The following is a 57,671-nucleotide window of genomic DNA, read 5'->3' on the forward strand; positions in this document are numbered from 1 at the left end:
CCGCGGGGCGGCAATCTCTCCGGATCCAATGATCACATCCATGACCTGCTCGAGCCTTCCCGGCCCAGTATCAAAAATAGAAGGTGACACTCGGTCCCAGAACCAACCATATCGGCCGATGGGTTTCGCTACTGCGGCGGGAGGCGCATCGAGCACGACCGGTTCCCATGCTGGCTGAGGTACGGCGAGTGCCGCACGTTGTTCCTCGGGGTCAATTTGGACGAGGCTACGCTTTTGGCCCGCAACCGGCACGCCGATACGTTTCGCCTCAAATACCGGGAAGGGTTGCGGGGTTTCGGCCGCGACCGAAAATTCCATCCCCATCGCACCAATCAGTGCGAGAGTTGAACGTACACGCATATTACCTGCTCATTGTTTGTTTTCTTGCGCTATTTTGATCAAAGCATCGCAGAAAAATCCCTCACGCGCCAGAAAATCACTGCTTTTCACGCGCCAATTTCGCCATATTGGGCAGAGAGCCAAATGAAAGATACGCATTCTACGCATGTTTTTCCTTTGATAAGCAATAGCTTGAGAATTTTACGCAAAACCGAAACTTGTAACTGCAAAAGCTGCCGGCTTTGCCCAAATCATGCCGTATTCTCTTGGCTTTATTGCTTCATACCAAGCCGCAAGGACCCGGCGAGAGACGGGGTCTGGCTTCTGGCAAGGTTAGAAATCGAAATCGAACGGATCCTTTGGAGGGACACACTATGATGAAATTTATCAAGAACTTCCGGAACGACGAAGACGGTGCTGTGACTGTCGACTGGGTCGTGCTGACGGCGGCTGTCGTTGGTCTGGCCATTGCCGCTTATACATCGATCCAGGAAGGCGCGACCGACCTGACGGCGGACACATCGACGTACCTTGGCACGACCTTGGGTACAAGCATCGGCAGCATCGGTGCTCCGGAAGCACCAGCCGACTAAAAAGCGCGTTAGCTTTCAATTTGCGGGGGCCGCTTTCCGATCACGGAAGGCGGCCCTTTGTACAAAAATACACTTTGGGAGAATCCTGTGATGATAGAATTTGTCATGAAGTTTGGGGGCGACGAAGACGGCGCGGTAACCGTTGACTGGGTTGTGCTCACAGCCGCAGTCGTTGGTCTTGCAATCGCGGCCTACACCTCAATTGAAGAGGGTGCGACATCGCTGACACAAGCGACGGAGGCGTTCCTTGAGGGCCAGACGATAGGTGAGGTTGGCGCGCCCGACGAGTAGTATTCGGCGCAACAACTGACGGGTGCGGGGACTTTTCTACACCCGACCGCACCCGCCGGCTCGACCCAAATTGCGCCATGTGGTTTCTTTGCGACCTCTTGTTTTCCCCTGGCTTCAAGCTGTTCGGGTTTTGCGCCTCCACCTTGCAAGACTTGCCTCATCCATCCCCAATTAGCACCAATACTGGCTCTGATTGTTGCGCAAAGCGCAAAAGAACACGCTGTCGCCATGTGTTGATCCAGAAGTTGCCATAATCCGATGACATGCTTCTGTTAAGCTTCTGCTGAGTTCCCCGGCGCTTTGACCTGTGAGGATGAGTTATGCGTATGATTTTCGGATTGGTACTATTGGCGGGCATCGCGCTTGCGGGTGGTGCGGTATTCATGGCCAAAAATTACATTGGCGCCTATCAGGCGGAATTGGCGCGCGCTCAGCAAAATCAGAAGGCAGTCGTTCCAACGCAAACCGTCTATGTGGCATCGCGTGCGTTGATTTATGGTGATGTTTTGCAACAGGATGACGTGCGCGCGGTCGCCTGGCCTGTGAGTGCGATCCCGGAGGGCACCTTCAGCGATATGGTCGATATGTTCCCTGAAGGCGAAGACGAGGTGCGCCTCATTGTGCGCGCCATGGAAAAAGATGAAGCCATCATGCAGGTGAAAGTCACCGAGCCGGGTGAGGATATCGGCCTGACGACCCGCCTTGAAAAAGGCACCCGCGCATTTGCGATCCGCGTGGATGTTGCCAGCGGCGTGTCAGGCTTTTTGCGCCCAGGCGACCGCGTCGATATCTATTGGACAGGCAGCATCAACAGGGGCCCGGACAGTGGCGAGGTCACGAAACTGATCGAGGACGCGGTACGTCTGATCGCCGTGGACCAGAACGACGCGCAAATCAACGGTGCGCGGATCGCGCGGACCGTCACGGTTGCTGTCAAACCCGAACAGGTTGCGGCGCTGGCGCAAGCACAGTCCACTGGCAATCTATCGCTGTCTCTCGTTGGGGCCGGAGATGATACACAGATCTCTGAAATACAGGTGGATCAGATGACTTTGCTGGGCTTGAGCGCGCAGGAACCAACACCTGTTGTAGAGCAAGCGCGCGAATGCAGCATCAGGACACGTCGTGGTGCCGAAGTCGTTTCCATGCCAATACCCTGCACAAATTAAAGCGAAACCAAGGTTTTAGGAAGGTGCCGCGGTGAACTGCGGCACCTTTTTTCATGCGCGTTGTTGCCCTTAATCCACATAAAAAAGAGCGTCGAACCCTTTGATTCTTGCAAAAAATTCAAATCTGGCGCAGACTCTCGTTATGCGGGCAAAAAGACCTGCTACAGAGGCGTGATCATAAAGGGCAGATCACATGAAAATCGATGGATTGTTAAGAGCGGCCCTTTTGGGGCTGACAATCGGCGTGTCACCGCTGGCGCTTACGGCACCAGCGCAGGCAGACGCGTTGCGCGTGGTCACCAAGGGCACCAGCAAGTCGCTGGCTGTACCGATGAATCGCGCGGTTGTGGTCGAAAGCGAAATCCCGTTTGCGGAACTGAGCATTGCCAATCCGGGTATTGCGGATATCTCGTCGCTGTCTGATCGCAGCATTTACGTTTTGGGCAAAACGCCCGGTATTACCACGTTGACGCTTCTGGATGCGACGGGCCAGCTGATTGCAAATGTCGAAGTGCGCGTTGCTCCGGATGTGACTGAATTCAAGGAACGCCTGGGCCAGATTTTACCCGGCGAAAGGGTTGAGGTTCGCACCGCTAATGACGGCATCGTTCTATCAGGCACGGTTTCCAGTTCGCAAAAGCTGCAGAAGGCGCTGGATCTGGCGCAACGCTACGCGCCTGATCGTGTTTCAAACCTGATGAGTGTGGGTGGCGTGCAGCAAGTCATGCTCAAGGTCCGATTTGCTGAAATGAACCGTACCGTCTCCAAATCCCTCAGCTCCTCCTTGGCGTTGGGCAGTACAGATAGTCAGGCCGGAACCGGAACCACGAATACAGTGGGCGGCGTCATAAATTCCTTGGCGGGCAACATACCGGCGGCAAATGAAAACGCAGGCGCTATCCTGTTTGGCTTTAATGTCGGCTCCACACAGGTCGGCCTTTTGATCGAGGCCCTCGAGCGCAAAGGCGCCGTCCGGACACTTGCAGAACCCAATCTCGTCGCGCTGTCCGGTCAAGAGGCCAATTTTCTGGCGGGCGGGGAATACCCGGTTCCGGTGGCGCAGGACAACGATACCATCAGCGTAGAATTCAAACCCTTTGGTGTTGAGTTGAATTTCGTCCCCCGTGTGGTGGACCAGAACCTGATAAATCTGCAACTCTCCGCCGCCGTCTCTGCTATTGATCCATCCAATGGCGTCTCCTTGGGCAACGGTTTTGAACTGGATGCGTTTTCACGTCGCGAAACCTCCACTACCGTTGAGATGCGCGATGGCGAGAGCTTTGCCATTGCCGGGCTTTTGCAGGACGATTTTACTGACCAGTCGTCGCAGCTTCCGTGGATCGGCGATGTTCCAATTCTGGGCGCTCTGTTCCGGAGTGCAGATTACCAGCGCAGTCAGACAGAGTTGGTGATCATCATCACCGCGCATATGGTCTCGCCCACCCGGGGTCAGGCTTTGGCCCTGCCGACAGACAGGATCAAACCACCGACCGAAAGAGATCTTTTCCTGCTGGGGCGCACCACAAGCAATGCTGGACGACCCCAAAGAGGTGCTGCCGGTGAAGTGGCAAAACAAGACTTCAGCGGTTCTTACGGTTATGTGATGGAGTAATCCCATGCAACGCCTGACATATCAAAACGCACGCGCAGTGGCGCTTCTGGCGGGCCTGAGCGCTCTCGCGGCTTGTGGTGAACAAGGCAGCACCGGCGCTTTTTACCGAGAAGCGGGATCGCAGATCGATTCTGGCGCGTTCGGCGCTGCGACGCGTCAGAACATCGCGGCACAAACCTGCAGAACCAGTGGATTTGGAGCAGGTAAGGCAGGCGTTGCTCCGGCAGATCCGATTGTTGCCCTTGATCCAGTCAGTACGCGCGCAAACCCGGTTTACCGGGTCTATTGCGATGGACGTCTTGATGGAAAATACGCGCAAATCATTTATTCGGAATACGTCGAAAGCGCGACCCAAAAGACCGAAACCGAAGACGTGGAAACCGAATAGAAACGCCTAGTCGTTTCGAATAAATTCAGCGCGTCGCGCCGTTATTGTGTCCAGATACCCAACAATTGGGCAGATTAAGCCCTAATCTTGCCGCAGTTTCCTGCGAATTTCCTTGAGAAAGACACTTATGTCCCGCCGAAAAGCAGGGCACGGGCGGTCGCAGGAAACCTCGCGGAACGGTTAACCCCGCAAGACCCTGCCCGACCCTTTGCACAAAAGGAAGACGAGGCGATGAGTATGCTGCAACACCCTGATACACCCTCCATCATCGCCTGCACAGTTAGCCGCGATGTCCAGAATTTCGATCTGTTGATAGAAGACATGGAATTGGCGCTTGGCGAAAGCTGGGGAGATCTCGGATTTGCGGACGCGCTAACATTTTTCGAGCAGCCCGACGCACAGGCCCTTGAATTCATAGCACTTGCTATTGACGAAAACGACGAACGGAACCTGGTCGTCTTGAGTGAAATCATCGCGAAGGCGAAATCGAAGAACATCAAGACCATTCTGATTACAAAGGACGTTGCGGTCGCCTCATTGCACATGCTGCTCCGACAAGGTGCTGATGAGTTCTTGGCCTACCCGCTTGCGGAAAACGAATTGAGCGAAGCGATTGATCGCGTGCGCAGCGCTGGCGAGGCCTTGCTCGAGGCTGCCCCGGCTCCGCGGCTGGAAACCAACAGTCAAAAGGAAGGCGCGGTCATTGTTGTTCACGGATTGGCCGGTGGTACCGGGGCTACTACGCTCTGTGTGAACCTTGCCTGGGAGTTGGCGAATGCGGGCAAAGGACGGAGGAAATCTGACCACCCCCGTGTCTGTATCCTTGATCTTGATCTGCAATATGGCGCGGTGGCGACCTTCCTGGACCTGCCCCGCAGAGAAGCGGTGTATGACTTGCTGTCTGATACAGAAAGCATGGATGACGAAATCTTTGCGCAATCCCTGCAGACCTTTGATGATCGCATGGAGGTGCTCACCGCACCGATGGAAATGCTGCCCCTTGATCTGATTGAAGCAGAGGATGTCGAACGTATTCTGAGCATGGCGCGCAAGCACTTTGACTATGTGATCATCGACATGCCCTCGACCCTGGTCAGCTGGTCCGAAACAGTTTTGAATGCGGCGCACGTATATCTGGCGACGCTGGAACTCGACATGCGTTCCGCCCAAAACGCGCTGCGCTTCAAGCGCACGCTGCAATCCGAAGAACTGCCTGTGGAAAAGCTGCGCTTTGTGATGAACCGCGCGCCCAAATTTACCGATCTCAGTGGCAAGAACCGCCTGAAGCGCATGGCCGAAGGTCTGGGCGTATCGATTGACGTGCATATGCCCGACGGCGGCAAACCGATTGCTCAGGGGGCGGATCACGGCCTGCCTCTGGCCCAATCCGCGGCCAAAAATCCTTTGCGGCGCGAAATCCAGAAGCTCGCCCTGTCCATCCATGAGCTCAACAACCAAGACGCTGAAGCGGCCTGATCCCTGAAGGAAAACGCGCATGTTCTCGAAGTTTAAGAAAACCGGAGCCACAGCGGCTGTCCCTGTGGTGGAAAGTACGCCAGTAGCCGAGACTGCGCCTGATATGGCGGCCGTTGCCTCAACCGTCACCCGCAAAACACCGCAACAAAATCCCGCACGCGCTGTGCCGCAGGACAAGGACCGCAAACGCAAGGAACGTATGGGGGAGATCAAACTTGATCTGCACCGTGTGCTTCTGGACAACCTTAACCTGGCGGCCTTGGAACATGCCACCGAGCAGGACTTGCGTCAGGAAATAAGCGCGATATCAAGCGAATTCCTCGAAGAACGCAGCATTGTTCTGAACCGGGAAGATCGCCTGACGTTGACGTCGGAGCTTTATGATGAGGTGACCGGGCTGGGTCCGCTTGAAACCCTGCTCAAGGATGACACGGTCAACGACATCCTGGTGAATGGACCGGAACAGATTTTTGTCGAACGCGACGGCAAGTTGGAGCTCAGCGAGGTGACCTTCAAGGATGAACGGCATCTGTTGCGCATCATCGACAAAATTGTTTCGGCGGTCGGGCGGCGCGTGGATGAATCCAACCCCTATGTCGATGCCCGGCTGAAAGACGGGTCGCGGTTCAACGCCATGGTACCTCCCGTGGCCGTGGACGGGTCGCTGGTGTCGATCCGAAAATTCAAGAAAGACAAGCTGGGCATTGATGATCTCGTGCAATTCGGAGCTTTCACTGAAGAGATGGCCGCCTATTTGCAGGCTGCGGTAGCGACGCGTCTGAACATTATCGTTTCCGGTGGCACGGGCTCAGGTAAGACAACGACATTGAATGCGCTGTCCTCCTTTATTGACGATAATGAACGCATTTTGACGATTGAGGATACGGCAGAGCTGCAACTGCAACAAACCCATGTGGGTCGGATGGAAAGCCGCCCGCCGAATGTCGAAGGTAAGGGCGAGGTGTCCCCCCGCGACTGTCTGAAAAACGCACTGCGAATGCGCCCGGATCGGATCATTGTGGGCGAGACGCGCGGGGAAGAGGTCATCGACATGTTGCAGGCGATGAACACCGGTCACGATGGTTCGATGACCACAATTCACGCGAACTCCGCGCGCGACGGTATCAGCCGTTTGGAAAACATGATCGCAATGGCCGGGATCGAAATGCCCCTGAAGGCTGTACGCAACCAGATTTCAAGCGCTGTGAATCTCATTGTACAGGCCTCCCGTCTTCAGGATGGTTCGCGCCGCATGACATCGATCACCGAAATCACCGGCATGGAAGGCGAGGTCATCTCGATGCAGGAAATCTTTCGCTACCAGCGTGTCGGATTGACACCGGAAAACAAGATTATCGGGCACTTTACCGCCACAGGTGTGCGTTCCGCCTATGCCGAACGGTTCCGCATGTGGGGGTATGATTTGCCTGCCGCAATCTACGAGCCGAGCACAGGCAAATGAAAGTAGTTTTGTCTCCCAGCGCTTTGCTACTTGAGGACGGGTATATATCCTACCGCTTCGCTACTTGAGGACGGGTATATGTCCTACCGCTTCGCTACTTGAGGACCTGATAAATGAGTGTTGAACCCATCATCTACGGCCTGATTTTTGTCGGCGTTCTGGCGCTGGTCGAAGGCCTGTACCTTGTGACCTTTGGGAAATCCATCAGCCTTAACAGTCGGGTCAATCGAAGACTTGAGATGCTCGACAAGGGCAATGGCCGCGAAGAGGTGCTCGAAAAGCTGCGCAAGGAAATGCAGCAACATATGAAATCGCGCACGATCCCGCTCTATTCTTTGCTTGGGGAAAAGGCGCAAAAGGCCGCTATCGCGTTCACGCCGCGCCAGTTGATCATGGTGATGGCGCTGCTGGGCGGCGTGGCCTTTGCCGGCTTGACAATTTTCACCCAGACCGACGTGGGTGTGCGTGCGTTGATGGCCGTTGGCATCGGCGTCGGCGCGGTATATTTCTGGGTGTCGTCAAAAGCCAACAAACGCATGTCCATGATTGAGGAGCAACTGCCCGATGCGGTGGAACTCATGGTGCGCTCGCTCAGGGTCGGACACCCCTTTGCTTCCGCAGTGCAGATCGTTGCCAAGGAGGTACAAGACCCCCTGGGGTCTGAATTCGGCATGATCGCGGATGAAGCCGCCTACGGGCGGGATGTGGGCGATGCACTCAAGGAAATGGCTGAACGTCTGGACATGCAGGATCTGCGTTTTCTCGCGGTCGCTGTGACCATCCAACAGACTTCAGGTGGCAATCTAGCGGAAATTCTTGCCGGTCTGGCCAAGGTAATCCGGGCGCGGTTTCGTTTGTTTCGTCGCGTCAAAGCCATCACCGCCGAGGCCAAGTGGTCCGGCAAATTCCTGTCCGGTTTTCCCGTCGCCGCATTGATCGTGATCAATGTCGGAGATCCGACTTATTACGATGAGGTGCGCGACCACGCGATGTTTATTCCCGCTTGCTTTACGGTGGGCATTTTGCTGGCGTTGAACCTTCTGGTCATGCGCATTCTGACCGACATTAAGGTATAAGGAGCCGCCCCATGGAAATGCTGAACTTGGCGCAAGCGCTCATTGTTGAAAAGTTGGGGCCGCTTGGGCCGATCATTCTTTTGGGGACTTTGGGCCTGATCATGGTGGCCGTTACGGTTGTGCTGATGCTCAATCAACCTGAAGACCCCATGGCCAAATTGAAAAGATCCGCACACGAACCTACATCAGGTTCAGAGCCGCAGCAGCGCCTGCGCCAGGGTGAGCGCAACGAGCAACTGCAGAAATTCGCGAGCTTTCTGGAACCACAGGACGTGGCCGAGCTGAGCAAGAAACAGATGCAATTGCGACAGGCCGGTTATCAAAGCCAGGACGCAGTGCGCATGTTCCATTTCGCGCAATTCGCCCTGGCCATTCTAGGTTTGATTGGCGCATTCGTTTATTTGATCGTAATGGGGGGCGGCGAAGGTTTCAGCAGCAACAAAATGATGATCTGTTTCATTGTCCCCGGGTTTTGTGGATATTACCTGCCCACTTATTGGATCACGCGGCGTATTGAGGCACGCAAAGAAGAGATCACTCAGGGTTTTCCCGACAGTCTGGACATGATGCTGGTTTGTGTGGAGGCTGGTCAATCGCTGGATCAAAGCATTGTGCGGGTGGCGCGTGAATTGCAGGCGTCTTATCCTGCCTTGGCGCAGGAATTTGATGTGGTGGCTTATGAAATGAAGGCAGGTAAGGACCGTGTCAGCGTGCTCAAGGACATGGGCGAACGTTGCGGCGTGGCGGACGTATCCTCCTTCGTCACTGTTTTGATTCAATCGGCAAGCTTCGGGACATCTATTGCCGAGGCTCTGCGTGTCTATGCTGGTGAAATGCGCGATAAACGCGTGATGCGCGCCGAAGAGGCCGCAAACAAGTTGCCAACAAAGATGACCCTTGCAACAATGATGCTCACGGTGCCGCCGCTGCTGATCATCCTGATTGGTCCTTCTGCGCATGGCATTACCCAACTGGGAAATATGGGCGGGCCATAATGATCAACAGGCTTTTACGCGCGGTTGCACCAGCCGCCATAATCGCTGGAATTTTTTCACTCGCGGCCTGCACAGAGACAAGTGATCTCGGTGATCAGGACCTGCCCCCGGGGCAAGTTGATGCCCCCGGTGTGGATCTTGCGGCGGATGCGGTAGACGGTGTAACGGTCGGGCACCGTCTCATCGCGGCGGGCGAATATGAACTGGCTATTAAAGCCTTCAACCGCGCAGCCCTGGATCGCGGTAAGATCGACGCGGAAATTCTCTCCGGACTGGGCAGCGCCAATCTGGGTCTGGGCCGATTGGGCCAAGCCGAAACATTATTGAGGCGCGCCATTGCAACCGAAGGTGCACAGCCTGAAGACTGGAACAACCTAGGCGTTGTTTTAATGGAAATGGGCAAAACCGCCGAAGCCGCACAGATTTTCCGCCGCGCCTTCGCACTGGATAATGGCGAAAGTGTCGCAATTCGGGATAACTTGCGCTTAGCGCTCGCAAAAATTGAAAATCCTGCTACCGTAACGACTGAAACCGACGACTATAAGTTGGTTCGGCGTGGCGACAGTGACTTCCTGATACGCCAATCGCCATAAATGAGGCAAGAGCAGTAAAAGGACGCACAACATGCGCCACCCTATTCATTTTTTCGCCTGTCTGGCGGTTTCAGTGCTTGTGGCAGGCTGTGCTGAAAAAGAAGATGACACCGTCGAGCGTGCCTTTCAGGACGTAAATGTCGTGGATGAATCCAACCTCAGTGACGTGATGCTGACCGTGGCAGATCCGAATGAGGCCGCTAATTATTTCAGCCGAACGGCAAAACAGAAACCAGATCGTATCGACTTGCAACGGGGTCTGGCCTATTCATTAATCCGTGCAAAACGCTTTTCCGAGGCCGTTCCAGCCTGGGAAAAAGTCACTCAAATGCAAGGGGCGCTGCCCGAGGACAGCGTTGCATTGGCAGATGCCCTGATCCGAACCGGTGACTGGGACAAGGCGGAAAAAACGCTGGATAACCTGCCGCCGACGCATGAAACATTCAACCGGTACCGGCTTGAAGCCATGATGGCCGACAGCAACGAAGAGTGGACCAAATCTGATAGTTTTTACGAGATTGCGACGGGGCTGACCACCAAACCATCGGGTGTGTTGAACAATTGGGGATATTCCAAGCTATCACGCGGTGATTACAAAGAAGCCGAACGTCTGTTTGGCGAAGCGATCCGGCAGGACCCCTCCCTGTTTACTGCCAAGAATAACCTCGTTCTGGCGCGCGGTGCGCAGCGAGATTACAACCTTCCGGTCATCCCGATGGACCAGTCCGAGCGCGCACAGCTCCTGCACACAATGGCGCTTTCCGCGATCAAACAAGGCGATGTAGACACCGGCAAGGACCTGCTGCGCGAAGCGGTCGAAACCCATCCGCAACACTTTGATGCGGCAGTCCGCGCCTTGGATGCGCTCGAAACCAAAACCTGAGGCTTCCCTGGCATGGCAATCACAGCCTATTCCGCTTGGTGGTTTCTGCCCTTTGTAATACCGATCTGCGTCCATGTGATTTACACGGACCTGTCGCGCATGAAGATTACCAACAAGGCTGTCTTAGCCCTCGGTGGCGCGTTTTTAGTTTTGGGATGGGCGGTCTTGCCCAGCATCGACATTTATCTCTGGCGGTTGGCGCAGCTGGCGATAATGCTGGTTTTTGGTATCCTGATGAATGCGGCGGGGGCCATGGGCGCGGGTGATGCAAAGTTCATTGCCGCATCCGCTCCATACGTCGCATTAGGTGACTTACGCTTGATCATTGCCCTGCTGGCCGCAGCTCTGCTTGCAGCCTTCGTCACACATCGGATCGCACGTCATACCGGTTTGCGAAAACTCGCGCCCAATTGGCAAAGCTGGGATCAGGGCAAAAAGTTTCCCATGGGCTTTGCGCTTGGTATTACGCTGGTCCTTTATCTGACCCTTGGTGCCCTTAATGGCGCCTGATTTACGCCATTTTCACCCGTTAGCGTCACTCTGAACAGGCACCTGCTGCCGACCAGGACTGACACGAACAAGGGTTTCCAGATGAACATGCAAACCGCCAATGTCATGGCGCCCCCGCCTCCGCGCACGCTCGCGGATATGAAACTGTCGACAGTGATGATGCGCGATATCATCCTCAAAACCATGTTTCGCAAGAACGTGGATATGGTCAGCGATCTCAGCAAAACAATTTGTTTACCCATTCCGGTCACCCAAGAGCTCATCGACCTGGCGCGCGATCAACGGTTGCTGGAGGCAACGGGCACGTTGAATGCAAACAACGGCAATGAGATGGGGTATCAGTTAACCGAACAGGGTAAGGCGCGCGCATTGGATGCGCTTGCGCAATCCGAATATTTTGGCGCGATGCCTGTTCCGTTGGACGTTTACCGCGAACAGGTCAAACGGCAATCTGTGCGCAACATGCAGATCACCCGCGCGCAACTGAATGCGGCAATGGGGCATCTGGTACTGCCCGAAACGCTGCTTGATCAGCTTGGACCCGCTGTATCGGCTGGTCGTTCAGTCCTGATGTACGGACCGCCCGGCAATGGTAAATCATCAATATCGAACGGTATCCGAGATGCTCTGGGCGACAATGTCTATGTGCCCCGCGCCATTGAATATGCGGGGCAAGTGATCACTGTCTATGATCCAATTGTGCATGCTGCTGTGCCCATGGAAGAGGACGACCCGACGAGCCTGCGCCGTGCGACAAAGTTCGACATGCGCTATGTGAAATGCGAACGTCCGACCGTGATCACCGGCGGTGAATTATCGCTCAACATGTTGGATCTGGTCTATAATCCGACCGCGCGGACCTATCAGGCGCCTCTTCAGCTCAAATCTACAGGTGGCATTTTCATTGTCGACGACCTCGGCCGTCAGGCGGAATCGCCGCAATCTTTGGTCAACCGGTGGATCGTCCCGCTGGAAGAGAGCAAAGACATCCTTGCGCTTCAGTCTGGTGAGAAATTCGAGGTGCCTTTTGATACGTTGGTGATTTTCTCGACCAATTTCCACCCCAATGAGATCTTTGATCAGGCTGCCTTGCGCCGTATTTTCTTCAAGATCAAGATTGACGGGCCCAATCAGGAAAACTTCCTCAAGATTTTTGCAATGGTAGCCCAAAAGCGTAAAATGCCATTGGACGAGAACACTTTAGTGCATTTGCTGAAGGTCAAATATCCCGAAATTGACAATATTTATGCCAATTACCAACCGATCTTCCTGATTGATCAAATGATATCGATCTGTGACTTCGAGGGCATCCCCTACCAGATGTCGCCCGACCTGATTGATCGGGCCTGGGCCAACATGTTCGTGAAAGATGAGCATATTGTGAAGTAAGACTTGGCAAATCCGTCAGTGTGCATGATGTGACGCCGTGCCCGCGCCGCGATTAGGGACGTTCCCCTGTGACCTATTGGGACGCAGAGGTCGCTCACAGTGACAGGAAACCACCCTGACGTCTTGGGTCCGTCACAAATAGCAAAGCGGATTCAAGCCGTATTGTTGATGTGCTTCAATGCGATACTCATTCTTCTGCGTTTTGCAAAACGGTTTTTAACAACTCAGAAACGCAAACTTGTCATAACCGCCAGATGGTTAAGTCTGCGTTCTGGTTTTCTTGTCTCTTTTTCTTGGCGTTCAGCGCCGGACCCCTGGCATTCATCGCCAATCAGGCCGGGCGTGTGGATGCATCAGATCTCTATTTGGTTATCTCACCACCATTTAGCTCAGGATCGCCACGGAATATTGCCGAGCTTGGCGTTCGCGAAATCGGACCCCTGAGCGGGTGGTTCACACAAATGGTCCACGCAGATCCCTCGGCACATGCCGCCCTGCAAAATGCCGGGTATATTATCCTACCCGCGGGGGCGATCGCTGCGCTTTGCGGCATTAAAACACCCCTTCAACGTCGCGCCGATAGGAGCTAGACTCATGTTTAAATCTCTCATTTCCTCCCCTGTCAGTATGATCTTTGCTTTATCCTGGGTATTGCTGTTCATTGTCACGGGTTCGGCTTTCATGATCGGCGGAGCAGTTGTTTCTGTTGCCATGACCTCCCTGTCTTTCATTGCACTGGGCGTCCTGATGGCGCGCAGTCAACGCAACCTTGCACCTGTCGGCGCGGCAGTAGCACTGATCGGACAAGCAATTGCCCTTACCTCAGCGTTTCAGGGACATCCTTGGCAAATCGACACGCATATGATGTTTTTTGCACTTTTGGCCTGCCTGGTCAGTTTGCGCAGCGTCCCGGCCATACTGGCAGGAACAGTGATCATAGCGGTCCATCATATATCGTTCTCTTTGGTGATGCCCTCCCTGCTCTACCCATCCGGCGCATTCACTCAGAATATTGCACGTACAACTCTGCACGCGGTTATCGTCATAGTTGAAACTGCGGCCTTGGTTCTGACAGTGATTCAGTTGAAACGCATGGACCAACAGATGCAGGAAAAAGCAAATGACCTGGCCGTCAGCCTACAGTCATCGGACGATGCTCGAAAACAAGCCCAAATTGCCCAGGCAGATGCCGAAAAATCCAAAGAGGTCGCCGAGGCCGCACAACAACAGGCGGAATCCTCTCTGGCCCAATCGCGCGACGCAGATCTGGTCAGGCAACATGCTGAAACGGAGCAGACAAGACTTCAAAAAGAACATATCGAAAACCAACAAGCCCGATCAGACGAGCAGACGATGGCCGTGGAGGCACTGGAGCTTGCTCTGTCAGAGCTTGAAAACGGTGATTTGACGATACGTATCCATCAGAACCTGCCTGCGGACTACGAAAAGTTAAGAAATGCGTTTAACTCTGCACTGGCAACGCTGGAAGAAATGGTATCGGAAGTCGCCAACCGCTCCGAGCAAATGGATACAGAGGTTCAGGAAATTTCCTCTGCGACAGATGACTTGGCAAGACGAACAGAACAACAAGCCGCAACTCTGCGGGAGACTTCAGAGGCTCTCGAAGAACTGACACGTACAGTTCGAACCACGGCTCAGACCGTGGATGATGCCAATACTTCGGCGCAAGGCGCGCAGTCCAGCGCGAAAAACAGCAGCACCATTGTTTCGGAGGCATCAGAGGCCATGGAAGCGATACGGAATGGTGCCGATGAAATTTCAAAGATCGTCGAAGTCATTGACGGAATTTCATTCCAGACAAATCTGTTGGCACTCAATGCGGGGGTTGAGGCCGCGCGTGCAGGTGAAGCGGGGCGCGGTTTCGCCGTTGTCGCGTCCGAGGTACGCGGCCTCGCACAACGATCATCCGAGAGTGCAACCAACATCAGTGCGCTCATTGACCGATCCGGACAGGAAGTAACCGTCGGATCAACCAAAATTGGCGAGACCGTGAGTGCGCTCCAAAATGTGGTCGAGACCGTGTTGGAAATCACTACAAAAATGAACTCGATTTCTGAAAATACCCATGCACAAAGTACAGGTATATCCTCACTGAATGCGTCAGTTTCAGATCTGGATGCGGTAACTCAGCAAAATGCCGCAATGTTTGAAGAAACTAATGCGGCGTGCGCGAACCTGTCCGACGGCGCTCGCACAATGCGCGAACTCACTCAGCGATTTCGTGTGTCACAATCGGTCAATGACACACGCAACGTCGCGTAAATGCGGAAAGCGAATTGCTTACGACGACTGAAAGGGAATGATTTGGCGGGAAAGCTCATTCAATCTAGACACAGCAATGGCGTAGCCAATCCATAAAGCAGCAAGAAAACGCGAGTCCGATCCGTCCTGATAAGGACCGCGAATGCACTCATCCATAGCCATTTCGCTTGGCCGACCTCCAAGCCTGCGCTAACTGTCACGAATGAGTGCGCTCCCTTCGATATTCGTTGATTGGTTTGCTTCGAAAGACTGGCAAGTCCACCCGCATCAGCAGCTAATGCTGGACCGGGCAGAAGAGCGTGCACTGTTGCTGATAGCCCCAACCGGCGGTGGAAAAACACTTGCGGGCTTCCTGCCGACCCTAGTCGATTTGGTAGAAAGACCTTCGTCAGGCCTGCACACGCTTTATATCTCGCCTCTCAAGGCACTGGCAGCAGACATCAAGCGCAACCTGACCACACCGGTTGCCGACATGGGTCTGGATATACGCATCGAAGACCGCACCGGTGATACGCCCGCCAGCCGAAAGAAACGGCAACGCGTCGATCCACCTCATATCCTTTTGACAACGCCGGAAAGCCTCGCGCTACTCACATCATATGAAGATGCACCACGCATGTTCAGCGGCTTGAAACGCGTGGTAATTGACGAGATCCATGCCCTTGCAGAATCCAAGCGCGGCGATCAACTGATGCTCGCGCTTGGGCGTTTACAGCGGCTTTGTCCGGACGTGCGTCGGGTCGGCTTGTCGGCAACGGTAGAGGATCCACAAGCCATCGCAAAACTGTTGTCGTGCGATCCCGACCGTTGCCACATCCTGCAGGCCGATCCCGGCCCCGCGCCGGATATTTCAATGCTGATGGGAACAGAGGTTCCTCCTTGGTCAGGGGGTAACGCTGCCTACGCCATCTCCAACGTGCTCGAAGAAGTGCGCAAACATAAAACCACTCTGATCTTTCACAATACCCGGGCACAGGCCGAAATATTCTTCCATAATCTCTGGCTGGCGAATGATGACGCTTTGCCCATTGGGATCCATCACGGTTCACTTGATCGTCAGCAGCGCGAACGGGTGGAAGCCGCGATGGTACGGGGTGATCTGCGCGCGATTGTCTGCACCGGCAGTCTTGATCTAGGGATAGATTGGGGCGACGTCGATCTGGTGATCCAGATTGGAGCCCCAAAAAACGTAAAACGGCTGGTACAAAGAATTGGTCGTGCAAATCATCGGTATAATGCACCATCCAAAGCGCTACTCGTGCCTGCCAACCGTTTTGAAGTCGTGGAATGCGTCGCCGCGTTGGAAGCCGTACGCGCTGGTGCTTTGGACGGTGAACCACGCGGGAGCGGGCCGCGAGATGTGTTATGCCAACACATTCTTATCACAGCGGCGGCCGGACCATTCAACGCTGATGCATTATATCGAGAAGTCGTAACGGTTGGAGCTTATGCCCAACTGACCCGCGCGGAATTTGACGCCTGTCTGGATTTTTGCGCAACGGGTGGCTATGCACTGCGCGCCTATGATCAATGGCAGCGTTTACAACGGCGCACTGACGGGAACTGGCAATTGCGCGACCCGCGCACGGCCCAGAAGATCCGAATGAATATCGGCACCATTCAGGACACCGATACACTCAAAGTTCGTCTCAAACGTAACCGTGGGGGCAAACCGCTGGGCGAAATTGAAGAGGGCTTCGCGGCTTCTCTAACACCCGGCGACACGTTCCTGATCGGTGGGCAAATCGTAAAATACGAAGGTCTTAGGGAAATGACCGTCGAAGTCACAAGGAACGCAGCAAAAAAACCAAAGGTTGCGACCTTCATGGGGACAAAATTCGCGACTTCCACGCAATTGAGCGCACGTGTTGTGGAGATGTTCCAACAAGATACATGGCCTGATTTACCTGCGCATACGGCAGATTGGCTCGCTCTGCAGCGCCGTGTAAGCCAGTTGCCCAGACCCGGACGGCTTTTGATTGAAAGCTTTCCGCATGACGGTCGCGAACAAACAGTGGTCTATGGGTTCGCCGGACGGAACGGGCAGCAGACGTTGGGATTGTTGCTGAGCAAGCGGATGGAAGAAATGGGGCTGAACCCTTTGGGCTTTGTTGCAACGGATTATGCCACTTTGATCTGGGGTCTGGATGCCGTCGAAAACCCGGCACCGCTTTTTGAGTTGGAAGCGCTTCAGGATGGTCTGGACACGTGGTTGGCAGGAAATGCAGTAATGAAGCGCACATTTCGCGCCAGCGCAACAATTGCGGGTCTGATTCAGCGCAACACGCCTTCTGCACGCAAGTCGGGTCGGCAGGCCACATTCAGTTCCGACATTCTCTATGACACATTGCAGAAATATGATCCGGAACATCTTTTGCTGGACATAACCCGCGAGGAGGCACTGCGCGGATTGGTGGATTTTGGTCGAATTGAAGAAATGGTTCGACGCATTGAAGGGCGCATTGACCATATGAAGCTGTCACGGGTAACACCTTTGGCGGCACCGCTTTTCCTGGAAATGGGTCGTGTCCCTGTCAAGGGTGCCGCGGAGGAAAAGCTGCTTGCCGAGGAATCCGCCAAACTCATGGAGCAATCCGGCCTGGCGCAGATCACACCCTCTCACAACAATCAGCCTGCCTGGCGCGTGGGGTACTGAATCGCTTGCGCCACCCCGAAAGATACGCCATGAACAAATCATGAACTCACACGTTTTCACCTTTGCTACCGCCACACTTCATGCCCTAGGATCCGGTGCCCTGTGGTGGCCGCAGGCCAATCTTTTATGCGTGTCTGACCTGCATCTGGGGAAATCGGAACGGATAGCGCGTCGGGGCGGGCAGGCCCTCCCGCCTTATGAAACGCGCGAAACTTTGACACGTCTTGCGGCAGATATTGAAAACACGCGAGCTCAGATTGTGATCTGTCTGGGGGATAGCTTTGACGACCTGCAAGCTGCGAGAGCGCTGCCGGAAGAAGAAAGATTATGGATCGCGCGGCTGCAAGCGGGTCGCCGCTGGATCTGGATTGAGGGCAATCATGATGCCGGGCCCATTGAATTCGGCGGAGAGCACCTACGGGATTTGACTCACGGCGCGCTGACATTTCGTCATATCGCCACGCAAGCCACGATCGCGGAAGTATCAGGTCACTACCATCCCAAGGCCAACATCCAAACACGCGGTCGGCGCATATCACGGCCAGCTTTTTTGCATGATGACAGACGCTTGATCATGCCAGCCTATGGGACCTACACTGGCGGTCTGCGCAGCGACGCGCCCGCGCTGTCTCAATTGATGGGGCCAAATGCTCTTGCAATTCTGACAGGACCCGTGCCCACTTGCGTGCCAATGCCGCGCTAGGACTTCAATATGGACGATATTGATCGACAAAGGATCGCCGAGAGTTTTGCAGCTCAGAACATGATGCATACCTTTGGTGCCGAGCTCAGCTCCGTTGAGCCCGAGCAAGTCGTCATAACGGCACCAATTCTGACCTGCGCCCTCCAGCAACAAGGGCTTGGGCATGCGGCGTTGACGTTTTCGATTGGGGATAGTGCAGCGGGCTATGCTGCACTAACAACCCTGCCCCTCGATCGGGAAGTTGTCACAGCGGAAATCAAAATCAATCTACTGGCGCCTGCCAAAGGTGAACTATTGCGCGCCACTGGCCGGGTGGTCAAACCGGGCAAGCGATTGATTGTGGTGACCAGTGAGGTCCATGCCATTCAAGAGGGCTCGGAAACCTTGATTGCGGTTCTTCAAGGCACAATGGTGCCTGTTCCCCGCTAGCGGTTAAGCCGTCAAGCCAGTCGGTTCCGGCAGATTATTGGCGCGACAGCAAGCCGTCACAGTATTGGCCAGCAAACAGGCGATTGTCATCGGCCCGACACCGCCCGGTACAGGTGTAATCGCCCCGGCGACAGCGGCGCAGCTTTCATATTCCACATCCCCAACAAGACGCGTCTTGCCCTCGCCCCGCTCCGGCGCATCAAGCCGGTTGATACCCACGTCAATGACCGTCGCACCGGGTTTGATCCAATCGCCCGGCACCATTTCGGGGCGCCCGACTGCGGCCACGACGATATCGGCACGTCGTACCACGTCTGGAAGGTCTTTGGTCCGGCTGTGCGCGATGGTAACGGTGCAACTATCCCCCAACAGCAGCTGTGCCATGGGTTTACCGACAATGTTGGAACGTCCAATCACGACGGCATCCATACCCGATAGCGATCCATGATGATCGCGCAACATCATCAGGCAACCGAGCGGCGTGCAGGGTACCATGGATTTCTGCCCGGTCCCCAGCAAGCCTACGTTTGAGATGTGAAATCCGTCCACATCCTTGGCCGGAGAAATCGAGTTGATGACCAAATCCTCATCCAGATGTTTGGGCAACGGCAGTTGAACCAGAATACCATGGATCTCAGGATCGTTGTTGAGCTGGTCGATAATCGCCAACAGGTCAGCTTCGGATGTGTCGGCATCGAGCTTGTGTTCCACCGACTTCATGCCCACCTCGGTGGTTTGTTTCCCTTTGGAGCGCACGTAAACCTGGCTCGCTGGGTCTTCACCCACGAGCACGACTGCCAGCCCGGGCGTTATTCCATGATCATCCCTGAGCTTGCTCACATGCTCTGCGACCTGCCCGCGAACAGTGGTGGCAAAGGCTTTTCCGTCGATGATTTTTGCTGACATCTGGTGTCTTCCTATTGTCGTTGAAACGTGACCTTGTGGGCCCATGAGTGACCGTCGCTGATCACAAGTTCATCAAATTGCATGAGTTGCAGCAGGTCATAGAATGTCGCGACATATTGCAGTTCTTCTTGCCGAAAGAACCCGCCTTCTCTTACGGCAACGGTCATTTGCGCCATGATCGCACGTGCGCGGAATATCGTTGAAAAAACTTCATCATCCAAAGCGGTCAGGATGAGCGTGCTTGAGGCCTCTCCCTTGGCATAAAACACAAATCGCGGCGTTTCGGGCGCATCCAACTGTGCCCGCGTCAAAACATTCACAAAGTCGATACGAACCGCTTTTCCCGAGCCCTGACTGGCCCGCACGACCCTGTCAAACGTCTCTTCCGAGGTGATTTCAGGATAGTAATATCCGACGTAACGCTCTTGCGCGCCCACGGCCCCTGCGAACAACAGTGCAAAACACATCGCAAAAAATCTGGTCATCATGGTCTCCCCCTATGCCCTGATGTACAGCTTGGCGGCGCACAGCTCAGGGGGCAACCCAAATCGCCACCCCCTGACCGCATATCTTGCGGTAATGGCCCTTTAGAACAGCCCCTCAACATCACCATCCGCATTCAACTTGATGTTTTCCGCTGACGGCACGCGCGGCAGGCCCGGCATGGTCATAATCTCACCGCAGATCGCAACAACGAAACCAGCACCTGCACTCAAGCGCACTTCGCGCACCGGAATGTCAAACCCGGTTGGCGCACCGCGCTCATTGGGATCGGTGGTAAAGCTGTATTGCGTTTTCGCCATACAGACCGGCAGGTTGCCGTACCCCTGATCTTCCCAGTCTTTCAACTGGTTGAGGATTTTCTGGTCCATCACCGCCGCATCCGCACGGTAGATTTTCGTCGCAATTGTGTTGATCTTATCTGCAAGGCTCATCTCGTCAGGATAGATTGGCGCGAAGTTGGCCTCCCCCTTGTCGATGGTTTCGACAACCTTGCGCGCAAGATCAGCGGAGCCTTCGGAACCCAACTCCCAGTGGCGTGACAAGACAGCTTCGGACCCTTGGCTGGCGACGTAATCCTTGACCGCCTGCACTTCTGCATCCGTATCCGTGACAAAGTGGTTGATCGCCACGACAACCGGCACGCCAAAGGATTTGACGTTTTCAATGTGACGGCCAAGGTTTGCGCAACCGTTTTTCACTGCATCAACGTTCTCAGCACCAAGGTCCGCCTTGGCCACGCCGCCGTTCATTTTCATCGCGCGTACAGTTGCCACCACGACAACGCAGGATGGTGCGAGACCCGCCTTGCGGCACTTGATGTTGAGGAATTTTTCCGCACCAAGGTCTGCGCCAAAGCCCGCCTCTGTCACCACGTAATCCGCCAGTTTCAAAGCGGTGGTTGTGGCGATTACCGAGTTACACCCATGCGCGATGTTCGCAAATGGACCACCATGCACAAAAGCCGGATTGTTTTCGAGCGTCTGCACGAGGTTTGGCTGCATTGCGTCCTTGAGCAAAACAGTCATCGCACCGTCCGCCTTGACGTCGCGGGCATACACCGGCGTACGGTCGCGACGGTAGGCGACGATCATATCGCCCAGGCGCTTTTGCAAATCTTCAAGGTTTTTGGACAGACACAGGATCGCCATAACCTCGGACGCCACAGTGATGTCAAAGCCGGTTTCGCGGGGGAAGCCATTCGCGACGCCGCCAAGGGAGGCCGTGATCTGGCGCAAGGCGCGGTCGTTCATATCCACCACACGGCGCCACACAACGCGGCGCGTGTCAATTTCCAGCGCGTTACCCCAATAGATGTGGTTGTCGATCATCGCGGACAGCAGCGAATGTGCAGAAGTAATCGCGTGAAAGTCGCCGGTGAAATGCAGGTTCATTTCTTCCATTGGCACAACCTGCGCATAGCCACCGCCAGCGGCGCCGCCCTTCATGCCGAAGTTCGGCCCCAAAGAGGCTTCGCGGATGCACACGGCGGCTTTTTTCCCGATATGGTTCAGACCATCCCCAAGACCGACCGTTGTCGTTGTCTTACCCTCACCCGCAGGCGTTGGGTTGATCGCTGTGACGAGGATCAGCTTGCCGTTGTCATTGCCCTGAACAGAGTTGATGAACTGCTGGCTTACTTTGGCCTTGTCATGGCCGTAGGGCAAAAGGTCGTTGCTGGAGATCCCCAGTTTTTCACCAATGTCCTGAATGGGCTGCTTGCTCGCTTCACGCGCAATTTCGATATCGGTCTTGTAAGCCATGATTGTGTCCCCGTTGAAGTGCCGCGCACGGCAGCGTTGCTGCATTATGCATACGAGTGCGGCAGGTCCCGCAGAAGGGCAATTCCGACATTTCCATGCGATGTTGCGGCGGCAAACGCGCCAATCGTTTCTTTTCGGAAACGAATGTTACGCTCGGGCGTCCTCGAGATGGGTCCAAACCGGCTGATCCGGAATATGCAGCGTGACACGATCTCCGATAGCCACGACCCCCTCCCGTTCCACCCACGCCGTCACGCCGCGACGGTTTTCGGCTGCAGGTTTAAAGGCTGGGCCAAATCCGGGACGGTCCTTTTCAATCTCTCGACCGGGGTAAATACAGGGACGGTTTTCCATATCAATTGTGATGCTGGCACCGCTTGGAAACTGCAAGCGCGAGGATGGTGGGACATGCGAAAAATCCGGGATGCCTTCGATCACCAAGGACGCTCCCATCCACGCGGGATCAATCGCATCCAATCCCATCTCGACTGCAATCAGCGCCAGCTCTTCGCTGGAAAGAACCGAAAGTTGCCGCACATTGCGGATTTCGGTTCCATTGGGATATTGCGCTTTGGTACGCACGCAGGAAGGGCGCGTCATACCCCCGTGGCATTCACCCTCGATTCCGGCAAAGCTCAGATCCGCTCTCTCAAGGGCTTCGGCCCGCAGCGTATCTTCGCTGTCCACGACTCGCCCCAACCATTTCAGGCTGCCAGAGAAACGGGTGGGTAAAAGCGCGGGCATATCGAAACTCCTGACGGGCAAATGGTGCAGTCTGACCAAAGACAACACCAAATGACAAAGCCCTGCAACCGCACTGACACATTACCAGACGTAGAACACGCTGCGAGAGCATAGTTGAATGAATGGAACTGCTGGCTTTTAGGCCTAAGGAGTTGACAGGATAGCGAGCGGCGCGGCGCAAATTCTTTGCACCAAAAAAAGGCACTAGCCCTCTTTTCAACGTTGAACAGATATCTCAGAAAATCACTCTAAGCATTTTCGGTGCGCGCATTGCCGACCCTTGCAGGCTGTTGAAGTGCGACGTTTGTATCCAACTCAACATCAGCGTCTTGAGACTCTGGGAGGCGCGGGTGCTCCACCGACCGGCTGTGCGGTCCGCCATGAACGGACATGATCTATCAGGCGTGCGCGCCTCCGATAATCGATTGTTGAAGCGTTCCTCGACGTCAACCGTCTTCGCTAAAACGGTTCTCGGTATTGACCGTTCAGCGCGGTTTTATTGTCCGGAGACGGCACCGCAAAGGTCAAGAGGATATAGGTATGCAGCGTTTGCGCGACTTTTCAGGAACGCTTCGCCACCACGGCGGGCGCTCCAGAATCGGCTATAGGAAAGTTTGCGGGCATCCCGTTGCCTTTTCGGAGCGGTACACCGCCTCCAATCTCGTGGCTCAAACATCACAGACCTGTTTGTCTCAATAGTCACGGCGCAGTGTTTCACAACGCGATCGGGGCCTAAGGGAACAAAAAAACTCCGGCGAAAAGCTTCGCCGGAGTTTATCCCGAAATCTGTCAAGCCTGACAATGTGGCGCAGCTCTTGAGAGCAATATCCAATCAGGTCGAAGGCTCTGGTTCCAAACCGCCATCCGAGGGCGGCGCCTTTTTATTTTTGGCCTTGGCTTTTGGAATCCCGGTAATGCTAGGGGCCGAGCCGCTGTCAGGTTTGTCATCTTCATCCGCGGGGGGTGCAGGCGGCTCACCATCCATCACGCGTTTGATTTCATCTCCTGTCAGTGTTTCGTATTCCAACAGTCCCTGAGCCAAACGTTCAAACTCCGTCTCCCGCTCCACAATAATCTTGAGCGCCCAATCATACCCGTCCTGAATAAAGCGGCGAACCTCTTCTTCGACGGTTTCTTTCGTATTGGCGGAAACCGAAAACCCAGCCGTCGCGCCCTGATACCCTTGAGCTGCCTCGGAATAGTCAATGTTGCCTACTTTATCCGACATGCCCCATTGCAAGACCATCGCGCGCGCCAGACCAGAGGCTTGCATGATGTCACCCGCCGGACCATTGGAAACCGCATCGGGGCCGTATTTGTGGATTTCTGCCGCCTTGCCGGCCATGGTCATGGCCAGACGTTGGTGGCACTCGTCCTTGAACATGTTGAGGCGATCCATTTCAGGCAGGCTCATCACCATGCCCAACGCACCGCCACGTGGAATGATCGTGGCCTTGTAGACCGGGTCACATTTCGGCAGCGTCATACCCACCAGCGCGTGGCCGGCCTCGTGATAGGCGGTCATTTCTTTTTGAGCGGTCGTCATCACCATGGAGCGACGTTCCGCGCCCATCATGATCTTGTCCTTGGCCTGTTCAAAATCGATCATCGTCACGAACCTGCGACCAACCCGCGCAGCACCCAATGCCGCCTCATTCACAAGGTTGGCCAGATCAGCACCGGAAAAGCCGGGTGTGCCGCGCGCAATGATCCGCAGATCCACATCAGGACCCAGAGGCGTTTTGCGCGCATGCACGCCAAGGATTTTCTCGCGGCCCTTGATATCCGGGTTTCCAACCGTGACCTGACGGTCAAAACGTCCGGGACGCAGCAGTGCCGGATCAAGAACATCCTTGCGGTTTGTCGCCGCGATGATGATGACACCCTCGTTGGCTTCAAAACCGTCCATCTCAACAAGCAACTGGTTGAGCGTCTGTTCCCGCTCGTCATTACCGCCGCCGTATCCGGCTCCCCGGTGACGACCCACCGCGTCGATTTCATCAATGAACACGATGCAAGGCGCATTTTTCTTGGCTTGCTCAAACATATCCCGCACGCGGCTTGCGCCCACGCCGACAAACATTTCAACAAAATCAGAGCCCGAAATTGTGAAGAATGGAACGCCTGCTTCGCCCGCAATGGCACGCGCTAGCAGCGTTTTACCAGTGCCGGGAGGGCCTTCCAGCAGAGCACCTTTGGGGATTTTCCCGCCCAAACGGCTGAATTTTTGCGGGTTGCGCAGGAACTCCACGATTTCTTCGAGCTCTTCCTTGGCTTCATCGATTCCTGCGACATCATCAAAGGTCACACGCCCGTGCTTTTCTGTAAGCATCTTGGCCTTTGATTTCCCAAAGCCCATGGCACCGCCTTTGCCGCCGCCCTGCATCCTGTTCATGAAATAGACCCAGACGCCAATCAACAGAAGGAAAGGCAACAGCGACATCAGAAAGGTCTGGAAACCAGATTGCTGCTGTTGCTCGGCGCGTACAGCAATATCGTTTTCGATCAAAAGCGTTGTTATTTCGGCATCTTCCGGCTTGATCGCGATATAATCCGTGCCATCCTCTTGACGGAAGCGCACCTGCTCACCGTCGAGCGTGACATTGCTTACGCTACCGGATTCGACCGCGTCAACAAATTCCGAATAGCTGATCTCGCGGCTTTGGAGCGTGCTACCAGGCCCGCTAAACAGATTAAACAGTGCCAGGATCAAAAGAAACAAGACGACCCAAAAGGCGATGTTGCGTGCGTTACCCAACGAAATTCTCCCAAATATGCGTTTGGTGTGAACCGCAATGGTACCACCACGGAACTAAGATAGACACTGTTCGTATATGTTCAATGCGATAAAAGTGCGGCAAAAAATGCTTCATCGTCAATTTCGGGTTTCGCGTACCACCCGTTTCCGAAGCCCGCAAGCGGCGCAGATATCAAGTCGGACCCGTTCCAAACGGCAGGCGTTGTTGACAATACATCGCGCGGTACGTCCAGCGTGCGCCAGCTGCAAAACTGTCGCAAACCGTTATGCCCAAGAGCCCCAACATGCACATCGTCGTTGGGTAACGGGCCCTCAAGCCGCCATCGACGATCCCAAGTTTGCTCAAGTGGACAGGTCAGATCGACAACCGGGCTCAGCTCGCGGTAGATCCACAGACTGTCATCATCGCGCGACACCTGACATCCGCCCGCAGTTGCGCTGACGTTTTGTTTTAATGACTCAATCAACCCCAGCATTGCTTTGCGTCGCGGGGTATATTCCGCACCGCTGATCCAGCAAATTGCGCCCGAGAGAATGCGGCGGGCGATCTCGTCTGGTAAAGTCACATAACCATTCCAGTTTATGCGCACGGCGCCACGTTCAATCTTTACCGTCGCGCGCGCGGCCAGAAATGCTTGCCAGCTCAGCGCATCCCGGGCGCGAGCCATATTGAATGCGACCTGGCCCAGCGCTTTCGCGGTCACGCCCATCGGCTCCAATACAGCAAGCGCCTGACGGATTTTAACCCGATCAAAACGGTCGTCGTCATTGCTGGGATCATCACACCAAATGACGTTGCGTCGCTTAAGGTCTTTTTGCAAATTTGTGCGCGAAACGTTGAGCAAGGGCCTGAGCCATGTGATCCCATCTGCGAGCCGTCGCGGAGCCATTGCGCTCAGACCATCAACGCCCGATCCACGCGCCAAGCGCATCAGCACCGTCTCGGCCTGATCATCCAGTGTGTGACCAAGCGCGACACAGGCAAGCTGTCGCGCGCGCGCCCATTCTGCGATCAAACGGTAGCGCGCACGGCGCGCCTCGTTTTGCAGGTTGCCTTGCCCATCCCAACCGCGCCATTGCAAAACCGTATGCGGTATATTCAGATCAGTGCACAGGTCAGCGACAACACCAGCTTCCCTTGCGGCGTCTGCACGCAGCCCATGATCAACGGTAACCACATGTAGATCGGTGCCATGTGTTTGTGAAAAATCATGCAGCAAACACAAAAGACCGATTGAATCACTGCCGCCGGACACAGCGGCGCCGATCGCTCTGGGTGGGCTTGGCAGCAAATGCGCGGCCAGTTCGCCCCCCAGATCATGGGGCATTAAATCATGCACAGCCCAGCGATTGCATCTCGGAGCGCGCCTGCTCTGCTGCTGGATCAGTAGGAAACCGCAATCCAACTTCGCCCAATGTGATGCAGGCCTCTTGCGTTTGACCCAATCCTCCAAGGGAGCGGCCCAACCGGAATAGGGATTGCGCGGCAACCGGGCCCGTCGGATTGACACTGAAACTGCTCAGATAAGCCCGCGCAGCTTCGCGCGTATTGCCCAGCCCCTCCAGCGCTTCACCCCGCCCCAGATCAGCACCTGCTGCCAGTGGCCCGCCCGGATAGGTTTGACTGAATGCCGTGAAGAGTTCTGACGCGCGCTGAAATTCGCCCTCGTTCAGTGCCGCTTGCGCCTTCTTGAAATCCTCTTCTTCGCCGACGGCCAGTTGAATGCCCGCCTCAGGAGTGGCTGCCGGGGCCGCTGTACCCGGAACCGGCGTCGCAATGGTCGCTTCACCCCCAAGTGTACTTGTTTCCCCCAAAGCGGCAATGTCGCCGCCCTCCAACTCAACCAGACGGAATTCCAGATCACCAATCCGGTTGGTGCCATCCTCAACAATGCGGTTGATGCGGAACTCAAGCTCTTCGGTCTTTGATGTGAGCCGCCGCATTTCGGATTCGATCACGTTCATCCGATCCAATACAGAACTGCCAGAGGTGTCGACCGAGGGCGCGCCTGTTGTCGAAAGCTCGCGACGGAGCCTTTGTATTTCCACAAAGAGAACCGTCATTTCCTGGCGGATGTCTGCCAGTGTCTGATCATCCTGAGCCGCAGCACCCATTGGCGAAAGCGCCACAACCATCAGAAAAATAGCGAGAATGCGCATGGCTTTATCCTGTCAAACCACTCGCCAGCACAGTCACCGCACGGCGGTTTTTGGCATAGCAGGCCTCATTTGAACAAATCTCGATCGGGCGTTCCTTACCATAGCTTACCGTGCGCAGCCGGGTGCCGGCCACACCTCTTGAGATGAGATACTCTCGTGCCGCATTGGCCCGGCGTGCGCCAAGGGCTACGTTGTATTCGCGTGTGCCCTGTTCGTCGGCGTGGCCCTCGATGACGGCGGTGAAATCTGTGTTTGTCTGAAGCCAGGTGGCCTGACCGTCCAGAACCGCGCGCCCCTCAGTGGTTAGCGCGGATTGATCCACTGCAAAAAGGACCCGATCGCCGATGGCCTCATTGAAATAGGCGGCTGATGTTGGATCATTTGCGCTGCCCGGAACGATGGGTCCGCCTGCGCCGCCAGCCCCCCCCGCAGACCCGCTACCACCCAGACCGTTTGGATCTGTGCAGGCAGCAAGTGCCAAGCCTGCCACGAGAAGAAGAATTTTTGCTGTTTTTGTCATTTTCTCTGCCTCAAGAATTTTGCATTATCGCTATTGTTTTATGGGTGTTTTAGCACAGTCAGCGCTTCATGGGAACGCTTTGTGCCACATCACTCCTGCAACGGGGACCAGGACGGATCGGACCCGCCATCCGGGGTGCGTACGGGGCGCAGGTTTCGCCCTGAGATATCAACGGAATAAAGCGTTGAACGGCCTCCCGCGCCCTGCGTTTCGCGGGTAAACATAATCACGCGACCATTGGGCGCCCAGGTCGGCCCCTCATCCAGAAAGGAGGCCGTCAAAAGCCTCTCTTCGGCACCATCTGTCCGCATCACCCCGATATGGAAGCGTCCGCCATTTTGTTTGGTGAACGCAATGAGATCACCGCGCGGTGACCACACAGGCGTGCCGTAACGTCCGGGACCAAACGAGATGCGCTGCGCCTCACCTCCGCCTGCGGGCATGATATACAGCTGTTGGGATCCGGACCGATCACTTTCAAAAACGATCATGCTGCCGTCTGGTGAATAACTGGGCGCGGTTTCAATTGAGGGCGCGGATGTCAGGCGACTGGCTGCGCCCCCCGCAACGTTCATGGTCCAGATATCCGTGTTGCCGCCTTGTATGAGCGAAAACACAATGGTTTGACCATCAGGGGCAAAACGCGGCGCAAAACTCATCGTGCCGTCTTGGCTCTCCAGAGCCCGGCGCTGTACAGAAGCCACATCCAGCACGTAAATACTCGGAAATCCAGTATCATAACTTGTGTAGAGCACACGATCTCCGTTCGGGGAAAACCGCGGCGCAAGAACAATAGCGCTGCTATCAGTTAAAAATTGCACGTTTGCGCCGTCATAATCCATGATCGCAAGCCGCTTTTGCCGCGCGTCCTTGGTACCCGTCTCCGAGACAAAGACAACCCGGCTGTCGAAATAGCCCCCTTCACCAGTGATGCGGCTATAGACTGCGTCTGCTACCTTGTGCGCCATGCGTCGCCAGCCCTCGGCCGAACCACTGAATTGCAACCCGGACCCCATCTCAGCGTTGGAAAACACGTCATATAGGCGGAACTTGACGTTCAACTGCCCACCCTGAACCGACACCGCACCGGTGATAAGCGCCTGCGCATTGATCGCTTTCCAATCCGAATATTGGATGGGCGCCGCAAAAGCGTCAACGCGGCTGATAAAGGCTTGAGCGGGGATTTCACGAAATAGCCCTGTTCCTGTGAGGTCTTCTGAAACGAGCTGGCTGATCTGGGCCGCCAATGCAGCGGCATCGCCGTTTTCGGCCTCAAACACCGGCAGCGCAAAAGGCAGTGGTTCGATCACACCTTCGGTAATCTCAATACGCAACGGACCATCGGTTTGAGCTTGAACGATGTTTGCCGGCAAAGCTGCGCAAAAGAGTGTTGCGACCAGTACCATTCCCAGAAGTTTCATTTGATACGCATCCTTTCGGGATTAAACGTCATCTCAATATCCTGCCACTGACTATATTTTTCTACGGGTAATTCGAAACCTTTTGCGCCACATCTGATGATTGCGCGACGTGCCGCCTCAAATGCTTGCCGCGCGGCCTGTTCTGAGCCACCCGAACTTGAAGCCATGCGAATGGAGGACGTCACCGGTTTGCCATCCTGCGTCATGGCGACACTCACCACAACAGTTGTTCCCAAAGCATCAGTGGACAACGATCCCACATTCCAGCAACTCGACACAGCAACCCGCAGAGATTCTTTCTCTCCTGCCGACAAGGGCGGTCCCTGTGGCACTGCTGGCGCACTCGACTCCGTTGCGAGCGCCTCTGCAAGGGCGGCGGCCACGGCATCTTCGGTATCAGGGGCGGCCGGTTCGGGTACGGTCGTCTCGGCCGGTTGTGCGGTTTGCACAGGGGCGGTCGGGCGGGCCGGGGGGCGTGGCGATGTCGTGATCCGCGAACTGGGTTCCTCGGCTTCCGTTACAATCTCAGTGCTCGCGGCCTCAGGTGCTGTGGCCTCGGCCGTTTCTTGCGGCGTCTCCCCAGCGGCGTCCGGCGCCACGGCCTCTTGTTCAACCGGATCCGGCAAAGCTTCCGGATCAGGTTGTGCAACAGCCTCAGGTGCCACGCGCTCGGAGGCTTCCGGCACTGGTGTATCACTGACTTCCGGCACGAGCACAGCTACATCCGCAGGCGGTTCAGGCAAGACGGGCGCCTCATCGCTGACATCCGCTTGCGGCGGAGCCAGTTGCGATACATCCGGTGCCTCTTCCGCGCTTGGCGTTTCGGTTTGCTCTGGCGGTGTCTGCTCGGTCGCCGGATCATCAGTTGCAGCAATTTCCGGAGCATCCGGCGTGACTTCCGGACTGGAGGGCTGTGCCACTTCTGTGGTCGACTGAGGCGCCTGCCCTGCGGCCATCATCGCCGCGAACTCGGTTCCGGAAATGACGGACACGCTGGTTGCTTCAAACGGCAATGGCTCTGCTGCAAACACATCTCCAAAAATGAGCCAGCCAATCAATATGAAATGACCCGCGCCCGAAATATAGTGACCGGTATGCACCGCCCCCTACCGATCCGTCCCGTTGGCGGCCCCGTCCTGACCATCCAGCGTCGGCCCGCCAATGTCAGTTACCAAGCCGATGTTGGCAAATCCACCTGCATTCAGCGCACCCATAACTTCCATGACCTGGCTGTATGGCACTGCCCCGTCCGCACGCAGAAACACCTGATCGCTTGTGCGTTCCGCCGCGATGGCGCGTAGTTTAGGGATCAATTCATCTGGCGCTGTCTGTGTGGTTTGGATTTGCAGAATGCCTTCAGCCGTAATCGTGATCGTCAACGGCTCTTCCTGATCCGCTGGCAAGGCACCCGCAGCGGTTCTGGGCAATTCCACCGGCACGCCAACTGTCAAAAGTGGAGCCGCTACCATGAAGATGATCAGGAGCACCAACATGACATCCACAAAGGGGGTGACGTTGATCTCGGACATGGGCTGCGCCTTGCCACGTCCTCGCCGCCTGCGCCGGTTACCGCCTCCGTCTTGTTTTTGAACGACACTCGCAGCCATGGCTCAACTGTCCAACTGGCGGCTGAGGATGGTGGCAAATTCATCCGCAAAGGATTCATAGCCCGAGAGGATCTTGTCGCAATCCGCAGTCAGCTTGTTGTAAAAAATCACCGCCGGGATCGCCGCCAGGAGGCCCAGTCCTGTGGCCAGCAAGGCCTCGGCAATGCCGGGCGCAACGACCGCGAGGTTGGTGTTTTGTTGCTCCGCAATCTCAATGAAGGCATTCATGATGCCCACAACAGTCCCAAACAGGCCAATAAACGGAGCCGAAGACCCGACAGTTGCCAAAACGGTTAGCCCGCCGCGCAAATAGTCTGCTTCCTTGTTGATCGCGACGTCCATCGACCGGTCGATCCGCGAAGTCGCTCCGGCAATCAAACCGCCGTCATCCCGGTGCGAGCGGCGCCATTCGGTCATACCTGCGGCGAATATCTTTTCTGAACTCCCTGAAGGAGCAGGACCCACGGTTTCAAACAACCCATCCAGCGGTTCGCCAGACCAGAAGGCCTCGTCAAATTCGGCGGCTTCGGCCCGTGTTTTGCGATAAACCAGCAACTTCATGACAATGATCGACCACGACCAGAAGGACGCGATGATCAGCATGATCATCACGAGTTTGACAATTAAAGTCGCGCGGGCAAACAGCCCCCAGAATGAGAAATCAATCTCATGCGCGAGTGCCAGCGTATCTGCTTCCATGATGCCTGCTCTTTGCCTGTGTACCGCTATGGGTCGTTTTTCGACCTCAATTTCATGCGATTCTATCGAAGTACAACGCAGATTGCTATCACTATGCTGTCATCCACCCGGACTAATTGGCATTGAGCGAAGTTCTGCTGGCAATTTGACGGGTTTTCCGTTGGCACCTATGCAGGCAATTGTCACATCTGCGGCGAACAGCAGATCATCCGCGCGCAGGACTTTCTGCGCCATGATCATACGTGCCGGGCTCAGTTTTTTAAGCGTGGTGACAACCTCCAGCGCATCATCAAACCGTGCAGGCTGCAAGTAGTCTGCCTCGATCCGGCGCACTGCAAAAACAACCCCCTCGGCTTTAAATGCAAGTTGGTCGATCCCGATGTCGCGCACCCAATCGCTGCGCGCCCTCTCGATGTAGCGCAGGTAATTGGCATAATAGACAATGCCCGCCATGTCGGTGTCTTCATAATAGACGCGAAGGGGGAAGCGGTGCATCAGCGCGTCTCCGTCCTGTGACAGGCCGCAGCCCGTATCACCAACCCATCCTCATCAAAATACAGCGTTTCAGCCGCCAGAACGTCGCGGTGATTGAGGTAACTGATGACGATCATTTCATACCCTTCAAATACGTCCTGGACCCGGAAAGCCAATTGCGGCTGGGCTTGGAGAGCAGCGGCCCAGTAAGCGCGTAAGGCGGTGTGTCCATTGATGAGACCTGTGCCGGTCAGAGCTTGCGCTTTGCGCGACTGAAAGGAGATGTCTGCGTGGTAGTGTGACAAAATCCGGTCCAGATCATGGCTGTTCCAGCCTGCTTCCCAGTCGCGTGCAAACTGCAAGGCGTCCGTCATTGCGCCATCCCAACACGGGCAGCAAGACGCAGCGCGTGGCTTCCGTCCATTGACGCGGACGGCATCACAGGATCATAAGCGGCCCGGATCAGCGCGGCGATATCAGGGCGCAGAATGGTTTTATCCCCAGCGACCGCCAAAGGCGACTTTTCTCGAAAGGCCGTATCAGACCAAAGCAGGATGGATTGCACAATCTGGCTCAGGGCCAGTGTTTCGGCTGGCACCGCGCTCAATTCCTCATCCATGCGCAGAAACACAAAGCAAGCTCTGATCGCCCCGTCTGGTTCAAAGTGGAAGATGCGATACTGATTGGCCTGCACAGATTTCAGGCGTGTGATCAGGGGCGCAAGCTCAGGGATCAACTTGTCCAACCCCGGCACTTCCGGCAATTCATCCCAGTCGCGAAAAAAGAACATCATGAAATTGCTGCCCAGTTCGGGATCCGTTTCAGCCTTTTGATGCCCGGATAAAACCATGACAGCTTCAAGCGCACCTTTGACCACGGCCAAAGTATCATCCGTCACGCCAAACACGATCGGCGCAATGGGTCTGTTCCAGCGGGCAAAGGAAAATGCGCCGCTCGCGCGCGTGAAAAGCGCCTCTATTTCGCCTGCATCCATTGCATAAACTCGTTTCGTCATTATTGCGCCCGCAAAACCCACGCGCCTTCGCCACCGTTCAGTCGCCGAAAAGATCCGTTTGGGATCTTGGCGGCTGCATCCCCAGATGAGACCAGCCTTTCTGCGCCAGCATACGCCCGCGCGGTGTGCGCTGGATCAAACCCTGTTGCAACAGGAAGGGCTCAATGACCTCTTCCAGCGAGTCCCTGCTTTCGGACAAAGCCGCGCTCAGTGTCTCGATGCCCACAGGTCCCCCCGCATAATTTTCCGCGATCAGACGCAAATACCGCCGGTCTGCACCGTCCAGACCCAAAAGATCCACTCCCAACCGCGTCAGCGCCATATCTGCCAGCTCTTGTGTCACCCGCCCGTCGCCTTCGACCACAGCGAAATCCACGACCCGGCGCAACAACCGCCCGGCAATCCGCGGCGTGCCCCGCGCCCGACGGGCGATTTCACGCGCCCCGCCTTCATCTGCTGGCGCGCCCAGTTTGCGCGCATTGCGCTCTACGATGACGTATAGTTCATCCACGGTGTAGAATTCGAGCCGAGTTGGGATACCAAAACGATCCCGGAGGGGCGTCGTCAACAATCCCATGCGCGTGGTGGCCCCGACAAGCGTGAAGGGCTGCAATTCAATCCGCACGGTGCGTGCAGCAGGGCCTTCACCAATCACCAGATCCAGCTCGAAATCCTCAAGCGCAGGATAGAGCACCTCCTCCACCGCCGGGTTCAGCCGATGGATCTCGTCAATGAACAAGACATCGCGCGATTCCAGATTGGTCAGGATCGCGGCCAAATCACCGGCTTTGGCCAGAACAGGCCCCGACGTCATGCGAAACCCAACGCCCAATTCGCGCGCCATGATCTGCGCCAACGTTGTTTTACCCAAACCTGGTGGGCCATGAAAAAGGGTGTGATCCATCGCCTCGCCGCGTTGGCGAGCCGATTGTATAAAGACATGCAGGTTCGCGCGTGCTTCAGCCTGCCCTACGAATTCCTTCAGAAATTGCGGGCGTAAGGCACGGTCGTGATCTTCGGGCAAAGGGTCCGCTCGCACGGTGGGGTCAATGTCGGTCATGTCGTGTCCTGCTCGGCGCACATCATCCTAGCCTTTTGGAGCCAGCAGTTTCAATGCCGCCCGAATAAGCGTTGACGTATCCGCACCGGGGGTCTCACCCGCCGCCTGCGCCACCGCTCCGGCAGCATCAGCTGGGCCATAGCCCAAGTTCCCAAGCGCCGAAAGTGCATCGGCCTGTGCTGAAGACGACGGTGGTGGCGGCGCTGCTGGAGCGGAGGTCTCGATGACCTCCGCTCCAGCTTCCCCTGTCGCTGCGGCCAATGTGTCCCCCATCGCCATGACACCCGGCGCCTTATCCTTGAGGTCCAGCACGACCCGTTGCGCGATCTTCGGTCCCACGCCTTTTGCCGCCTTGACCGCGTTCCAGTCGCCCAAGGCAATGGCGCGGCTGACACCATCCGGTCCCAACGTTCCCAGAATGGCCAGCGACGCTTTTGCACCCACGCCCTGAACCGATGTCAACAACCGATGCCATTCCTTTTCCGCCCGCGTGGTGAATCCAAAAAGCTGCAACAGGTCTTCGCGCACCACAAGGTCGGTGAAAAGCGCCACCGTTTGGCCCACGCCCGGCATGCCCGCCATGGTGCGATCCGAACAAAAGACGAGATAACCGACACCGCGCACATCGATCAACACATGATCCGCCGCCCTGTAGTCAATTCGTCCAGTTATTTTTCCGATCATGCCCGCGCTCTTTCGATGGCTGCGTTCAATCCACTCGCACCGCCATGATGGGCATGGCAAATGGCAATCGCGAGCGCATCCGCTGCATCAGCCCCTGCGATCACAGCCCCGGGCAATTGCATCTGCACCATGTGAAGGACTTGAGCCTTATCTGCATGACCGACGCCGACAACCGCTTTCTTCACTGTATTGGGTGCGTATTCTCCTACGCATAACCCCGCCTGTGCCGGAACCAGCATCGCAATCCCACGCGCCTGTCCGAGTTTAAGCGTACCGGCACCGTCCTTATTCACAAAAGTCTGTTCCACGGCGGCCTGATCTGGTGCGAACTCCGCAAATATAACGGTCAATTGATCGTGCAAAGACAACAATCGTTCGCTCAACGGCCCGTCAACAGACTTACAGATGCCATTTGCAACATGTGCGAGTCGGCTGCCTGCAACATCCACCACGCCCCAACCAAGGTTGCGCAACCCTGGATCGATGCCAATTACCCGTATCAATGGCTCTGCCCCAACAATTTATTTCTTTTTTGATGCATTAGCACGAAAGGCGAACATCCGCCAAGCGGTTCCTTTCAAACGGATTGTCAGGCCCCAATCCGTCCTCATTTCTTTTCCATCGCCTGATTACGTCATTTTCGAGCCTGTTTTCGACAGTTCGGAAGCATTATTTCTTGTTTATTTACTTAACGTTAACCATGATGACCACCCATGCACCAAGCGCATATCAAACATGCAAATTCGCACCTTGCTGAAAATCTAGGCGCATCCTATCTGCCAGTCATCACACACCGACATGATCGGTTCACCTCGAAAAAAAAGGACGGCTACAATGACTATTTCTGACACATCCCGCACCACATACGGCACCGCATCCGCAGTAAGCCGTTTCTTCGCCATGATCAGCGACACTCTGGCAACCGTTGTGTCTTGGAATGATGCCCGCGTTACACGTAACGCATTGTCATCATTGACAGACCGCGAACTGGAAGACATCGGCCTGAGCCGCGGCGACATTGAATACGTTGCGGACTCCCAGATCATCCGATAACCCAGAGCGCCGCGTCAGGCCAGGAAAGATGAAAAACAAAACAGCCGCTCTTTCGCAATCGAAGGAGCGGCCTTTTTATATCACCAAATGTTTTTGAGAGATTGCCAGAGGACGTCGTCATTCACCTCTGAAAAATTATCACCTCAACTTGCAAATGCACCTTTGTCGCCGGATCGAAATGCAGCGGTATGGCGCAACCTGCCTTCAATGCGTTCGGATCATACGATGCTTGCTGCCCAAGCCCGCGCAGATCTTTAAGGGGAGGCGGGTCTGTCCGAACGTCGCATCACTGTAAGCGTTGTCCAGTCCCCGACTTCTTCACGGTGCTTCAGAATCAAGCCAGTATCTTCGTAAACCGCAATTACATCTTCTGCCTGCTCGTTCAGGATACCGGATAAGATCGCACATCCATCCGGTTTCAGACAATGCGCCATTTCCGGCGCCAGGGCAATCAGCGGCCCTTTGAGGATGTTCGCGAAAACAAGATCGAACGGGCTGCGGGCAACGAGATCCGGATGATCAAATCCAGCAGCCTCGACGCATTTGACACGCGTCTGCAAATCATTTGCAGCGATATTGCTGTTGGCGACATCGACGGCGACCTCGTCAATATCGCTTGCCAAGACGTTATTCGGCCATATGCGGGCCGCCGCCATGGCCAAAACGGCTGTGCCGCAACCGATATCGGCGACATTTTTGCCGACAAATCCCTCATGTGCGAGCCTGTCAAGCGCCCGCAGACATCCCAGAGTCGTGCCGTGATGCCCTGTTCCGAAGGCCATAGCCGCCTCAATAAGCAAGGGTTCGCATCCCTCAGGCACCTGATCAGCATCATGGCTGCCATAGACGAAAAACCGCCCTGCCCGTACCGGTGACAATTCGCGCCGCACATGTGCAACCCAATCGGTCTCGGGGAGCTCTGAAACCACAAATGGCTTTGCCCCCATCGCTGCCGCCAGCAGGGTCAGGGCGGTGTCATCAGGCATTTCTGTGAAATAGCTTCCGACTTCCCAGAGCCCCGAGCCATCCTCAACCTCGAAGACACCTGTTCCGGTCGGTTCAGGATCCAGGTTTTCCATCGCCGCCCCGAGTTTTTCGGCGGCGGCTTTCCCGGGCAAGGTTGTCAGCGCAGTAAACGTAGGCATCAGCGTCTCCGATAGCGGTCCGGGTTCGGGTAGGGCCGCGTTGGGGGAAGGTCAAGCGGGTTGCATGCCTCTGCGCGTAATCCTTGCACAAAACGCCACCCCCACAATGCAGAGAAAACACCAACAAGGGCGCTTGCAACAGCCTGTCCGTAGATCACACCCGGCGCACCATAAATTGTCGCCAGGAATGCAGCGGCAGGCCAGCTGAGCAGCCCGTCTTTACTCCAGTTAACCAGCGTAGAGCGGCCGGGTTTGCCCAGGTTATTGAACGCTGAATTCGACACAAAAAGCGCGCCAATGAAGATGAACCCCCCCACCCCAATCGTTGAAAAGGCGTGAAGGACTTCCGCGCCCTGCCCGACCAACCCGAAGGCTGCGACCACATAGGGTGTTGCCAACAAGAGAAGGCCCCAGGTGGCCAGAGTATAAGCCAAACAAAATATCAAAGCGTCGCGATAGGTGCTGCGCAGTCGGTCATATTGTCCCGCACCGAAATTCTGGCCGAAAATACCACCAATTGCACCGGAGAGCGCAAAGACCCCACCAAAGGCAACAACGGTCAAACGCCCCACCACTGCCCATGCCGCTACCGCATCATCGCCGAACGGCGCCATGACTATGGTCAGAAAATAATTTCCCGCCGGTGTTGCCATTTGCGTGGCAATCGCCGGAAGAGCCACGACCATAAACGGACGCAGGACTTCCAAAACTTTTTGCCTGGACGGCATCGCGATTAGGCGGTGCTGATAGGCAGCAAAATAGAGACCCAGACCCATCAAGGCAATGCGGAAACAAAACAGGCCGATGGCCGCACCGTCCAACCCCAACCCAAGCCACAGGATCAAAATCGGATCAATGACCATCAACAATGTGCCAGACAAAAGCGTGACGTACATGGCTTTGGCGCCCAGCCCTTCTGCGCGCAGCACACCCGAACAGATCATGCCTACCGCCATGAACACCAGCGACGGCATGGTGAAACCAAGGTAGCGCGCCGCCAGGGCAGCAGTTTCCCCTGTTGCCCCGGCAAGAGCAATCAGATCGTGTCTGAACAGGACGACCAGCGCAGCCACGCATCCCTGGATGCTGGCGGCGATCACAATCGCTGCTCCGGCCTGTTCGCGCGCCGTACTGCGATTGCCTGAACCAATACTGCGCGAAACCAATGCAGTAGCCGCGATCATTAAGCCAACACCTGAGGAGACGGAGAAGAATTGCACAGCAAAGGCAAAGCCAATAGCCGCCACCAGTGTCGGATCCCCCAGCTGAGAAATCCAAAGCAGATTCGCCGCATCGACCAGAAAAACAAATGTAATACCCATGGCACCGGTCGCCGTCATACGCACGACATGACCCATGGTGGAGCCCGTCAGAAAACGGGCCTCTTTCATTCCGCCGCAGCCGGCACCGGTCGCGCAAAGATCGTCTCATTGCCTTTTTCGGGGTGACGCGGGATCAGCGTCGCAAGGATCAGGGACACCCCTGCCATGCCAGCAGCCAACAGGAAAACTGCCGCCGGAGAGACGAGCCACATTATCCCCAATAGTACCGGAAGAAAGACAGCAGCAATGTGATTGATGGTGAAGGCGACGGCCGCAGTGGGCGCAATGTCCCCGGGATCGCCAATTTTCTGGAAGTAGGTTTTCATCGCCAGTGCCAGACCAAAGAACATGTGGTCGATCACATAGAGAAACGCGGCGATTTCAAACCCCCAATCATAGAAATAGACACCACCATAGGCCAGAAAAACGCAGACCAGCCCGGCGTATTCAAACACAAGGGCATTGCGTTCTCCAAAGCGCGCCACGATGTGCCCCAGAAACGGCGCCACCGCCATGTTGATCACCAGGTTGATCAGATAGAGCCCGACGACTTCATGCACCTCAAAGCCAAACTTTTCGACCATCATGAAGCCAGCAAAGACCATAAAAATCTGACGGCGCGCACCGGACATGAATTGCAGCGCGTAATAGAGCCAGTAGCGCTTGCGCAGGATCATTTTCTTGATCTGAGGATGGGGTGCCTCAAACTGCGGGTAGGCGAGCATGGCAAAGATCGCAATCGCAACGGTCACGCCGCCCCCTACCATGAAGACAATATTATAGGTCAGCCCCAGAGGCTCCCACAGGATCATGATCACAAAATAGACGACAAAAGTCGCGGCGGATCCGGTCGCCAGCAGCCATCCCAGGATCTGCGGGGCCTTGTCTTTTGGCAGCCATTGCAATTGCAGCGACTGGTTCACCGTTTCATAATAATGAAAGCCAACCGAACTCAGGAATGTCAGAATAAGAATGCCTGTCAGTTCGGGAAACTGCGCCGTGACGGCCGTGGCAGCCCCCAGCAAGACCAGCGAGACAAGGCCCAGCAGCTGTTCGCGCATGAACATGATGACGGCGATCACGCCAACTGCCAGGAACCCGGGGATTTCGCGTATGGTATGTAATAGCCCGATGTCGGCGCCATCAAATCCTGCGACTTCCTTGGTGAAATTGTTCAGCAGCGCGTACCAGGTGAAGAACGCGATTGGCATTGCGAAGGCCATCACGAACAACAATGTGATGGGCCGTCGCCACAACGGCATCTGTCGCGCGTCTGAAAGGGGAACGAACTCGACCATGGATTTGCAATATGCGTTTTAGGCGCGTTTGGCGAGGCGCAAAAAGGCACAAGAGCCGTCCCGTGGTGCACACAAACAGAAATGGCTATCAAAATGTGGTGTTTGCGACGGCTTTTCAGGTCCTGATCGGTTTAATAAAAACTCTGTGGATCAATATCCACAGACAAACGCAAATCGCCCTTAATAGGCAGCTGCGCCACCCATTTTGAAAGGGCCGCCTGCAAGGGGGCGGATTTTTCCGCTTTGATCAACAATCGGACCCGATGACGTCCGCGCACACGCGCAATGGGTGCGGGTGCCGGACCAAAAACCTGCGCCCCAATGGCGCGCAGCGGTCCATCCTGACGGGCCAAAAGGTTTCCTGCGTCAAAGACCGCTGCCACATCCGATCCACTCAAAATAATCCCCGCCATGCGACCATAGGGCGGCACACCAGCGGCCTCACGTTCGCGCGCCTCTGCTGACCAGAAGCGCTCCTCATCCCCGGCCAGAATGGCGCGAATGACTGGGTGTTCGGGCTGATAAGTTTGCATCAGGGCCGTCCCCGGTTTTTCCGCGCGCCCTGCCCGCCCCGCAACCTGCCGCATCAGTTGGAACGTGCGCTCAGCCGCGCGCAAATCCGACCCCTGCAAACCGAGATCGGCATCAATCACCCCCACCAGCGTCAATTTGGGAAAATTGTGCCCTTTTGCTACCAGTTGCGTGCCGATGATCACATCCGCAGCTCCCTCTGCAATCCCAGCGATTTCGGCTTTGAGGGCTCGCGCCGTGCCATACATGTCCGAACTCAGGGTTGCGATTTTCGCCTCAGGAAACAGGCTGGCGGCTTCTTCGCCTAACCGTTCCACGCCCGGACCCACAGCCGCCAGTTTTCCCGCCACGTCACAAGAAGGACAGACATCCGGCATGGGTTTGGTTTCACCACATTGATGGCACATGAGTCGTTTCAGGAACCGGTGTTCAACCATACGCGCATCACAGTGATCGCAGCCGATCTGATGACCACAGGCTCGGCATAATGTAATCGGGGCGTAGCCCCGGCGATTGATGAACAGCAGCGATTGTTCGCCTTTTTCAAGGCGCGCAGTCACTGCATCCTGCAGCTGTTTGGACACCCAACGATCTGAAGGCAGGCTTTCCGCGCGCATATCAATAGCGCGCATTTCGGGCATCACGGCTGGTCCGAAACGGGAGGTCAGTTCGAGCCGTTTATACTTGCCCGCCTGCGCGTTGGCCCAGCTCTCAAGGCTGGGAGTGGCAGAGGCCAAAACGACCTGCGCCCCGCAAATCGACGCGCGCAGCACGGCCATGTCGCGCGCATTATAAAGCACGCCCTCCTCTTGTTTGTAAGAGGTGTCATGTTCTTCATCGACAACAATCAAGCCAAGGTTCTGGAAAGGTAAAAACAAAGCAGAACGCGCCCCGATCACCAGTTGGGCATCCCCTTGTCCGACCATCCGCCAGATGCGGCGTCGTTCGGTCATGGTTGCCCCCGAATGCCATTCTGCTGGTTTTGCGCCAAACCGCGCCTGCACCCGCGTCAGGAATTCGGCAGTCAATGCAATCTCTGGCAGCAACACCAATGCCTGCCGACCAGCGCGCAGCGCCGCCGCGACTGCCTCCAAGTACACTTCTGTTTTGCCCGATCCGGTCACCCCGCGCAAAAGCGTGGTGCCATAGTGTTCACTGGCAACGGCTTGCGCCAATTGCGCCGCGCCAGCGGCTTGATCAGGCGTCAATTCTTTGCCCGGCAAGGCGGGATCCAGATGCGCAAAAGGCAAATCGCGCGGGCTGTCTTCTTCGGCGACCGCATTCTGGGCCACCAACCCCTTGACGACCGACGTGCCGACCCCAGCCATTTCCGCCAGTTCCTTGAGCGTAAATGCCAGATCGCCATAGGCGCTCAACGCCTCAAGCACCTTGCGCCGGGCCGCTGTCATCTTGTCCGGCTCACCCGGCCCCCGCCGGTAAATCTTGCGCATAGAGGGCGGATCGCCCAGCCCCGGCGCGCGCGTGGCAAGCCGCAGCATCGCGGGCATCGGCGTCAACGTATAATCCGCTGCACGTTCCAGAAAACTGCGCATTTCAGTGCGCATTGGAGCCGCCTCCAACACCCGCATGACTGAGCGGATTTTTGACAGATCGTAATCACCCTGCCCCGGCCCCCAGACCACACCCAGCACCTTTCGGGGCCCCAAAGGCACCTCGACAAACGCGCCCAAATGACAGCCGCCCTCAGGGGCCCGGTAATCCAGCGCACGCCCCAAAGGCTGTGTTGTCAACACACCAATCAGGTCACCTTGGTCGTAAAATTGCGGCAGGCTCAACGGGCATGCTCCGGCAGGCAAGGACATTTCAGGGTTTAAGCATCGCAGATCATGCGGTAAAGCCAAGCGCAAGAGACAAACATGTTAGCGTTCACAAGAGACTTCGAAAGGAACTGCACCGATGAAATTCTTTGTCGATACGGCCGACACACAGGCGATTAGCGAACTTAACGATTTTGGCATGGTCGATGGGGTCACAACGAACCCCTCCCTGATCTTGAAATCGGGGCGCGATATTATTGAAGTCACAAAAGAAATCTGCGGGATTGTCGAAGGACCTGTCAGTGCCGAAGTCGTGGCACTCGAAGCCGAAGCCATGATCGCCGAGGGGCGCAAGCTGGCGGAAATCGCCTCCAATATCACGGTGAAACTGCCGTTGACCTGGGACGGATTGAAAGCCTGCAAGGTGCTGTCAGGTGAGGGAAAAATGGTCAACGTGACCTTGTGCTTTTCCGCCAATCAGGCGCTCTTGGCCGCCAAGGCCGGCGCTACATTCATCAGCCCTTTCATTGGTCGCCTGGATGATATCAACCTGGACGGCATGGAGCTTATTCAGGACATTCGCACCATCTATGACAATTTTGGATTTGAAACCGAGATCCTCGCCGCTTCCATTCGCTCCGTGAACCATGTGCAGGAAGCCGCGCTGATCGGGGCTGATGTCATTACGGCACCGCCGGAAGTGATCAAGAAACTGGCCACACATCCCCTGACCGACAAAGGTCTGGAACAATTCATGGCTGATTGGGCCAAGACAGGTCAGAAAATTATCTGACACCGCCAGGCGATGTGCTAATTGCGGCCGGCGTCGACGCGACGCTGGCACCCATCCGCAACACCTTTACTGCTCTTGACTGTTCCTACGCATTTCCATGCAGATTTTGAACGTGATTTGTGTTAACCACGTCGCAAAACAAAAGAGCATAAAAATGAGCAGCACACCAAAAATCGATAACGCCCTGCGAGAGGCGATACTTTCGCAACCCGATGTGATCCTTGAGGATTCCGACGTGATGAGAGCTCTGGTCGCGGCCAATGAACGCTCCATGGGCGCTAATGTCGTAGACTTGCGCGGTATTGCCATGGATCGCATGGAGGGCCGTCTGGATCGTCTGGAAAACACCCATCGTTCCGTCATTGCCGCCGCTTACGAGAACCTTGCTGGCACCAATCAGGTGCATCGCGCCATCCTGAGTCTGGTGGATTGCGCTACGCTGGAAGATCTGCTGCGATGTCTGGACACGGACATCAAAGACACTCTGCGCCTTGATGCGATTAAACTGGTGGCCGAGGTGGATGAAAATGAGGACGACGCAGTCCCGAGCCATCCTTATGAAGATTTGGCCATAGCAAAAGCGGGATTTGTCGATGACTATCTCGCCCAAAGCCGACAGGGGACAGCGCGCATTGTCACTCTCAGGCACCCGCCTGCTGCAACGGCATTTTTCTACGGCGAGACCGCCAGTCAGATAAAATCCGAAGCCTGTCTGGTGCTTGACTTTGGGCCCGACAGATTGCCCGGCTTGTTGGTCATGGGATCACAGGATCCTGACATGTTTGCCCCGCAACAAGGCAGCGACCTTCTGGTCTTTTTCGCAGGCGTATTTGAACGGGTCATACGTCGCTTTTTGACATGAGCCTGATCAGCCCGGCTGCGCGTGACGCCCTTGCAACCTGGATCAGTCACCAGCGGGCGCTCAAAGGCGCAGCAGAAAACACGGTTATTGCCTATCAGGGTGATGTGACCGAGTTTCTGGCGTTCATGACCGAGTACAAGGCGGATCGCCAGGGCCTCGCGGCTTTGGCGCGCATTTCCATCACTGACATGCGTGCATGGATGGCACAGGCACGTGGCACTGGCATGGAATCTCGTTCACTTGCCCGCAAACTGTCAGCTGTGAAGTCTTTTTATCGCTGGTTGGCGGAACGCGAGGGTTTTGAACCCACTGCGGTTCTGTCCGTTCGCGCCCCGAAGTTTCAGAAGAAACTACCACGCCCGCTGGCGGAAGACGCTGCGCGTAGCCTCATTGATGCCATTGAGATGCAGTCCGAAAAACCTTGGGTCGCCTTGCGCGATGTTGCCGTTGTTACTGTGCTTTGGGGTTGTGGGTTGCGGATTTCGGAAGCCCTCGGCCTCACCGGCGCCGATGCGCCCTTGCCCGATGTGCTGCGCATCACTGGCAAAGGCGGAAAAGAGCGCGTGGTCCCGGTTGTACCTGCCGCACGCAAGGCAGTAGATGCCTATGTGCGCGCCTGCCCTCATTCTTTGGAAGCCAATAGTCCACTTTTTCGCGCCATACGCGGAGGCGCAGTGGGTCCGGGTCCGATCCAGAAAGTCATGGCGCGCGCGCGCATGCAACTCGGTCTGCCATCCAGCGCGACGCCACATGCGATGCGGCACAGTTTTGCAACGCATCTGCTTGATGCAGGCGGCGATTTACGTGCGATACAGGAACTACTGGGTCACGCGTCTCTCTCTACCACCCAAGCTTACACCGCCGTTGATACCGCACGCCTGATGGAGGTTTACGCGCGTGCGCATCCCAAGGCCTGAAAGGCTTCAATGCTTTGCATGTAGGCGACGAACTGAAAGCCTATGACCACCCAACCGCAAAAGCCAAAGAGTAGCGCGGCCATGGTAAGCCCAGGCATCCGCAAAAAATCTCCAATCAGATGCCCTTCTTGGCTCTGTCCGTCGTTAAGTATTTTGGCCCGATAAGAGCTGACGTTGGACAGCTTGCATATGCCAATAAGCGCATAAAAGACGGGAAGTGCAAAAGAGAAATCATTCGTTACGTAAAGCGCTACATCGTCCGTGAAATCTACTGCTAACTCTGCCCGTCGAAACCAGTACAGATCGCCATTTGACGAATATGGGAGCTTCTATGCGGCGGTTTTACGTCAGGCCCAATAGACCGCTAGACTGTCGTCTTTAGCGCTCCTGATTTTTTAAAATCCATCAAAGCTGAATTGATCTGGCAGCAATTATTGTAAACACGACGATAGGCTGAGATAGTCCTCTTTCCCTCTCCTCGTTTGCAAGAAAACGACTGCCGGTCGACGGAATACAACAATGATTTCTACAAATCCGCGACGCCGCCACTCAGCATTGCTTTGGAAAAGCCCTGTCGCTTTCGACTGCGGAAGGCTGGTTTGAGAGCCTGGCCAACGTTGGCACTGCCACCAACATCGCCTATTTCCTTTCCGACGGCTTCGGCAGCGGCGCCAGTCCTTCTTTGCAAACCGTTGCGGAAGGCACGTTGTCCGAAGCGACAGTAGACGTGCGCGCCTTTGGACTTGGTTCCGGTGCGGACCTGAGCTCGCTGAATACAATCGACAGCGGCAACGCGGTTCAGTTGTTCAATCCCGCAGATTTGACAGATGCGTTTTCTGTGTCCGGCATTAATCGCGACATCATCAACCAGATCGAAGTGAAACTCGATAGTGCGCTCGTCGAGACAATAGCTCCGGTTGCATTGGTCGACGGCGCGCTTGGCCTTGCTTATGACGGCAGCATTGATGGCCTTGACCGTTCGATAAATGCAAATAATGTCGTCACATTCGATGTCATCTTTAACGACGGGACACCGACCGCCGCCATCCAGAGCCGAATTACCACCGGGCAGACCGAGCTGCGGCAGGCCTAGGCGGATGGAACCCAGGAGTATGTCTCCCTGAGCGTCGTCGCGACGAACTATGTCATCCAGGGAACGGCGGAAATCGTTTCGGGCAACGAACTCGACAACGAGATCATCGTCACCAGCGGAACTCACACCTTGCAAGGCTTCGGCGGCGATGATCGCTTCGTCATGCGGGGGGGCACGGCGGCCATCGACGGCGGTGTCGGCGTCGACACAGTAGTCTACGAAAAAACCGTGGCCGAGGCCGGCGGCATTAGCCAGACCGGCGGTGTCATCACTGTGGGCACAGGTGACACGCTGACGAATGTCGAATTTACAGAGTTCATGGACCAGCGGCTTGAACTTGGGAGCCTTACAATAATCCCGACCCTGTTGATTGATAACGACAACATCACGATCTCTGAAAGCGCCGAGGGCACCATGATGGCCGAGCTGACGGTCAGGCTTTCCTCGGCAGCGACTGAAAGTGTGATGGTGGATTTCGCGACGATGGACGGGTCTGCCACAGCTGGCGCAGACTACGTGACGAACTCCGGCCAGGTCACCTTCCTCGCAGGTGAAGTCATCAAGACAGCCTCGGTCGAAATATTGGATGACCAGCTGGTAGAAGGGCCCGAAGGATTCGTCATCGACTTGAGCGTCTCCGATGTTCCGGCAACCTTCCAGGCCGGAGCAACTAGCGCGACCGCTTCGGTGGAGATTTCCGACAACGACACTTCTTTCGAAGTCCTCCTCGTGAATGATGATCCACGCACGGGCGAAGGCACCGGTGGAACCAACGACTTCGCCATCACGGTACGCCGGGACGGCGACCTCAGCCAATCCGCGCGCGTGGGTTTTACGGTGACTGCCGGCACAGCTACCGCGTCGGGCTTCGTTAGCGGTTTGCCGTCGGGAAGTGTGACGTTTGCCGCCGGCGAAGACGAGGCAAACATACTGTTGCCAATTCTGACGGATGCAATAGTCGAGAGCGATGAAAGCTTTACGATCAATATTGATTTGGCCGAAGGCAATGGACTTCTTAATGAGACGATCGTGTTTACGATCTTGAACGACGACGAGAGCGCGTCAGTTGATATTGTTGGAACAGAATTTGCGGATTTTCTCCAAGGAAAGCCCGGTGCCAATACAATCCGCGGCCTCGCCGGGAATGATCGCATTCTTGTTTTTGGTGGAACTGGGGACGATACTTTAAACGGTGGCGACGGAAACGACACGAAAAATTCGGGTGATGGAGGTGACAAAGTCTACGCCGAAGCGGAGAATGACGTTCTCATCATCGGCGACGGGAATGACTTCCTCAAGGGCGGTGTCGGAAACGACGTATTTTTTAGGAGGTGAAGGCGACGATATTCTAAGTGGAGAAACAGGCATTGATACGATTGAGGGTGGCGACGGTGACGATGTCGCCCGAGGCGGCGATGACGACGATTTCCTCTCAGGTGGTTCTGGCAATGACACGCTGGATGGCAACCTTGGAGACGACATGATCGATGGTGGTCTTGGAAACGACGCATTAATTGGTGCGAGCGGCGACAATTTGATTTTTGGACGCGAAGGAGACGACGCTATCCGGAGCGGGGGTGGCGATGACGTCCTGTATGGGGGTGAAGGAAACGATCGTATGCTCGGGTCCGCCAACAACGACACGCTCTATGGCGGGATAGGAAATGATATTCTCGACGGAAACACCCAAGCGGATGAACTCTTTGGCAATCAAGGCAACGACATTTTGCGCGGCGGTGACGGATTTGACGTCCTGTGGGGCGACAACGATGATGACATTCTGGTTGGCGGCAACGGCAATGACATACTGGAGGGCGGAAAGGGCATCGATATTCTGCGTGGAAACACCCAGAACGACACTTTCCGCTTCCAATTTGCGTCACATTCGAAATTCGATGGTTCGGACCTTATCGACGGTATCGAAGGCGTGGGCGTCGCGGGAGGAGATATCATTGACGTCTCCGGCATCAACGCCGATTTGACGAGCGCTGAAAACTCCGAGTTCACCTTCCCCGGGCTTCAAACCAGAGCTGCCGAGCCCTGCTTTGGTGCAGGTGCGCTTTGGCTTGAAAATGACGGTGCTCAAACGAGGGTCTACGGCAATATTGACAATGATAATTTGATCGAGCTGGCAATACGCATCAAAGATGGGGTCACCATTGCGGCAAGCGATTACCTTGCGAGCGACTTTATTTTGCAAATTGGGTTTTGGTGGCTATTTTGCATTGCGTGTGAAAACCAGCGGAATTGTCGGTAGTGCCATCTTCGGCGAGCCTTCGATCAGAGCGGTCAGCTGATTGAGTTCGGTTTGACCGCGCAACGGAACGCCATTGCTGCAAGGGCTTTGATGCGCCAGGCAAGCGGTCCCTGGCGCTGCTCCCAACCGATGACGAGCGTTGCGTACAAGGCGCATAGATACTCCGAGTTGATGGAGGTGATGAACGACAGAAACGAACCGGATCATCGAATTCGGCACGTCGGCCGAAAGCATCTTAACAACGGGATCAAAGTGCATCACGCTGTTCTGAAACAGCTTTTATTTTCAAAACGCGGCTTTCGAAAAAATACTGCAGTCCAGAGCCCATTAAAAAGCATCGAACCTAATGCGCAATCAAGAAAGGCCCTTTTGGGAACAAAGAACACGTCATTCAAAACGAGATCGCCTTCGTTGCAGATCTATGAAAAACGGCCAGGCAGCGCAACGGAGCTGCCAACAATCGTCCAAGACAAGCAAAATCGCAACAGAGCTTGGTCAACAGCAAAAAGAAGCCTGCTCCTCTTCGAATAAGGCGAAGATCCCGTTATCGTACAGACTAAACCTGTCGGCGGTTACCGCCCAGGCATCGCTGTCATCAAAAAGCCTTTGGGTTTCCGGGTCGTGTGAGGTCTCTTTCTGGAAGATGACCCGTACTTCGGTTTCGTGAACCGAGACCCACTGACCTTTCGCCCGGCTGGATGCGTTCATTGACGTGGTTTGAAACAGCATTCCCGCAGGATCGAAAGCTCGTGCACCATATTCAATAGAGAAGGTCTCGTGCGTGTCGGACTGAATGCCGTCACCCGTGCGCCCGGCGAAAGAGCCGAGGTGGCCTGAGCCGAGAATGATGAAGTGGAAACCGAATTCGCGTTCATCCGATGCTGCATAAAGATCGTTGGTCGGCGTGTGGTCGGCGAGACCGTTGCAATGACAGGGGCCAGAAAGGACCTTTCGTCTTACTGAAAGAGGAAATCCGACCGATCCGTGGTCACGTCGTCAATCCGCGTAACAACCGGATCGCTTCCGGCATGAGAGGCCACCTGGCCAAAGACCGCCTGGCCTGTAACAAACGAAACGTCAAAGGCCCGACCGGTCCGCAGCGCATTGGAGCTAAGCGCATTGGCCTTGATCAACAGCCCGTTGTCGCAAATGACACCTTTTTCCTTTTGCATCCCTTGCTGGCTTGCGGCAAACACGCGGTATGACACTTCGATTGAGCGCACTCTTTGTGCATCTTTTCACCGCCACAGGTGCAGTTTTTGCGATGTTGGCAATGCTCGCGGCCGTGGATGCCAAATGGGACTTGATGTTCCTTTGGCTGGTTGTGGCTTTCTTCGTGGATGGGATAGATGGCCCGTTGGCGCGCCACTACAACGTGAAGGAAAACGCAGCCGAATTTGATGGCGTGTTGCTGGACCTCATCATCGACTATCTGACCTATGTCTTTATTCCTGCTTTTGCGCTGTTCAAATCCGGACTTATGGACGGGTGGACAGGATGGTTTGCCATTATTGTCATCACTTTTACTTCCGCACTTTACTTTGCAGATACCCGAATGAAAACAAAGGATAACTCCTTCTCTGGGTTTCCCGGTTGCTGGAACATGCTTGTTTTGGTGATCTTCGCATTGGAACCGAATTTTTGGGTGTCCATGACGCTGGTGACGGTGCTTGCGGTTGCCATGTTTTTTCCGTTGAAATTCGTACACCCGGTTCGCACACGACGCTGGCGCCGCGTGACCCTGCCGATGGCGATCGGCTGGACGTTCTTTGCGGGCTGGGCCGCCTGGGTCGATTTTCACCCTCAAAGCTGGGCGCATTGGGGGCTGGTCTCCACGTCGGTCTACCTTGTCTTTGCCGGGATAGCCCAACAACTCATTCCGAGCCAAAAAGAATATTAAAACGCAGCGCAAGGTGGCCTGAAAGCCCACCCTACGCCGTGTTTCTAGACGCATTGATGGGGTCGGGTAGGGTGGGCTTTCAGGCCACCCCTTGTCTAAATCAGCAATCCCGCAGCTTTTTCATGACGCAGCAGCGCGACTTTGGTCTCCACCCCACCTGCACCTGAAAAACCGGTAAGGCCCTTTGCGCCCAAAACACGATGACACGGAATTATGATTGGGATGGGATTACCGCCGCAGGCTTGACCAACCGCTTGCGCTGGCACGTTCAACGCTTTGGCAATATCGCCGTAGGTACACGTATCCCCAAAACCGATGGCGTAAATCGCGTCACAGACGTCTCGTTGAAACGCCGTGCCTTCGACACGCAGCGGCAGATCGAAGGTCTCGCGCGCGCCAGCATCGTATGCCTTGAGTTGGCGTTTGGTTTCCTTCAGCAGGTCTGTGTCATCATCCCGCTGGGTTTTACCCCATCGCAGCGCCACGATGGCATCATTTTTTTCGACGATCACCAGTGAGCCGAATTGGGTGTGGACGGTTGCTTCAAACATTCTGTCAACCTGATGCAAAGCTGCGTTCGGAACAACCCGCTTCTTGCGCAAGCTTTCATGCCGGTTTACCGCTCCCTGCGTTTCGCGCCAAACACTCTGATTGTCATTGACACGCATGACGCAAAAGCACGCACTGCCTGACATGACGGCTGGCTTTCATGCGGGATTCTCGGATCTCAGTATGACCCGTGATGCCATTCGCGGAAACGGCGAAAGCGGGCTAACTTTGAACGTTAAAGAGGCACCACTTGGAGACGAAAAGTCCGAATGTCGTTTCCGGTCGGGAAAAATGGAACCTTGAAGACAAAACGAGTGCGGCCTCTTTGCATTGGTCGGATGCGCAGAACCATCAACGCCAAATTGACGGAACAGCTCGGGTGGGAATGGGGAAGGTCGCACAAACGGGCCTTCCCCAATATTTTCAGCCTATGGCACTGTCACAGCGCCCACATACGCCCGGATGGCTGTGTTGGCCGACATCCGGTAATACCTTCCAGCAGCGGGCGCATTTGTCACCCGTTGCTTTGGCAAAACCGACGGACACACCGCTCGTTTCGGGCAGCGAAAAGGCGGTTTCCGGGGGCGTATCACCTGTAAGCGTAATCTGGGACGTGATGCAGATGTCCTCAAAGGGCAGCGTTTCCAATGCAGCGCGTAAATCAGCGTCGGCCACATAAACAAGCGGTGCCGCCTCAAGCGATGCTCCGATCACTTTGTTTGTCCGTTCCACTTCCAGAGCCGCCGTCACCACACGCCGCACGCTGCGCACGCCAGCCCATTTGGCGGCTAACTCAGGCGCAAGCCACGTCTCAGGCGTCTCGGGGAAATCCGTCAAATGCACGGAACTATCGCTTCCAGGGTAGCGCTCCAGCCAGACCTCTTCCATGGTGAACACCATGATCGGGGCGAGCCAGGAAGTCAGCCGATGGAACAGAATATCAAGCACTGTACGCGCGGACTGGCGTTCCAGCGTATCACCATCGCAATACAGGACATCCTTACGCACATCGAAATAGAAGGCTGACAGATCCACGGTCGCAAATGTAAAGACCGCTTGAAACACCCCCTGAAAATCGAACTTCGCGTAGCCCGCACGCACAGTTTTGTCCAATTCCGCCAGTCGGTGCAGCACCCAGCGTTCCAATTCGGGCATTTCCGCCGGGGCGACCCGATCCGTCTCGCTGAAATCACTCAGGGATCCCAGCATGTAGCGCATGGTGTTGCGCAGACGGCGATAGCTGTCGGCAACGCCCTTGAGGATTTCCGGTCCGATCCGCTGATCGAGCGTGTAATCCGTCTGCGCCACCCAAAGGCGCAGAATGTCAGCGCCGTACTGTTGCACGATTTTGTCCGGCTCGATGGTATTGCCGATGGACTTGGACATTTTGAAACCATTGGCATCCAGCGTCATGCCATGGGTCACCACATTGCGGTAGGGCGCGCGCCCGGTTGTGCCAACCGACTGCAACAGCGAAGAATGGAACCAGCCGCGGTGCTGGTCCGTGCCTTCCATGTAGACATCGGCAATGCCATCTTCGGATCCATCGGCACGGTCGCGCAGGGTGAAAGCATGGGTGGAGCCGGAATCAAACCACACATCCAGAATATCCGTGACCTGATCATAGGCATCCGGGTCAACGATGCCTTTGAGGAACCGCTCTTTTGCGCCATCCTCATACCAGGCATCCGCCCCTTCGGCCTCAAATGCCTCCACAATGCGCTGGTTTACGTCTGGGTTGCGCAGCAGAAAATCCTCCGCCGTGGGCAAGGCACCTTTCTTGGTGAAGCAGGTCAGCGGCACGCCCCATGCGCGCTGCCGTGACAACACCCAATCGGGGCGCGCTTCCATCATCGAATGCAGACGATTGCGCCCGGATTTTGGCGTCCAGTTCACGTTATCGATCTCGGTCAGGGCGCGTTCGCGGATGGTGGTGCCATGCATGTCCAGCCCGTCACCCACTGGTTTATCGATGGCGGCAAACCACTGCGGCGTATTGCGATAGATAATCGGCGCTTTGGAGCGCCAGGAATGCGGGTAGCTGTGCTTGATCTTGCCCCGTGCGAGCAACCCACCGACCTCCGCCAGCTTGTTGATCACAGCCGTGTTGGCGTTACCCTCCTTGCCGTTGGGCTTCAGGATCGCCGTGCCGCCAAAGAGTGGCAGATCATCACGGAAACGCCCATCGTCATTCACGTTGTAGGTGATGACTTGCTGCAACATGCCCAAGTCGCGGTAAAGTTCATATTCCTCCATCCCGTGGCTCGGCGCACAATGCACAAAGCCCGTGCCTTCTTCGTCCGTGACGAAATCAGCGGCGCGGAAATCCCGGATGTCATCCCATTCGCCATCGGCACCTTCAGCCGCAGCCAGCGGATGGGCAAGCTCGATCTTGGCCAGATCATCATTTGTCACATCACACAGACGGCGATACATGCCGTCTTCCAGCCGCGCGCGACCCAAAACATCCGCAGCCAGATTGTCGGCTAAAATATAGCGATCCCCAATGCTCACCCAGCATTCCTCGGGGCGGCCCGTGATTTCGTAAAGGCCATAGGAAATATTTTCCCCGTATACCACCGCCTTGTTGGATGGCAGGGTCCAGGGCGTCGTGGTCCAGATCACTACCTGCGCACTATCAAGCGTCGGATCGCCGGTTCCGACAACCTTGAACTTCACCCAGACCGTAAAGCTGTCCTTGTCGTGATACTCGACTTCTGCCTCGGCCAGTGCGGTTTGCTCCACCGGCGACCACATCACCGGCTTGGAACCCTGATAAAGCGTGCCGTTCATCAGGAACTTCATGAATTCTTCCGCGATCACCCGCTCGGCGTGGAAATCCATCGTCAGATAAGGGTCCGCCCAATTCCCCGTGATCCCCAGACGCTTGAATTCATCGCGCTGGACGTCCACCCAACCGGCAGCAAATTTGCGACACTCGGCGCGGAAATCGTTGATCGGCACGTCGTCCTTGTTGCGCCCCTTCTTGCGGTACTGCTCTTCGATCTTCCACTCAATTGGCAGGCCGTGGCAATCCCAACCCGGAATGTAACGCGCGTCATATCCCATCATCTGATGGCCGCGCACGATCATGTCCTTGATCGTCTTGTTCAGCGCGTGACCGATGTGCAAATGCCCGTTGGCATAGGGCGGTCCGTCATGCAGCGTGAAGCTCTCGCGACCCGTTTTTTCGCGCAGCCGGTCATAAACCCCGATTTCCTCCCAGCGCGCCAACCAATCGGGTTCGCGCTTGGGCAAGCCGGCACGCATCGGAAAATCCGTCTTTGGCAGGTTCAGGGTTGATTTATAGTCGAGCTTTTCAGTGGTGTCGGTCGTGTCGGCGCACATCGCAGGCGTCCTTCGGATGGGGTGTTAAACAGGAAAAAGCGGTCGGTGCGAACGGTTCAAACACCTTGGCCCGGCGTCTCAACTCTCAGAGCGCCGGGGAAATAATTCGTATGATCATCGCAGATGCACGTCTCATGCAGGCCTTATAAGCAGACCGGCCAAGACGAACAAGACCCAAGCAGACCAAGCCGCCGTAGGGTGGGCTTTCAGGCCACCTTTTTGAAACGCTCAGGCGTTCACATGCTCCCAGACCGCAGACATCACAACGGATCCTTCGCCAACGGCGGACGCAACCCGCTTGACGGATTGCGCGCGCACATCCCCCACCGCGAATACCCCGGCACAGGATGTTTCATATTGCGAACGCCCCCCTGCTGCCCTGCCCGTTTCAACGAACCCCTTGCCGTCCAGCGCCACCAGGCCCGAGAGCCATGCGGTATTGGGTGCCGCCCCGACCATGACAAACAGGGCCGCCGTGCGCAGATCCCAGTTCTGGCCCGATGCCTTGTCACAGATCGTGATCTTTTCGAGCGTATCTTCACCCTGCAATGCGACCACCTCGGTGCGGGTATGCACGGTAATGCGCGGATGCGAGGTCAAGCGTTGCAGCAAATAGTCCGACATGGAAGACGCCAGAGAGTCGCTGCGGATCAGCACGTGTACATGCCGCGTGCTGCGCGCCAGAAACATCGCCGCCTGCCCGGCGGAATTGCCGCCACCAATCACGGCGACCTCCGCATCCCGGCAATATCGCGCTTCCACTTCGGTGGCAGCATAGTAGACGCCCGCCCCCTCCAGACGCTCCAATCCTTCCAGCGGCAGTTTGCGATATTGCACCCCGGTGGCCACAATCAGAGCCTTGGCGCTCACCTCCTGATCATCATCCAGCGTAGCGTGAAACCACTTTTCGTCACATTGACGCAGTCCCACCGCACGACGGGGCACCGAAAAACGCGTGCCGAATTTCATTGCCTGCACTTCGCCGCGCCCGACCAGATCGCCACCTGAAATCCCTGTCGGAAAACCCATGTAGTTTTCAATACGACTTGAGGTGCCCGCCTGCCCACCGATCGCCATGTCTTCGAGCACAAGCGCCTTGAGCCCTTCGGCCCCGGCATAAACAGCAGCGGCAACGCCGGCAGGTCCACCACCAACAATCAAGACGTCGAACGCACTTCCCGTGGACACTTCAAGATGCAATCCCAGCGCCTTTGCCACCCCGCGCGGCGTGGGCGGATCAATCTTGCGTTCGCGACCAAAAATGACGCCCGGCTGGGCCTGTTCAATGCCACATTGCGCCGACAGAACCTTCGCCTCATCTGAGGTAACCTCGATCTCACGATAAGGAATGCGGTTGCGCGCGGCGAAACTGGCCACATGGCGAATGTCACGGCTGATCTCGGATCCGATCAGGGTCAAAGCCGAATCCGACTGCTCCACTGCGCGCCTGCGCCGCGCGGCCATGACCGTTACAATGATATCGCTCATCTCCGGCAGATCCGACATCAGTTGCAGAACGTCTTCGCGCGGCACACACAGCACCTGACTGTCCTGCACGGCACGCGCGCCGACCAAGGACACGCCACCGGACAGGAATTGCAGGTCCCCGAAAAACTGTCCGGCCTGCAACGTGGCCGCACCGATACGTTCCATTGTGCCGGGATCCACCGCTTCCAGTTCACCCGACACTACATAATGGAAAAGATCCATGCCCTTGCCCGGTTCCTGCACAAAGTCGCCAGTCTTGAACTCAAAAAGCCTGCCGCGTTTTTGAAGCGCTCTCACATGCTCAGGCTCCAGCGGCCTGCGGATCATCGTGCTTAGATCTGCGGCGAAACTTTCCATGACGGTCTCTCCTAGCGGCGGCGCCTGTCCGCATGTCGTGTGTTCAGGATTTTGACGACGTCGAAAACAATCCGCCAAGGCTTCTCTTGATGATATCGCGTGTTTTTGGCTTTTTTCCAGTCTCAAAGGGCAATGGTCTGCACACTTCCATTGCCGCGACACCGACGCGTGCCGTCAAAGCGCCGTTGACCAGCCCCTCGCCAAATCGCCGTGATAATTTGCCAATGATCGAGCCGCCCAGTACGGGCTCCAGCAGGTCGTCTCCCACAGCGACCGCCCCGGTCGCCACCAGATGCGCCATGACAGCGCGGGTCAGCCGCCAACCGCCCAGGAAACCGGAACGCCCGCCGTATACTTCGGCAATCGCCCGGATCATTCGCAAATTCGCCGTCAGGGCTGCCGCGACATCCGCCAGGGCCAGCGGGACCAGTGCCGTGACCGTGGCCACCTGCCGCGCCGCCGCTTCGACGTGGCGCGATGCCGCCATATCCAAAGGGCTCAGAATTTCAATGTCGGCGAGGCTCAAAAGGCTGGCGGCGTCCATTTGATCCCCTTGCAACTCGGCAAAACGATCCCGGCTCCACCTCGTATCTTCGCGCCCCTGATACAGCCTCAGCAACCGCTCAGTTACGCGCCGCGCGGCCGTCAGATCTTCGGCTTCCCGCGCGCTGTCTGCATCATGACGCAACCCGTCTAGGCGACCCAAGCGACCCAAAGCCGCAATTTCGCGCAGACAGATCGCCGCCAGAACCAGAAAAAATGCCGCCGACAGCGCCGTGACACCCCAGCCCAAAACAGGATTGCGCGCAATCAAGCCGGTCACAAAATCCCAGAACGCGATGGATGCATAGGCCCCGACCAACGCCACAGCCAGAGACCAGAACCAGCGTACCAGACGGGAGGGTTTTCGCGTGGCCAGACCGGCAGCGATCTGCATCGCCTGCCCTTGCGGAGCGTTTGTTTCCAATTCCGGCACGGGGGCGGCGTCCGCCACCGACACCGCGGGCACGTCATCTTCCAGATCGATCAGTACCGGGTCGGAATTTGCCATTTTTTCTGTTGCTGCTTTTGTTTGTTCCACTCAAACCGGATGTCGGGCAGACCCACGTCGTTTTCGCTGCCATCGGTGCGTTCCATCTCGACAAACCCGCGCAGCCCATAAAACCGGGTTGCGCCAAAATTCGCCTGATAACTCCAAAGCGTCAGCGTTTCACATTCCGCCTTGGCGTCCTCGATCAGCGCGGTACCGATCCCTTGATCCTGCCAGTCGGGCATCACATAAAGCGCATGGATGTCTTTTTCATAGCGCGCAATAAAGGCCACGACCTTGCCATCCGCAAGGCCCAGCTTGATCCACCCGGCCTTGATCATCTCTTCGGCATACATGATTTCTTCCGCCGCAGAATGCATCTGTGGCAGCCAGGGCATCATCTCATTGGATGCGGAAAGGATGTCGCCCACCTTGCCTGCATCCAGAATTCGCGCGGGGGCTATCGTGATCGTGATCATAGCCTATCCCCTAAAAGGAATTGGGCTGCCTTATCAAGCCGGATATGCGGTGGACCATCGCCTGAGCGCAAAGTAAGTGGCTGTGGTGCGAAATTCATCACACGGTAATCCTGATCGAGCCACTTTTCGGCGCCCTCACGCGCAGGTGTTAACAGATGGTTAGGATCTTGTGGCAAATCTCCGGGATAAAACGCCGCCTTTTTGCCGGAGTCCAACAGCGTGCCGCGCACCACATCCAGGGTGCGACCTTCGTGGGTCATTGTGTCCTCTGTGGTCGCGCGCAACGCCGCGATCGCCAGAGCCGAGGTTTCA

General features: G+C 56.0%; 56 protein-coding genes and 2 pseudogenes (2 of these 58 cut by a window edge). 27 read left to right on the forward strand and 31 right to left on the reverse strand.

The annotated features are described in order from the left end of the window. A protein-coding gene (locus R8G34_06760; GenBank protein MDW3222579.1) for a lytic transglycosylase domain-containing protein crosses the window boundary here: on the reverse strand, positions 1-360 show its start. The gene continues 465 nt to the left of window position 1, outside the view; 360 of the gene's 825 nt are visible here — the first part of the coding sequence; the start codon lies at positions 358-360; the stop codon falls past the left edge of the window. 353 nt (positions 361-713) lie between these two features. Between R8G34_06760 and R8G34_06765 the strand changes: the two genes are divergently transcribed. The 17 genes from R8G34_06765 to R8G34_06845 all read left to right on the forward strand — a co-directional run bounded on the left by R8G34_06765 (position 714) and on the right by R8G34_06845 (position 18,847). Further along, positions 714-932: a hypothetical protein gene (locus R8G34_06765; GenBank protein ID MDW3222580.1), complete on the forward strand. Its 219-nt coding sequence runs from the start codon at positions 714-716 to the stop codon at positions 930-932. Positions 933-1,022: 90 nt separating this feature from the next. Next, positions 1,023-1,223, forward strand: coding sequence for a hypothetical protein (locus R8G34_06770; GenBank protein MDW3222581.1), 201 nt, complete (start codon positions 1,023-1,025; stop codon positions 1,221-1,223). 320 nt (positions 1,224-1,543) lie between these two features. Continuing rightward, positions 1,544-2,392, forward strand: a complete 849-nt coding sequence (cpaB, locus tag R8G34_06775; protein MDW3222582.1) for a Flp pilus assembly protein CpaB — start codon at positions 1,544-1,546, stop codon at positions 2,390-2,392. Between the two features lie 193 nt (positions 2,393-2,585). Further along, positions 2,586-4,004 carry a type II and III secretion system protein family protein gene (locus R8G34_06780; protein ID MDW3222583.1) on the forward strand — a complete coding sequence of 473 codons (1,419 nt, stop codon included), beginning with the start codon at positions 2,586-2,588 and terminating at the stop codon, positions 4,002-4,004. Between the two features lie 4 nt (positions 4,005-4,008). Next, a complete protein-coding gene (locus R8G34_06785) occupies positions 4,009-4,392 on the forward strand; it encodes a hypothetical protein (GenBank protein MDW3222584.1) in 384 nt (127 codons plus the stop codon). 231 nt (positions 4,393-4,623) lie between these two features. Further along, positions 4,624-5,868, forward strand: coding sequence for an AAA family ATPase (locus R8G34_06790; GenBank protein MDW3222585.1), 1,245 nt, complete (start codon positions 4,624-4,626; stop codon positions 5,866-5,868). A gap of 19 nt (positions 5,869-5,887) precedes the next feature. Then, the gene (locus R8G34_06795) at positions 5,888-7,330 is read left to right on the forward strand and encodes a CpaF family protein (GenBank protein MDW3222586.1); all 1,443 of its coding nucleotides are present in this window, start codon (positions 5,888-5,890) and stop codon (positions 7,328-7,330) included. Between the two features lie 113 nt (positions 7,331-7,443). Then, positions 7,444-8,406: a type II secretion system F family protein gene (locus R8G34_06800; GenBank protein ID MDW3222587.1), complete on the forward strand. Its 963-nt coding sequence runs from the start codon at positions 7,444-7,446 to the stop codon at positions 8,404-8,406. 11 nt (positions 8,407-8,417) lie between these two features. Further along, positions 8,418-9,401: a type II secretion system F family protein gene (locus R8G34_06805; protein MDW3222588.1), complete on the forward strand. Its 984-nt coding sequence runs from the start codon at positions 8,418-8,420 to the stop codon at positions 9,399-9,401. Continuing rightward, positions 9,401-9,994 (forward strand): tetratricopeptide repeat protein, encoded by a 594-nt coding sequence (locus tag R8G34_06810; GenBank protein MDW3222589.1) that lies wholly within the window; start codon positions 9,401-9,403, stop codon positions 9,992-9,994. Before R8G34_06805 ends, R8G34_06810 begins: the two co-directional genes overlap by 1 nt. Before the next feature lie 31 nt (positions 9,995-10,025). Further along, a complete protein-coding gene (locus R8G34_06815) occupies positions 10,026-10,877 on the forward strand; it encodes a tetratricopeptide repeat protein (GenBank protein MDW3222590.1) in 852 nt (283 codons plus the stop codon). Positions 10,878-10,889: 12 nt separating this feature from the next. Further along, positions 10,890-11,387: a prepilin peptidase gene (locus R8G34_06820; GenBank protein MDW3222591.1), complete on the forward strand. Its 498-nt coding sequence runs from the start codon at positions 10,890-10,892 to the stop codon at positions 11,385-11,387. An 81-nt stretch (positions 11,388-11,468) separates the two neighbouring features. Then, the gene (locus R8G34_06825) at positions 11,469-12,776 is read left to right on the forward strand and encodes an ATPase (GenBank protein ID MDW3222592.1); all 1,308 of its coding nucleotides are present in this window, start codon (positions 11,469-11,471) and stop codon (positions 12,774-12,776) included. A 594-nt stretch (positions 12,777-13,370) separates the two neighbouring features. Continuing rightward, the gene (locus tag R8G34_06830; protein MDW3222593.1) at positions 13,371-15,059 is read left to right on the forward strand and encodes a methyl-accepting chemotaxis protein; all 1,689 of its coding nucleotides are present in this window, start codon (positions 13,371-13,373) and stop codon (positions 15,057-15,059) included. Between the two features lie 202 nt (positions 15,060-15,261). Next, positions 15,262-17,715 carry a ligase-associated DNA damage response DEXH box helicase gene (locus tag R8G34_06835; protein MDW3222594.1) on the forward strand — a complete coding sequence of 818 codons (2,454 nt, stop codon included), beginning with the start codon at positions 15,262-15,264 and terminating at the stop codon, positions 17,713-17,715. 40 nt (positions 17,716-17,755) lie between these two features. After that, on the forward strand, positions 17,756-18,418 hold the full coding sequence (gene pdeM / locus R8G34_06840; GenBank protein ID MDW3222595.1) for a ligase-associated DNA damage response endonuclease PdeM: 663 nt from the start codon (positions 17,756-17,758) through the stop codon (positions 18,416-18,418). Between the two features lie 9 nt (positions 18,419-18,427). Next, positions 18,428-18,847 carry a PaaI family thioesterase gene (locus R8G34_06845; protein ID MDW3222596.1) on the forward strand — a complete coding sequence of 140 codons (420 nt, stop codon included), beginning with the start codon at positions 18,428-18,430 and terminating at the stop codon, positions 18,845-18,847. A 3-nt stretch (positions 18,848-18,850) separates the two neighbouring features. On the opposite strand, the gene folD is transcribed toward R8G34_06845, so the two are convergent. The 18 genes from folD to ruvC all read right to left on the reverse strand — a co-directional run bounded on the left by folD (position 18,851) and on the right by ruvC (position 35,659). Then, entirely contained in the window at positions 18,851-19,753 is a 903-nt protein-coding gene (gene folD, locus R8G34_06850) for a bifunctional methylenetetrahydrofolate dehydrogenase/methenyltetrahydrofolate cyclohydrolase FolD (GenBank protein MDW3222597.1), read from the reverse strand. An 11-nt stretch (positions 19,754-19,764) separates the two neighbouring features. Next, on the reverse strand, positions 19,765-20,238 hold the full coding sequence (locus R8G34_06855) for a hypothetical protein (GenBank protein MDW3222598.1): 474 nt from the start codon (positions 20,236-20,238) through the stop codon (positions 19,765-19,767). A 102-nt stretch (positions 20,239-20,340) separates the two neighbouring features. Continuing rightward, complete coding sequence (locus tag R8G34_06860) at positions 20,341-22,017, reverse strand: formate--tetrahydrofolate ligase (protein ID MDW3222599.1); 1,677 nt, start codon at positions 22,015-22,017, stop codon at positions 20,341-20,343. 147 nt (positions 22,018-22,164) lie between these two features. Continuing rightward, positions 22,165-22,761 (reverse strand): MOSC domain-containing protein, encoded by a 597-nt coding sequence (locus R8G34_06865; GenBank protein MDW3222600.1) that lies wholly within the window; start codon positions 22,759-22,761, stop codon positions 22,165-22,167. An 832-nt stretch (positions 22,762-23,593) separates the two neighbouring features. Next, on the reverse strand, positions 23,594-25,519 hold the full coding sequence (gene ftsH, locus R8G34_06870; protein ID MDW3222601.1) for an ATP-dependent zinc metalloprotease FtsH: 1,926 nt from the start codon (positions 25,517-25,519) through the stop codon (positions 23,594-23,596). 80 nt (positions 25,520-25,599) lie between these two features. Then, entirely contained in the window at positions 25,600-26,847 is a 1,248-nt protein-coding gene (gene tilS / locus R8G34_06875) for a tRNA lysidine(34) synthetase TilS (protein MDW3222602.1), read from the reverse strand. A gap of 4 nt (positions 26,848-26,851) precedes the next feature. Beyond that, positions 26,852-27,679: a tetratricopeptide repeat protein gene (locus tag R8G34_06880; GenBank protein ID MDW3222603.1), complete on the reverse strand. Its 828-nt coding sequence runs from the start codon at positions 27,677-27,679 to the stop codon at positions 26,852-26,854. 4 nt (positions 27,680-27,683) lie between these two features. Continuing rightward, positions 27,684-28,199, reverse strand: coding sequence for a peptidoglycan-associated lipoprotein Pal (pal, locus tag R8G34_06885; protein MDW3222604.1), 516 nt, complete (start codon positions 28,197-28,199; stop codon positions 27,684-27,686). 89 nt (positions 28,200-28,288) lie between these two features. Further along, the gene (tolB, locus tag R8G34_06890; protein ID MDW3222605.1) at positions 28,289-29,620 is read right to left on the reverse strand and encodes a Tol-Pal system beta propeller repeat protein TolB; all 1,332 of its coding nucleotides are present in this window, start codon (positions 29,618-29,620) and stop codon (positions 28,289-28,291) included. Further along, on the reverse strand, positions 29,617-30,612 hold the full coding sequence (locus R8G34_06895; protein ID MDW3222606.1) for an energy transducer TonB: 996 nt from the start codon (positions 30,610-30,612) through the stop codon (positions 29,617-29,619). Before R8G34_06895 ends, tolB begins: the two co-directional genes overlap by 4 nt. 114 nt (positions 30,613-30,726) lie before the next feature. After that, positions 30,727-31,227 (reverse strand): protein TolR, encoded by a 501-nt coding sequence (gene tolR, locus R8G34_06900; GenBank protein MDW3222607.1) that lies wholly within the window; start codon positions 31,225-31,227, stop codon positions 30,727-30,729. A 3-nt stretch (positions 31,228-31,230) separates the two neighbouring features. Further along, complete coding sequence (tolQ, locus tag R8G34_06905) at positions 31,231-31,926, reverse strand: protein TolQ (protein MDW3222608.1); 696 nt, start codon at positions 31,924-31,926, stop codon at positions 31,231-31,233. A gap of 99 nt (positions 31,927-32,025) precedes the next feature. Beyond that, a complete protein-coding gene (gene ybgC, locus R8G34_06910; protein ID MDW3222609.1) occupies positions 32,026-32,424 on the reverse strand; it encodes a tol-pal system-associated acyl-CoA thioesterase in 399 nt (132 codons plus the stop codon). After that, positions 32,421-32,774, reverse strand: a complete 354-nt coding sequence (locus tag R8G34_06915; GenBank protein MDW3222610.1) for a nuclear transport factor 2 family protein — start codon at positions 32,772-32,774, stop codon at positions 32,421-32,423. Before R8G34_06915 ends, ybgC begins: the two co-directional genes overlap by 4 nt. Further along, complete coding sequence (locus R8G34_06920) at positions 32,771-33,394, reverse strand: hypothetical protein (protein ID MDW3222611.1); 624 nt, start codon at positions 33,392-33,394, stop codon at positions 32,771-32,773. The genes R8G34_06915 and R8G34_06920 overlap by 4 nt, the downstream gene beginning before the upstream one ends. 58 nt (positions 33,395-33,452) lie before the next feature. After that, entirely contained in the window at positions 33,453-34,475 is a 1,023-nt protein-coding gene (ruvB, locus tag R8G34_06925; protein MDW3222612.1) for a Holliday junction branch migration DNA helicase RuvB, read from the reverse strand. 27 nt (positions 34,476-34,502) lie between these two features. Then, positions 34,503-35,159, reverse strand: coding sequence for a Holliday junction branch migration protein RuvA (gene ruvA / locus R8G34_06930; GenBank protein MDW3222613.1), 657 nt, complete (start codon positions 35,157-35,159; stop codon positions 34,503-34,505). Continuing rightward, the gene (ruvC, locus tag R8G34_06935) at positions 35,156-35,659 is read right to left on the reverse strand and encodes a crossover junction endodeoxyribonuclease RuvC (protein MDW3222614.1); all 504 of its coding nucleotides are present in this window, start codon (positions 35,657-35,659) and stop codon (positions 35,156-35,158) included. Before ruvC ends, ruvA begins: the two co-directional genes overlap by 4 nt. Positions 35,660-35,993: 334 nt before the next feature. Between ruvC and R8G34_06940 the strand changes: the two genes are divergently transcribed. Further along, a complete protein-coding gene (locus R8G34_06940; protein MDW3222615.1) occupies positions 35,994-36,212 on the forward strand; it encodes a DUF1127 domain-containing protein in 219 nt (72 codons plus the stop codon). A 254-nt stretch (positions 36,213-36,466) separates the two neighbouring features. Here R8G34_06940 and R8G34_06945 read toward each other — a convergent pair whose 3' ends face one another. The 4 genes from R8G34_06945 to R8G34_06960 form a co-directional block, all read right to left on the reverse strand. Continuing rightward, positions 36,467-37,357 carry a 50S ribosomal protein L11 methyltransferase gene (locus R8G34_06945; GenBank protein MDW3222616.1) on the reverse strand — a complete coding sequence of 297 codons (891 nt, stop codon included), beginning with the start codon at positions 37,355-37,357 and terminating at the stop codon, positions 36,467-36,469. Beyond that, entirely contained in the window at positions 37,357-38,748 is a 1,392-nt protein-coding gene (locus R8G34_06950) for an MATE family efflux transporter (GenBank protein ID MDW3222617.1), read from the reverse strand. The genes R8G34_06945 and R8G34_06950 overlap by 1 nt, the downstream gene beginning before the upstream one ends. Further along, positions 38,745-39,977 carry an MFS transporter gene (locus R8G34_06955; GenBank protein MDW3222618.1) on the reverse strand — a complete coding sequence of 411 codons (1,233 nt, stop codon included), beginning with the start codon at positions 39,975-39,977 and terminating at the stop codon, positions 38,745-38,747. The genes R8G34_06950 and R8G34_06955 overlap by 4 nt, the downstream gene beginning before the upstream one ends. A gap of 131 nt (positions 39,978-40,108) precedes the next feature. Next, positions 40,109-42,331 (reverse strand): primosomal protein N', encoded by a 2,223-nt coding sequence (locus R8G34_06960; GenBank protein ID MDW3222619.1) that lies wholly within the window; start codon positions 42,329-42,331, stop codon positions 40,109-40,111. A 94-nt stretch (positions 42,332-42,425) separates the two neighbouring features. Between R8G34_06960 and fsa the strand changes: the two genes are divergently transcribed. From fsa to R8G34_07000, 8 genes and pseudogenes are all read left to right on the forward strand, one after another. Further along, the gene (gene fsa, locus R8G34_06965; protein MDW3222620.1) at positions 42,426-43,079 is read left to right on the forward strand and encodes a fructose-6-phosphate aldolase; all 654 of its coding nucleotides are present in this window, start codon (positions 42,426-42,428) and stop codon (positions 43,077-43,079) included. Positions 43,080-43,233: 154 nt separating this feature from the next. Continuing rightward, a complete protein-coding gene (locus R8G34_06970) occupies positions 43,234-43,941 on the forward strand; it encodes a DUF484 family protein (protein ID MDW3222621.1) in 708 nt (235 codons plus the stop codon). Continuing rightward, positions 43,938-44,858 (forward strand): tyrosine recombinase XerC, encoded by a 921-nt coding sequence (locus R8G34_06975; protein MDW3222622.1) that lies wholly within the window; start codon positions 43,938-43,940, stop codon positions 44,856-44,858. Before R8G34_06970 ends, R8G34_06975 begins: the two co-directional genes overlap by 4 nt. 392 nt (positions 44,859-45,250) lie before the next feature. Next, positions 45,251-45,461, forward strand: a pseudogene (locus R8G34_06980) (hypothetical protein). A 103-nt stretch (positions 45,462-45,564) separates the two neighbouring features. After that, positions 45,565-45,951: a hypothetical protein gene (locus R8G34_06985; protein ID MDW3222623.1), complete on the forward strand. Its 387-nt coding sequence runs from the start codon at positions 45,565-45,567 to the stop codon at positions 45,949-45,951. A gap of 129 nt (positions 45,952-46,080) precedes the next feature. Next, a complete protein-coding gene (locus R8G34_06990) occupies positions 46,081-47,286 on the forward strand; it encodes a Calx-beta domain-containing protein (GenBank protein MDW3222624.1) in 1,206 nt (401 codons plus the stop codon). Next, on the forward strand, positions 47,237-48,208 hold the full coding sequence (locus R8G34_06995; GenBank protein ID MDW3222625.1) for a calcium-binding protein: 972 nt from the start codon (positions 47,237-47,239) through the stop codon (positions 48,206-48,208). The genes R8G34_06990 and R8G34_06995 overlap by 50 nt, the downstream gene beginning before the upstream one ends. Before the next feature lie 18 nt (positions 48,209-48,226). Continuing rightward, positions 48,227-48,739: pseudogene (locus R8G34_07000) on the forward strand (DDE-type integrase/transposase/recombinase). On the opposite strand, the gene R8G34_07005 reads toward R8G34_07000, so the two are convergent. Together R8G34_07005 and R8G34_07010 are read right to left on the reverse strand one after the other, a co-directional pair. Then, positions 48,704-48,937, reverse strand: a complete 234-nt coding sequence (locus tag R8G34_07005; GenBank protein ID MDW3222626.1) for a hypothetical protein — start codon at positions 48,935-48,937, stop codon at positions 48,704-48,706. The pseudogene R8G34_07000 and the gene R8G34_07005 overlap by 36 nt on opposite strands. A gap of 227 nt (positions 48,938-49,164) precedes the next feature. Beyond that, entirely contained in the window at positions 49,165-49,380 is a 216-nt protein-coding gene (locus tag R8G34_07010) for a hypothetical protein (GenBank protein MDW3222627.1), read from the reverse strand. A gap of 29 nt (positions 49,381-49,409) precedes the next feature. Between R8G34_07010 and R8G34_07015 the strand changes: the two genes are divergently transcribed. Further along, on the forward strand, positions 49,410-50,108 hold the full coding sequence (locus R8G34_07015) for a CDP-alcohol phosphatidyltransferase family protein (protein ID MDW3222628.1): 699 nt from the start codon (positions 49,410-49,412) through the stop codon (positions 50,106-50,108). Between the two features lie 95 nt (positions 50,109-50,203). Here the strand turns inward: R8G34_07015 and R8G34_07020 are convergent, their stop codons facing one another. From R8G34_07020 to R8G34_07045, 6 genes are all read right to left on the reverse strand, one after another. Then, positions 50,204-50,659: a methylated-DNA--[protein]-cysteine S-methyltransferase gene (locus R8G34_07020; protein ID MDW3222629.1), complete on the reverse strand. Its 456-nt coding sequence runs from the start codon at positions 50,657-50,659 to the stop codon at positions 50,204-50,206. Positions 50,660-51,080: 421 nt separating this feature from the next. Beyond that, positions 51,081-54,005 carry an isoleucine--tRNA ligase gene (ileS, locus tag R8G34_07025; GenBank protein ID MDW3222630.1) on the reverse strand — a complete coding sequence of 975 codons (2,925 nt, stop codon included), beginning with the start codon at positions 54,003-54,005 and terminating at the stop codon, positions 51,081-51,083. Positions 54,006-54,233: 228 nt separating this feature from the next. Then, complete coding sequence (locus tag R8G34_07030; protein MDW3222631.1) at positions 54,234-55,850, reverse strand: FAD-dependent oxidoreductase; 1,617 nt, start codon at positions 55,848-55,850, stop codon at positions 54,234-54,236. 43 nt (positions 55,851-55,893) lie between these two features. Further along, the gene (locus R8G34_07035; GenBank protein MDW3222632.1) at positions 55,894-56,901 is read right to left on the reverse strand and encodes a TIGR01620 family protein; all 1,008 of its coding nucleotides are present in this window, start codon (positions 56,899-56,901) and stop codon (positions 55,894-55,896) included. Continuing rightward, positions 56,877-57,359 carry a GNAT family N-acetyltransferase gene (locus R8G34_07040; GenBank protein MDW3222633.1) on the reverse strand — a complete coding sequence of 161 codons (483 nt, stop codon included), beginning with the start codon at positions 57,357-57,359 and terminating at the stop codon, positions 56,877-56,879. Before R8G34_07040 ends, R8G34_07035 begins: the two co-directional genes overlap by 25 nt. Next, a protein-coding gene (locus R8G34_07045; protein MDW3222634.1) for a YcjX family protein crosses the window boundary here: on the reverse strand, positions 57,356-57,671 show its final stretch. The gene runs 1,100 nt beyond the window's last position; 316 of the gene's 1,416 nt are visible here — the last part of the coding sequence; the start codon falls outside the window, past its right edge; the stop codon is at positions 57,356-57,358. The genes R8G34_07040 and R8G34_07045 overlap by 4 nt, the downstream gene beginning before the upstream one ends.

The organism is Paracoccaceae bacterium (genome assembly GCA_033344815.1).
In the GTDB taxonomy this organism is placed as follows: Bacteria; Pseudomonadota; Alphaproteobacteria; order Rhodobacterales; family Rhodobacteraceae; genus Roseobacter.

Excerpts from the sequence above, each read along its gene's own strand:
- R8G34_06765 (MDW3222580.1), top strand. The coding sequence starts at position 714 with ATGATGAAATTTATCAAGAACTTCCGGAACGACGAAGACGGTGCTGTG.
- R8G34_06770 (MDW3222581.1), top strand. The coding sequence starts at position 1,023 with ATGATAGAATTTGTCATGAAGTTTGGGGGCGACGAAGACGGCGCGGTA.
- cpaB (MDW3222582.1), top strand. The coding sequence starts at position 1,544 with ATGCGTATGATTTTCGGATTGGTACTATTGGCGGGCATCGCGCTTGCG.
- R8G34_06780 (MDW3222583.1), top strand. The coding sequence starts at position 2,586 with ATGAAAATCGATGGATTGTTAAGAGCGGCCCTTTTGGGGCTGACAATC.
- R8G34_06785 (MDW3222584.1), top strand. The coding sequence starts at position 4,009 with ATGCAACGCCTGACATATCAAAACGCACGCGCAGTGGCGCTTCTGGCG.
- R8G34_06790 (MDW3222585.1), top strand. The coding sequence starts at position 4,624 with ATGAGTATGCTGCAACACCCTGATACACCCTCCATCATCGCCTGCACA.
- R8G34_06795 (MDW3222586.1), top strand. The coding sequence starts at position 5,888 with ATGTTCTCGAAGTTTAAGAAAACCGGAGCCACAGCGGCTGTCCCTGTG.
- R8G34_06800 (MDW3222587.1), top strand. The coding sequence starts at position 7,444 with ATGAGTGTTGAACCCATCATCTACGGCCTGATTTTTGTCGGCGTTCTG.
- R8G34_06805 (MDW3222588.1), top strand. The coding sequence starts at position 8,418 with ATGGAAATGCTGAACTTGGCGCAAGCGCTCATTGTTGAAAAGTTGGGG.
- R8G34_06810 (MDW3222589.1), top strand. The coding sequence starts at position 9,401 with ATGATCAACAGGCTTTTACGCGCGGTTGCACCAGCCGCCATAATCGCT.
- R8G34_06815 (MDW3222590.1), top strand. The coding sequence starts at position 10,026 with ATGCGCCACCCTATTCATTTTTTCGCCTGTCTGGCGGTTTCAGTGCTT.
- R8G34_06820 (MDW3222591.1), top strand. The coding sequence starts at position 10,890 with ATGGCAATCACAGCCTATTCCGCTTGGTGGTTTCTGCCCTTTGTAATA.
- R8G34_06825 (MDW3222592.1), top strand. The coding sequence starts at position 11,469 with ATGAACATGCAAACCGCCAATGTCATGGCGCCCCCGCCTCCGCGCACG.
- R8G34_06830 (MDW3222593.1), top strand. The coding sequence starts at position 13,371 with ATGTTTAAATCTCTCATTTCCTCCCCTGTCAGTATGATCTTTGCTTTA.
- R8G34_06835 (MDW3222594.1), top strand. The coding sequence starts at position 15,262 with ATGAGTGCGCTCCCTTCGATATTCGTTGATTGGTTTGCTTCGAAAGAC.
- pdeM (MDW3222595.1), top strand. The coding sequence starts at position 17,756 with ATGAACTCACACGTTTTCACCTTTGCTACCGCCACACTTCATGCCCTA.
- R8G34_06845 (MDW3222596.1), top strand. The coding sequence starts at position 18,428 with ATGGACGATATTGATCGACAAAGGATCGCCGAGAGTTTTGCAGCTCAG.
- folD (MDW3222597.1), bottom strand. The coding sequence starts at position 19,753 with ATGTCAGCAAAAATCATCGACGGAAAAGCCTTTGCCACCACTGTTCGC.
- R8G34_06855 (MDW3222598.1), bottom strand. The coding sequence starts at position 20,238 with ATGACCAGATTTTTTGCGATGTGTTTTGCACTGTTGTTCGCAGGGGCC.
- R8G34_06860 (MDW3222599.1), bottom strand. The coding sequence starts at position 22,017 with ATGGCTTACAAGACCGATATCGAAATTGCGCGTGAAGCGAGCAAGCAG.
- R8G34_06865 (MDW3222600.1), bottom strand. The coding sequence starts at position 22,761 with ATGCCCGCGCTTTTACCCACCCGTTTCTCTGGCAGCCTGAAATGGTTG.
- tilS (MDW3222602.1), bottom strand. The coding sequence starts at position 26,847 with ATGCCCCATGATCTGGGGGGCGAACTGGCCGCGCATTTGCTGCCAAGC.
- R8G34_06880 (MDW3222603.1), bottom strand. The coding sequence starts at position 27,679 with ATGCGCATTCTCGCTATTTTTCTGATGGTTGTGGCGCTTTCGCCAATG.
- pal (MDW3222604.1), bottom strand. The coding sequence starts at position 28,199 with ATGACAAAAACAGCAAAAATTCTTCTTCTCGTGGCAGGCTTGGCACTT.
- tolB (MDW3222605.1), bottom strand. The coding sequence starts at position 29,620 with ATGAAACTTCTGGGAATGGTACTGGTCGCAACACTCTTTTGCGCAGCT.
- tolR (MDW3222607.1), bottom strand. The coding sequence starts at position 31,227 with ATGGCTGCGAGTGTCGTTCAAAAACAAGACGGAGGCGGTAACCGGCGC.
- tolQ (MDW3222608.1), bottom strand. The coding sequence starts at position 31,926 with ATGGAAGCAGATACGCTGGCACTCGCGCATGAGATTGATTTCTCATTC.
- R8G34_06915 (MDW3222610.1), bottom strand. The coding sequence starts at position 32,774 with ATGACGGACGCCTTGCAGTTTGCACGCGACTGGGAAGCAGGCTGGAAC.
- R8G34_06920 (MDW3222611.1), bottom strand. The coding sequence starts at position 33,394 with ATGGATGCAGGCGAAATAGAGGCGCTTTTCACGCGCGCGAGCGGCGCA.
- ruvB (MDW3222612.1), bottom strand. The coding sequence starts at position 34,475 with ATGACCGACATTGACCCCACCGTGCGAGCGGACCCTTTGCCCGAAGAT.
- ruvA (MDW3222613.1), bottom strand. The coding sequence starts at position 35,159 with ATGATCGGAAAAATAACTGGACGAATTGACTACAGGGCGGCGGATCAT.
- R8G34_06940 (MDW3222615.1), top strand. The coding sequence starts at position 35,994 with ATGACTATTTCTGACACATCCCGCACCACATACGGCACCGCATCCGCA.
- R8G34_06945 (MDW3222616.1), bottom strand. The coding sequence starts at position 37,357 with ATGCCTACGTTTACTGCGCTGACAACCTTGCCCGGGAAAGCCGCCGCC.
- R8G34_06950 (MDW3222617.1), bottom strand. The coding sequence starts at position 38,748 with ATGAAAGAGGCCCGTTTTCTGACGGGCTCCACCATGGGTCATGTCGTG.
- R8G34_06955 (MDW3222618.1), bottom strand. The coding sequence starts at position 39,977 with ATGGTCGAGTTCGTTCCCCTTTCAGACGCGCGACAGATGCCGTTGTGG.
- R8G34_06960 (MDW3222619.1), bottom strand. The coding sequence starts at position 42,331 with ATGTCCTTGCCTGCCGGAGCATGCCCGTTGAGCCTGCCGCAATTTTAC.
- fsa (MDW3222620.1), top strand. The coding sequence starts at position 42,426 with ATGAAATTCTTTGTCGATACGGCCGACACACAGGCGATTAGCGAACTT.
- R8G34_06970 (MDW3222621.1), top strand. The coding sequence starts at position 43,234 with ATGAGCAGCACACCAAAAATCGATAACGCCCTGCGAGAGGCGATACTT.
- R8G34_06975 (MDW3222622.1), top strand. The coding sequence starts at position 43,938 with ATGAGCCTGATCAGCCCGGCTGCGCGTGACGCCCTTGCAACCTGGATC.
- R8G34_06995 (MDW3222625.1), top strand. The coding sequence starts at position 47,237 with ATGACTTCCTCAAGGGCGGTGTCGGAAACGACGTATTTTTTAGGAGGT.
- R8G34_07005 (MDW3222626.1), bottom strand. The coding sequence starts at position 48,937 with ATGCTGTTTCAAACCACGTCAATGAACGCATCCAGCCGGGCGAAAGGT.
- R8G34_07010 (MDW3222627.1), bottom strand. The coding sequence starts at position 49,380 with ATGCAAAAGGAAAAAGGTGTCATTTGCGACAACGGGCTGTTGATCAAG.
- R8G34_07015 (MDW3222628.1), top strand. The coding sequence starts at position 49,410 with ATGACACTTCGATTGAGCGCACTCTTTGTGCATCTTTTCACCGCCACA.
- R8G34_07020 (MDW3222629.1), bottom strand. The coding sequence starts at position 50,659 with ATGTTTGAAGCAACCGTCCACACCCAATTCGGCTCACTGGTGATCGTC.
- ileS (MDW3222630.1), bottom strand. The coding sequence starts at position 54,005 with ATGTGCGCCGACACGACCGACACCACTGAAAAGCTCGACTATAAATCA.
- R8G34_07030 (MDW3222631.1), bottom strand. The coding sequence starts at position 55,850 with ATGGAAAGTTTCGCCGCAGATCTAAGCACGATGATCCGCAGGCCGCTG.
- R8G34_07035 (MDW3222632.1), bottom strand. The coding sequence starts at position 56,901 with ATGGCAAATTCCGACCCGGTACTGATCGATCTGGAAGATGACGTGCCC.
- R8G34_07040 (MDW3222633.1), bottom strand. The coding sequence starts at position 57,359 with ATGATCACGATCACGATAGCCCCCGCGCGAATTCTGGATGCAGGCAAG.